General features: G+C 74.1%; 42 protein-coding genes (2 of these 42 cut by a window edge). 21 read left to right on the top strand and 21 right to left on the bottom strand.

Features of this window, described 5'->3' with window-relative positions:
- Positions 1-764, top strand: partial view of a hypothetical protein gene (locus ABZ490_RS30895; protein ID WP_358997137.1) — the 3' portion only. The gene continues 160 nt to the left of window position 1, outside the view; the window shows 764 of its 924 coding nt (coding positions 161-924); its start codon lies off the left edge, out of view; its stop codon occupies positions 762-764.
- 568 nt (positions 765-1332) lie between these two features.
- Here ABZ490_RS30895 and ABZ490_RS30890 read toward each other — a convergent pair.
- The 4 genes from ABZ490_RS30890 to ABZ490_RS30875 all read right to left on the bottom strand — a co-directional run bounded on the left by ABZ490_RS30890 (position 1333) and on the right by ABZ490_RS30875 (position 5500).
- Complete coding sequence (locus ABZ490_RS30890) at positions 1333-2379, bottom strand: lactonase family protein (RefSeq protein ID WP_358997134.1); 1047 nt, start codon at positions 2377-2379, stop codon at positions 1333-1335.
- Between the two features lie 83 nt (positions 2380-2462).
- The gene (locus ABZ490_RS30885; protein WP_358997131.1) at positions 2463-3971 is read right to left on the bottom strand and encodes an FUSC family protein; all 1509 of its coding nucleotides are present in this window, start codon (positions 3969-3971) and stop codon (positions 2463-2465) included.
- Positions 3972-4158: 187 nt separating this feature from the next.
- The gene (locus ABZ490_RS30880; RefSeq protein WP_358997128.1) at positions 4159-4809 is read right to left on the bottom strand and encodes a phosphoribosyltransferase; all 651 of its coding nucleotides are present in this window, start codon (positions 4807-4809) and stop codon (positions 4159-4161) included.
- Positions 4796-5500: an alpha/beta family hydrolase gene (locus tag ABZ490_RS30875; protein WP_358997124.1), complete on the bottom strand. Its 705-nt coding sequence runs from the start codon at positions 5498-5500 to the stop codon at positions 4796-4798. Before ABZ490_RS30875 ends, ABZ490_RS30880 begins: the two co-directional genes overlap by 14 nt.
- Before the next feature lie 110 nt (positions 5501-5610).
- Between ABZ490_RS30875 and ABZ490_RS30870 the strand changes: the two genes are divergently transcribed.
- From ABZ490_RS30870 to ABZ490_RS30860, 3 genes are all read left to right on the top strand, one after another.
- Positions 5611-6747, top strand: coding sequence for a CapA family protein (locus ABZ490_RS30870; protein WP_358997121.1), 1137 nt, complete (start codon positions 5611-5613; stop codon positions 6745-6747).
- A gap of 86 nt (positions 6748-6833) precedes the next feature.
- Positions 6834-7310 (top strand): Lrp/AsnC family transcriptional regulator, encoded by a 477-nt coding sequence (locus tag ABZ490_RS30865; protein WP_358997118.1) that lies wholly within the window; start codon positions 6834-6836, stop codon positions 7308-7310.
- 142 nt (positions 7311-7452) lie between these two features.
- Positions 7453-10257, top strand: a complete 2805-nt coding sequence (locus ABZ490_RS30860) for a beta-L-arabinofuranosidase domain-containing protein (RefSeq protein WP_358997115.1) — start codon at positions 7453-7455, stop codon at positions 10255-10257.
- Positions 10258-10639: 382 nt separating this feature from the next.
- Here the strand turns inward: ABZ490_RS30860 and ABZ490_RS30855 are convergent, their stop codons facing one another.
- The gene (locus tag ABZ490_RS30855; RefSeq protein WP_358997111.1) at positions 10640-11503 is read right to left on the bottom strand and encodes a LysR substrate-binding domain-containing protein; all 864 of its coding nucleotides are present in this window, start codon (positions 11501-11503) and stop codon (positions 10640-10642) included.
- Positions 11504-11561: 58 nt separating this feature from the next.
- Here ABZ490_RS30855 and ABZ490_RS30850 point away from each other — a divergent pair, with 58 nt between their 5' ends.
- From ABZ490_RS30850 to ABZ490_RS30830, 5 genes are all read left to right on the top strand, one after another.
- The gene (locus ABZ490_RS30850; protein WP_358997108.1) at positions 11562-11954 is read left to right on the top strand and encodes a DUF5997 family protein; all 393 of its coding nucleotides are present in this window, start codon (positions 11562-11564) and stop codon (positions 11952-11954) included.
- A gap of 144 nt (positions 11955-12098) precedes the next feature.
- Entirely contained in the window at positions 12099-12488 is a 390-nt protein-coding gene (locus tag ABZ490_RS30845) for a cold shock domain-containing protein (protein WP_358997105.1), read from the top strand.
- 221 nt (positions 12489-12709) lie between these two features.
- A complete protein-coding gene (locus tag ABZ490_RS30840; protein WP_358997102.1) occupies positions 12710-13564 on the top strand; it encodes a DUF4132 domain-containing protein in 855 nt (284 codons plus the stop codon).
- Positions 13561-18603 carry a hypothetical protein gene (locus tag ABZ490_RS30835; RefSeq protein ID WP_358997099.1) on the top strand — a complete coding sequence of 1681 codons (5043 nt, stop codon included), beginning with the start codon at positions 13561-13563 and terminating at the stop codon, positions 18601-18603. Before ABZ490_RS30840 ends, ABZ490_RS30835 begins: the two co-directional genes overlap by 4 nt.
- Before the next feature lie 50 nt (positions 18604-18653).
- Positions 18654-19826, top strand: a complete 1173-nt coding sequence (locus ABZ490_RS30830; RefSeq protein ID WP_358997174.1) for an AAA family ATPase — start codon at positions 18654-18656, stop codon at positions 19824-19826.
- A 464-nt stretch (positions 19827-20290) separates the two neighbouring features.
- On the opposite strand, the gene ABZ490_RS30825 is transcribed toward ABZ490_RS30830, so the two are convergent.
- Positions 20291-20467: a hypothetical protein gene (locus tag ABZ490_RS30825; RefSeq protein WP_358997097.1), complete on the bottom strand. Its 177-nt coding sequence runs from the start codon at positions 20465-20467 to the stop codon at positions 20291-20293.
- Positions 20468-20491: 24 nt separating this feature from the next.
- Between ABZ490_RS30825 and ABZ490_RS30820 the strand changes: the two genes are divergently transcribed.
- Genes ABZ490_RS30820 through ABZ490_RS30810 form a run of 3 tightly spaced genes read left to right on the top strand, consistent with a single transcriptional unit; the run spans position 20492 to position 26290 of the window.
- The gene (locus ABZ490_RS30820; RefSeq protein WP_358997094.1) at positions 20492-23947 is read left to right on the top strand and encodes a DUF5682 family protein; all 3456 of its coding nucleotides are present in this window, start codon (positions 20492-20494) and stop codon (positions 23945-23947) included.
- Positions 23944-25707, top strand: coding sequence for a hypothetical protein (locus ABZ490_RS30815; protein WP_358997091.1), 1764 nt, complete (start codon positions 23944-23946; stop codon positions 25705-25707). The genes ABZ490_RS30820 and ABZ490_RS30815 overlap by 4 nt, the downstream gene beginning before the upstream one ends.
- Positions 25708-25747: 40 nt before the next feature.
- A complete protein-coding gene (locus tag ABZ490_RS30810) occupies positions 25748-26290 on the top strand; it encodes a DinB family protein (RefSeq protein ID WP_358997088.1) in 543 nt (180 codons plus the stop codon).
- Here ABZ490_RS30810 and ABZ490_RS30805 read toward each other — a convergent pair.
- Together ABZ490_RS30805 and ABZ490_RS30800 are read right to left on the bottom strand one after the other, a co-directional pair.
- Complete coding sequence (locus ABZ490_RS30805; protein WP_358997085.1) at positions 26250-27731, bottom strand: alpha-amylase family glycosyl hydrolase; 1482 nt, start codon at positions 27729-27731, stop codon at positions 26250-26252. The genes ABZ490_RS30810 and ABZ490_RS30805 overlap by 41 nt on opposite strands.
- Entirely contained in the window at positions 27728-30451 is a 2724-nt protein-coding gene (locus ABZ490_RS30800) for a glucosidase (RefSeq protein WP_358997082.1), read from the bottom strand. Before ABZ490_RS30800 ends, ABZ490_RS30805 begins: the two co-directional genes overlap by 4 nt.
- Positions 30452-30707: 256 nt before the next feature.
- On the opposite strand from ABZ490_RS30800, the gene ABZ490_RS30795 reads away from it, so the two are divergent.
- From ABZ490_RS30795 to ABZ490_RS30780, 4 genes are all read left to right on the top strand, one after another.
- A complete protein-coding gene (locus ABZ490_RS30795; RefSeq protein WP_358997079.1) occupies positions 30708-32096 on the top strand; it encodes a hypothetical protein in 1389 nt (462 codons plus the stop codon).
- A 62-nt stretch (positions 32097-32158) separates the two neighbouring features.
- Positions 32159-33409, top strand: a complete 1251-nt coding sequence (locus ABZ490_RS30790; protein WP_358997076.1) for a MoxR family ATPase — start codon at positions 32159-32161, stop codon at positions 33407-33409.
- 113 nt (positions 33410-33522) lie between these two features.
- Positions 33523-34752, top strand: coding sequence for a VWA-like domain-containing protein (locus tag ABZ490_RS30785; protein WP_358997073.1), 1230 nt, complete (start codon positions 33523-33525; stop codon positions 34750-34752).
- 64 nt (positions 34753-34816) lie between these two features.
- Entirely contained in the window at positions 34817-35038 is a 222-nt protein-coding gene (locus ABZ490_RS30780) for a hypothetical protein (RefSeq protein ID WP_358997070.1), read from the top strand.
- A gap of 30 nt (positions 35039-35068) precedes the next feature.
- Here the strand turns inward: ABZ490_RS30780 and ABZ490_RS30775 are convergent, their stop codons facing one another.
- Both ABZ490_RS30775 and ABZ490_RS30770 read right to left on the bottom strand, forming a co-directional pair.
- Positions 35069-36706: a thiamine pyrophosphate-binding protein gene (locus ABZ490_RS30775; protein WP_358997068.1), complete on the bottom strand. Its 1638-nt coding sequence runs from the start codon at positions 36704-36706 to the stop codon at positions 35069-35071.
- Complete coding sequence (locus ABZ490_RS30770) at positions 36703-37488, bottom strand: cyclase family protein (RefSeq protein ID WP_358997065.1); 786 nt, start codon at positions 37486-37488, stop codon at positions 36703-36705. The genes ABZ490_RS30775 and ABZ490_RS30770 overlap by 4 nt, the downstream gene beginning before the upstream one ends.
- A 106-nt stretch (positions 37489-37594) precedes the next feature.
- Between ABZ490_RS30770 and ABZ490_RS30765 the strand changes: the two genes are divergently transcribed.
- On the top strand, positions 37595-38158 hold the full coding sequence (locus ABZ490_RS30765) for a hypothetical protein (RefSeq protein ID WP_358997062.1): 564 nt from the start codon (positions 37595-37597) through the stop codon (positions 38156-38158).
- A gap of 59 nt (positions 38159-38217) precedes the next feature.
- A complete protein-coding gene (locus tag ABZ490_RS30760; RefSeq protein WP_358997059.1) occupies positions 38218-40026 on the top strand; it encodes a glycoside hydrolase family 15 protein in 1809 nt (602 codons plus the stop codon).
- Positions 40027-40048: 22 nt separating this feature from the next.
- Here the strand turns inward: ABZ490_RS30760 and ABZ490_RS30755 are convergent, their stop codons facing one another.
- From ABZ490_RS30755 to ABZ490_RS30730, 6 genes are all read right to left on the bottom strand, one after another.
- Positions 40049-41215, bottom strand: a complete 1167-nt coding sequence (locus ABZ490_RS30755) for a substrate-binding domain-containing protein (protein ID WP_358997056.1) — start codon at positions 41213-41215, stop codon at positions 40049-40051.
- 34 nt (positions 41216-41249) lie between these two features.
- Positions 41250-42287: an ABC transporter permease gene (locus tag ABZ490_RS30750; RefSeq protein WP_358997053.1), complete on the bottom strand. Its 1038-nt coding sequence runs from the start codon at positions 42285-42287 to the stop codon at positions 41250-41252.
- The gene (locus tag ABZ490_RS30745; protein WP_358997050.1) at positions 42284-43885 is read right to left on the bottom strand and encodes a sugar ABC transporter ATP-binding protein; all 1602 of its coding nucleotides are present in this window, start codon (positions 43883-43885) and stop codon (positions 42284-42286) included. Before ABZ490_RS30745 ends, ABZ490_RS30750 begins: the two co-directional genes overlap by 4 nt.
- 59 nt (positions 43886-43944) lie before the next feature.
- The gene (locus ABZ490_RS30740) at positions 43945-46860 is read right to left on the bottom strand and encodes a SpoIIE family protein phosphatase (protein ID WP_358997047.1); all 2916 of its coding nucleotides are present in this window, start codon (positions 46858-46860) and stop codon (positions 43945-43947) included.
- A 249-nt stretch (positions 46861-47109) separates the two neighbouring features.
- On the bottom strand, positions 47110-48042 hold the full coding sequence (locus ABZ490_RS30735) for a cyclase family protein (protein WP_358997045.1): 933 nt from the start codon (positions 48040-48042) through the stop codon (positions 47110-47112).
- A gap of 137 nt (positions 48043-48179) precedes the next feature.
- Complete coding sequence (locus ABZ490_RS30730) at positions 48180-48602, bottom strand: secondary thiamine-phosphate synthase enzyme YjbQ (protein ID WP_358997042.1); 423 nt, start codon at positions 48600-48602, stop codon at positions 48180-48182.
- A gap of 65 nt (positions 48603-48667) precedes the next feature.
- Here ABZ490_RS30730 and ABZ490_RS30725 point away from each other — a divergent pair, with 65 nt between their 5' ends.
- Positions 48668-49765: an NAD(P)-binding domain-containing protein gene (locus ABZ490_RS30725; RefSeq protein WP_358997039.1), complete on the top strand. Its 1098-nt coding sequence runs from the start codon at positions 48668-48670 to the stop codon at positions 49763-49765.
- Between the two features lie 12 nt (positions 49766-49777).
- Here the strand turns inward: ABZ490_RS30725 and mltG are convergent, their stop codons facing one another.
- Together mltG and ABZ490_RS30715 are read right to left on the bottom strand one after the other, a co-directional pair.
- Positions 49778-50632 carry an endolytic transglycosylase MltG gene (gene mltG / locus ABZ490_RS30720; RefSeq protein WP_358997036.1) on the bottom strand — a complete coding sequence of 285 codons (855 nt, stop codon included), beginning with the start codon at positions 50630-50632 and terminating at the stop codon, positions 49778-49780.
- 63 nt (positions 50633-50695) lie between these two features.
- Positions 50696-52498 carry an ABC transporter ATP-binding protein gene (locus tag ABZ490_RS30715; protein ID WP_358997033.1) on the bottom strand — a complete coding sequence of 601 codons (1803 nt, stop codon included), beginning with the start codon at positions 52496-52498 and terminating at the stop codon, positions 50696-50698.
- Between the two features lie 93 nt (positions 52499-52591).
- Here ABZ490_RS30715 and ABZ490_RS30710 point away from each other — a divergent pair, with 93 nt between their 5' ends.
- A complete protein-coding gene (locus ABZ490_RS30710) occupies positions 52592-53044 on the top strand; it encodes a MarR family transcriptional regulator (protein ID WP_358997030.1) in 453 nt (150 codons plus the stop codon).
- Positions 53045-53158: 114 nt separating this feature from the next.
- Here the strand turns inward: ABZ490_RS30710 and ABZ490_RS30705 are convergent, their stop codons facing one another.
- From ABZ490_RS30705 to ABZ490_RS30695, 3 genes are all read right to left on the bottom strand, one after another.
- Positions 53159-54502 (bottom strand): cation:dicarboxylase symporter family transporter, encoded by a 1344-nt coding sequence (locus ABZ490_RS30705; RefSeq protein ID WP_358997028.1) that lies wholly within the window; start codon positions 54500-54502, stop codon positions 53159-53161.
- Between the two features lie 175 nt (positions 54503-54677).
- Complete coding sequence (locus tag ABZ490_RS30700; protein WP_358997025.1) at positions 54678-56273, bottom strand: peptide-N4-asparagine amidase; 1596 nt, start codon at positions 56271-56273, stop codon at positions 54678-54680.
- Positions 56274-56330: 57 nt separating this feature from the next.
- Complete coding sequence (locus ABZ490_RS30695) at positions 56331-57146, bottom strand: L,D-transpeptidase family protein (protein WP_358997022.1); 816 nt, start codon at positions 57144-57146, stop codon at positions 56331-56333.
- Between the two features lie 198 nt (positions 57147-57344).
- Here ABZ490_RS30695 and ABZ490_RS30690 point away from each other — a divergent pair, with 198 nt between their 5' ends.
- Positions 57345-57671 carry the 5' end (the start) of an ABC transporter ATP-binding protein gene (locus ABZ490_RS30690; RefSeq protein ID WP_358997019.1) on the top strand. Its footprint extends 1524 nt past the window's final position, so the window shows 327 of its 1851 coding nt (coding positions 1-327); its start codon is at positions 57345-57347; the stop codon falls past the right edge of the window.

The raw sequence follows: 57671 nt of genomic DNA, 5'->3' as shown, positions 1-57671 counted from the left end.
TCGCCGAGGAGACCGTGAGCATCGCCCGCTCCGAGCTCCCCGGTCTCGACGCCCGCATCGGTTACCTGGACGGGGACGACGCCGAGTTCCCCGCGCTCCAGTCCGTCCTCGCGCACGCCGCCGAGGAGCGCACCGCCCGCTACGAGCAGGCCCGCGCCGCCGGTCACGACGTCAAGGAGCCGGACGGCCCCGTCGGCGTCGTCGTGCCGCTGCTGGCCGGCCCCGACAGCGCGCTGCTGCGCCAGGTCCGCCAGGCCGTGATGGAGAGCCGGGTCGCCGCCGATCTGACCGATGTCCTCGGCCCGCACCCGCTCCTCGCCGAGGCGCTGCACGTGCGGCTGTCCGAGGCCGGTCTGGCCCGCGCGGACCGGGCCCGGCTGTTCACCGTGGCGACCGCCGCGGACGGCATCATCCTGGCCTCCGTGGGCGGCGACGAGGCCGTGCAGGCCGCCGGGATCACCGGCATGCTGCTCGCCGCGCGTCTCGCCGTACCGGTGATGGCCGCCGCGCTCGACCAGGAGGGCTCCATCGCCTCCGTGGCCGAGCAGCTGCGCTCCTCCGGCTCCCAGCAGCTCGCGCTCGCGCCGTACCTGATCGGCCCGGAGATCGACGCCGCGCTGGTCGAGGAGGCCGCGAAGGAAGCGGACTGCGCCGCCGCCGAGGCGCTCGGCGCCTACCCGGCGATCGGCAAGCTCGCGCTGGCCAAGTACACGACCGCCCTGGGCATCGCCCCACCGCAGCAGCAGGGCGCGCCGGTCCGCTGACCGACCGGCCATCAAGGACGCCGCACGACTGTCAAGGACGCCGCACGACGCGAAAGGGCCCGCTCCGCAAGAGGAGCGGGCCCTTCGCCGTGCCGGGGGCAGTCTGCGCGCAGGGCCGAGGGCCGACCCAGGACCACGCAGGAGGCGGCCCGCAGCGGCAGTGAACCCGCACGTCCGCGCAGACTGGTGGCCGGGGCACGGGTGAACCACGAGAGCGGCACCCCCTTCGCCCTGCCATCCGCACCGAAGAGGGCGCGCGACGGTCAGGACCCAGGGCCACGCCGAAGGCGGCCCCTAGCGGCAGCGAACCTGCACGCCCGCACAGGCCGGTGACCGAGCCACGGGTGAACCACGAGAGCGGCGCCCCCTTCGCCGTGCCATCCGCACCGAAGAGGGCGAGCGACGCTCAGGACCCAGGACCACGCCGAAGGCGGCCCCTAGCGGCAGCGAACCTGCACGCCCGCACAGGCCGGTGGCCGAGCCACGGGAGAAGCACGAGAGCGGCGCCCCCCTTCGCCCTGCCATCGGCACCAAAGAGGGCGAGCCACGCTCAGAACGCAACCCAGGGTCAGCCCAGGACCACGCAGGAGGCGGCCGGCAGCGGCAGGGAGCCTGCGCGGTGGGGCAGGCCCGTGGTGGGGTCGAGGGTGAACCACGTGACGTCGCCGGAGCGCTCGTTGGCGACGTAGAGGACCCTGCCGCAGGCGGAGACGGCCAGGTCTCTCGGCCAGTGGCCCCCGCAGGGCACCGTCCCGGCCGGCCGCAGCGCGTCGCCCTCCCCCTCGACGGCGAACACGGACAGCACGTCCTCGCCCCGCGTGGCGGTCCACACGAAGCGGCCGTCCGGCGCGACGGCGATGCCCGAGGGGTAGGCGTCCCCGTCGGGGGCGCCGGGCAGCACCGGCAGCTCCGCCAGGGGCTTCAGGGAGCCGTCGAGGGCGTCCCAGCGGCACACCGTGACGGTCGGGGTGAGTTCGTTGACGACGTAGGCGTACGAGCCGTCGGGATGGAAGGCGAGGTGGCGCGGCCCCGAGCCGGGGCGCAGGGCGTGCTCGCGGTGCAGGACGGGCGTGCCGTCACGCAGGGCGCACACCCGCACCGAGTCCGTCCCGAGGTCCACGCTGACCGCCCAGCGCCCGCTGGCGTCGGCCTGCACCTGGTGGGCGTGCGGCCCCTGCTGGCGGCGGGTGTGCGGGCCGGAGCCCGTGTGGTGCAGGACCCCGGATGCGGTCCGGGCGAGGGCGCCGTCCGCGCGGACGGGGACGGCGGTGACGCTGCCGGAGCCGTAGTTCGCGGTCAGGACGTGCCCGTCGAACAGGCCGAGGTGGGTGGGCCCGCTGCCGCCGACCGGCACGGGCGCTCCGGCCGCCTCCGGCAGGTCGCCGGTGACGCGGTACGCGGCCACCGCGCCCTCGGCCGTCTCGCTGACCGCGTAGAGCGTGCCGCCGTCGGGCGACAGGGCCAGATAGGAGGGGTCGGGCAGCGCGTCGAGGCTGCTGAGGGCGGTGAGCGCCCCGCTGTCAGGGTCCACGGCGGCGGTCACGATGCCGGGCCCGCCGGCCGCCGTGAACGAGCCGATGAACGCACGCCGGGTCCGTCCGCCGAGGTCTGCCACCGCTGTCCCCTCTCGGTCGCTGCTGTTCGGGGTGACGGTAGCAGTTGATCAGCGCAGGTCTAGACCAGACCCGCGCCGAAACGTCACGCCCCGACCAGTGGCGATCCGACCAGTGGCGATCCGGACGGGGTCCGCAACGGCTGGGCCAGTTCCGCCAGGGCGTGCTCCAGGCCGTGCAGGTGGGCCAGGGCGGGCTCGGCGACCGGGGGCCGTTCCACGGGGGCCGCCGCGGCGCTCTCGCCGTCCGTGAGGGCTTCCACGGCCGCCTGGACGCGCCAGCAGGCCGCGGCCAGCCGGGCGTCGTGCGAGGCCTCGGGGTCGGCGGCGACGGCGGCCAGACCGCGGCTCTCGCGGGCGCAGGCGTCCAGCAGGGCCAGCACCCGGCGGGCGCGCCGCTTGCGGCCGAGCATCGGGTTCAGCGGGTGCACGAGCGGCGCGACGGCGAGCCGGACCCGGCCGAGCAGCCGCTCCAGCTCGGCGGCCCGCCCGGCGGGGTCGGCGAACGGGTCGCCCGCGAGACGGGCGGCGGCCTCGGCGGTGCAGGCGTGGACACAGCGCAGGGCGCGCTGGATCCAGGCGTCGGTGATCGTGTGCGTGGTGACCGGCAGGACGAACAGCACGGCCAGCGCGGCGCCGAGCGCGCCCACCCCCGTCTCGGCAAGCCGGAGCGCCAGCAGCCCGGGGCCGAGGACGCCGAGAAGGCCGTAGAGCAGTTCGGCGAGCAGGGTCACCCAGAGCATCATCCAGGTGTAGGAGACGGCGGCCGTGTAGAAGATGCCGAAGACCGAGACGGCGACCAGGGCGGTGGTGAGGGCCGGGGCGCCGTGCACGGGGACCGCGACCAGGAGTCCGAGTCCGATGCCGATCACCGTGCCGAGGACCCGGCGGAAGCCGCGCACCAGGGTCTCGCCGCGCGAGGCGGTGTTGACGAAGATCCACCAGGTGGCGCCGACGGCCCAGTACCAGCGCTGCCCGGAGACGAGCTGGCCGAGGACGAGGGCGAAGCCCGCTCCGGCGGTCGCCTGGACGGCCTGGCGGGTGGTGACCCGGGCCAGGCCGCGGCCGCCCGGCGGGGCGGGCACCGGTGCCGGGGGCGTGCGGCGTTCGTAGCACCACGCCCCGAAGCGGACCGCCGCGGCGGCCGTCAGGGACAGCGCGAGGGAGGCGTACAGCTCGGGGAGCTGTCCGGTCGTCGCGTGCAGGAACTGCGCGACGAAGAACATCATGAACGCGAAGACGCCCAGGCTGTGCCCGCGCGGCCCCCAGCGGCGGGCGTACACGCCGGCGCCGATGACGGCGAGGAAGGTGAGGTCACGGGCCACGGGGTGGCCGTGCAGGACGGCCGCCGCGGTGAGGACGGGCAGGCCCACGGCGGGCAGCAGCGCGGTGGTGACCGCCTGGCCGCGCACGGAGGCGTCCGTGACGGTGAACAGGGCGAGCAGGGCCGCGAGGCCGCCGGTGACGATGCCGGGGAGCGCATGCCCGGCGAGACCGCACGCGACGACGGCCAGGCCGATGCCCAGGACGGCCCGGGCGGCGAAGCGCAGCCGGAGCCGCCCCGGGTCCGGAGCCGTGAACACCCTCTTCAGCACTGTTTCCCACCCCTGTCGGACGCCCGCACGAAAAAGGCGCCGCGGGGTCCGCAGCGCCATTGACGCGTCCATAGGAACATCCGGTCGGCAGATGGTTCAACAGGCTCCGTTCTCGCTGGACCAATGGCGCAGTGGCGGCTTCCCTCCGTCGGCCGACGGGGTGCCATCGGACCATCGGGGCGCCGATTCACCGGTCGGCCGCCGTGCGCAGGGCGCGCAGCACGTCGGCGTCGGTGAGCTGGTCGAAGTCGTCGTACCAGAGGCCGACGGCCATGAAGGCGGTCGGCCGGTGCAGGCAGATCACGTCGTCCGCCTCGGACCGCAGCAGGGCGACCGCCTCCGGGGCGCCGACCGGGACGGCCAGGACGGTGCGCCGGGGCCCCTCGCGCCGCAGGGAGCGCAGGGCGGCGCGGGCCGTGGCCCCGGTGGCGAGACCGTCGTCGACCACGATCGCGGTGCGTCCGCGCAGGTCGGGGGCGGGACGGCCCTCGCGGTAGAGCAGCTCGCGGCGGTGGAGTTCGGCGCGCTCGCGCTCCACCACCGGGGCGAGGTCACGCTCGGTGAGGCCGAGTCCGTGCAGGGTGGCCTCGTCGAAGAGCGGCTCGGCGTCGCCGACGAGCGCGCCGACGCCGAGTTCCGGCTGGAACGGCGCGCCGATCTTCCGTACGACGAGCACGTCGAGCGGCGCGTCCAGGGCGCGGGCGACCTCCTCGGCGACGGCGACACCGCCCCGGGGCAGGGCGAGGACGACGGGGTCGGGCAGTTCCCCGTTCTCCTGCCGGGCCCGCAGCACCTCGGCGAGCACGCGTCCGGCCCGGGCGCGGTCAGGGAACTGCATGGCGACCACCCCTTCCGCCCCGGCGGTCCCCTGCTGCCGGCCGCGGCGGCGGCAACCGATCGGCGCACCACCGCTCGGCCACCCCGGCGACCTGCTCCAGCGCGCCGGGCTCCTCGAACAGATGGGTGGCTCCCGGGACGACGTGGAGGGTGCACGGCCCTCGCAGCCGCGGGGCCGCCTCCTCGTTGAGCCGCAGCACCTCCGGGTCCCGGCCGCCCACGATCAGCAGCACCGGCACCCGTACGGCGTCCAGGGCGGCCTCGGCCAGGTCGGGCCGGCCGCCCCGGGAGACCACGGTCAGCACCCGGCCGGGCCGCTCGGCCGCGGCCGTCAGCGCCGCCGCCGCGCCGGTGCTGGCGCCGAACAGGACGACGGGGAGCGCCCCGGTGTCGGGCCGTGCGCCAAGCCAGTCGAGGACGGCGACCACGCGCCGGCCCAGCAGCGGTATGGCGAAGCGGTACTCGCCCGTCGACGCGTCGGCGCGTTCCTCGGGCTCGGTGAGCAGGTCGATCAGCAGGGTGCCGAGGCCTCCGGTGCGCAGTGCGGCGGCGACCCTGCGGTTGCGCGGGCTGTGCCGGGAGCTCCCGCTGCCGTGGGCGAAGAGCACCACGGCCCGGGCGTGCTCCGGTACGAGGAGGTCACCCGTGAGCGCCGCGCCGTCGACGGGTACCCGGACCGGCTGGGAGATCATCACCGTCTTCTTCCCCGGGACGGCGGCGGCGTCGCGCGTGCCTCCCCCGGCGTCCGCACGGGTCCCGTGTATCCAGCATGGCACCGGTCGGGCGGGGTTACCGTGGGGGCGTGGACGGCGGCGTCGTGACGCTGTTCCTGTGCGGCGATGTGATGCTCGGGCGCGGCGTCGATCAGGTCCTGGCGCATCCGGGCAGTCCCCGGCTGCGGGAGGACTGGGTCACGGACGCGCGGGAGTACGTGCGGCTCGCGGAGGCGGCGCACGGACCGGTCCCGGCGCCCGTGGGTCCCTCCTGGCCGTGGGGCGAGGCGCTGCGGGTGCTGGAGGAGAGCGGCCCGGACGTGCGGGTGGTGAACCTGGAGACGTCGGTCACGCGCTGTGACGCGTTCGCGCCCGGCAAGGCGATCCACTACCGGATGCATCCGGCCAACCTGGCGGCGCTGACGGTGGTCCGGCCCGACGTCTGTGTGCTGGCCAACAACCATGTGCTGGACTTCGGGCGGCCCGGTCTGGCGGAGACGCTCGGCGCGCTGGCCGGTGCGGGGCTGCGGGCGGCGGGGGCGGGGCAGGATCCGGACGAGGCCTACGCGCCCGCCGCGGTGCCCGTGCCGGGCGGCGGCCGGGTGCTGGTGTTCGCGCTGGGGGCGCTCTCCGGCGGGATCCCGCCGGACTGGGCGGCGAGCCCGACCGTGGCCGGGGTCGCCTTTCTGCCCGAGGCGTCGGCGGCCACGGCCGCCGCGGTGGTCCGTCAGGTGCGGCGGACGCGGCGCGCGGGGGATCTCGTGGTCGTGTCGGTGCACTGGGGCTCCAACTGGGGGTACCGGGTGCCCCGCGACCACACCCGGTTCGCGCATGCCCTGGTCGACGGCGGTGTCGACCTGGTCCACGGGCACTCCTCCCACCATCCGCGCGCCGTCGAGGTCTACCGCGGTCACCTCGTGCTGTACGGCTGCGGGGACTTCATCGACGACTACGAGGGCATCTCCGGCCACCCGGAGTACCGCGACGACCTGCGGATCGCGTTCCTCGTCCGGCTCGCCGCGGACACCGGTCGGCTCGCGGGGCTGCGGATGGTGCCGCTGCGGGCCCGCCGGCTGCGCCTGGAGCCGGCGCCCGCGGCGGACCGGGCCTGGCTGCGGGCGACCGTGGACCGGATCAGCCCGGGGGTCCGGGTCACCGGGGCCCCGGACGGCTCGCTCACCGTGGCGCACCCGGCCCTCGCGCACGGGCCGGCGGCGGGCTCGTGAGCCGTCCGGCCGGGCCGTTGGTACAGTCGGCGAAGATCGGTGCCGTACTCGGCGAAGATCAGTGCCGCACGAGGAGGCCGGGCGCCATGGCCGTCGACGAGCTGGACACCCGCATCCTGCGGCTGCTGCTCGAACAGCCGCGCACCAGCGTGCGGGAGTACGCGAGGATCCTCGGCGTCGCCCGCGGCACCCTCCAGGCCCGGCTGGACCGGCTGGAGCGGGACGGGGTGATCACCGGCACCGGCCCCTCGCTCTCCCCTGCGGCTCTCGGTCATCCGGTGCTCGCGTTCGTGCACATCGAGGTCACCCAGGGCCATCTCGACGACGTGGGCGACGCGCTGGCCGCGGTACCGGAGATCGTCGAGGCCTTCTCGATCACGGGCGGCGGGGATCTGCTCACCCGGGTGGTGGCGCGGGACAACGCGCATCTGGAGGACGTGATCCAGAAGCTGATCAGCCTCCCCGGAGTGGTCCGCACCCGGACCGAGGTCGCGCTGCGCGAGCGCGTGCCGTACCGGCTGCTGCCGCTGGTGGAGTCGATCGGCCGCACGGCCCGGAACTGACTCTCTCAACTTTCGATCGTGTCAGGCCCGTTGACGCCCTCCCGTCCCCCTTCTAACGTCTGGTCGACCATCCGCACGCCGTTCGCAATTTCGAACAAACGGTTGCGAACACACCCCCCTTGTGGATTCAGAGGAGCAGTACATGGCACCTCCCCTCAGCAGACGGACCCTCCTCCGGAGCGCGATCCTCGCCGCCGCCGTCCCCGGTGCCGGCGCGGCGGTGGCCCCCGCCGCCTCGGCGGCCACGCTGCCGCCGCCGGCCTCCTGGGCGCTCCAGCCCTTCGCGCTCAAGGACGTGGCCCTCGGCACCGGGATCTTCGCCACCAAGCGGAAGTTGATGCTCGATCACGCCCGCGGCTACGACGTCAACCGGCTGCTCCAGGTCTTCCGGGCCAACGCCGGCCTCTCCACGCTGGGCGCGGTCGCTCCGGGCGGCTGGGAGGGGCTCGACGGCGAGGCCAACGGCAATCTGCGCGGGCACTACACCGGGCACTTCCTGACCATGCTGGCGCAGGCGTACGCGAGCACCGGCGAGCAGGTGTTCGCCGACCGGATCGCGACCGTGGTCGGCGCGCTGACCGAGGTCCGCGCGGCCCTGCGCACGGACCCGAAGATGCTCGCCGTCACCGGCAGGTGGGGCGGTGCGCTGGAGCTGGTGCGCGGCTCCTACCAGTACGTCGACCTGCCTGCCACGGTGCTGAACGGCGCCTCCGCGATCACCCTGGCGACGTGGGTGAAGCCCACCCACGACGCCAACTGGCAGCGGGTGTTCGACTTCGGGAACAACACCACCCGGTACATGTACCTGGCGAGCCGCAACGCGAGCGGTGTGCCCCGGTTCGCCATCACGACCGGCGGCGCGGGCGGCGAGCAGGGTCTCAACGGCACGGCCGCGCTGCCGCTGAACCAGTGGAGCCACCTCGCGGTGACCCTCTCGGGCAGCACCGGCACCCTGTACGTCAACGGCACGGCCGTCGCCACGAACACGGCGATGACCCTCACCCCGGCGACGCTCGGCACGCTCACCAACAACTGGCTGGGCCGCTCGAACTACTCCGGCGACCCCCTGTACGCCGGCTGCCACGACGAGTTCAACGTGTGGTCGCGGGTGCTCACCCAGGCCGAGATCGCCTCGCTTCAGACCAACGAGGCCAAGCTCTCCTCGGCCGGACTCGGCAACCTCGCGTCGTACTGGTTCCAGGCCACCGCCGGCGGCACCTTCCCGGACGCCTCGGGCCGGGGCCTGACCGCCACCCTGAAGCGCACCTGGGGCGGGCCCAGCCACCCCGGGTTCCTGGCGGCGTACCCGGAGACGCAGTTCATCCTGCTGGAGTCGATGACCGGCAGCGACTACACCAAGGTCTGGGCGCCGTACTACACCGCGCACAAGATCCTGCGCGGTCTGCTGGACGCCTACGTCGCCACCGACGACGCCCGCGCACTCGACCTCGCGTCCGGCATGGGCGACTGGATGTACTCCCGGCTGTCGGTGCTCTCCGAGGCGACGCTCCAGCGGATGTGGGGGCTGTTCTCCAGCGGGGAGTTCGGCGGGATCGTCGAGGCGATCGTCGATCTGCACGCGTTCACCGGGAAGGCCGAACACCTGGCGCTGGCCAAGCTGTTCGACCTCGACTCGCTGATCGACGCGTGCGCCGCCAACACCGACACGCTCGACGGGCTGCACGCCAACCAGCACATCCCGATCTTCACCGGGCTGCTCAGGCTGTACGACGCGACGGGCGAGACCCGGTACCTGACCGCCGCGAAGAACTTCTGGGGCATGGTCGTACCGCACCGCATGTACGGCATCGGCGGCACCAGCACCGGGGAGTTCTGGAAGGCGCGGGACAGCATCGCGGGCACGATCAGCGCCACGAACGCGGAGACCTGCTGCGCGTACAACCTGCTCAAGCTGAGCCGGACGCTGTTCTTCCACGAGCAGACCCCGGCCTACATGGACTACTACGAGCGGACCCTGCTCAACCAGGTCCTCGGCTCCAAGCAGGACACCGCCGACGCGGAGAAGCCGCTCGTCACCTACTTCATCGGGCTCACCCCCGGCCATGTCCGCGACTACACGCCCAAGCAGGGCACCACCTGCTGCGAGGGCACCGGCATGGAGAGCGCCACCAAGTACCAGGACTCGGTGTACTTCAAGGCCGCCGACGGCAGCGCGCTGTACGTCAACCTCTACAGCCCGTCCACGCTGACCTGGGCCGAGAAGGGCGTCACGGTCACCCAGACCACCGCCTACCCGGTGGAGCAGGGCACGACGCTCACCTTCGGCGGGAGCAGCGCCGCCTTCGGGCTCAAGCTGCGGGTGCCGTCCTGGGCGACCGCCGGGTTCCAGGTGACGGTCAACGGCAGCGCGGTGAGCGGCACTCCGGTCGCCGGGAGCTACTTCACGGTGTCCCGCACCTGGAGTCCCGGTGACGTCGTACGGGTCACCGTGCCGTTCCGGCTGCGCGTCGAGAAGGCCCTGGACGACCCGTCGTTGCAGACGCTGTTCTACGGCCCGGTCAACCTTGTCGCCCGCAACTCCTCCACGAGCTACCTGCAGTTCGGGCTGTACGCCAACGCGGCGCTCTCCGGCGATCTGCTGCCCACGCTGACGCCGGTGAGCGGGAAGTCCCTCCACTACACGCTGAACGGCACCGAGTTCGCCCCGTTCTTCGAGGGCACGGAGGACCCGACGCACGCCTACGTCCGTCGCTCGGAGCCGAAGGCGGTCTTCGGGACCGTCGACTCCGGGGTCGCCAATCCCGCGAAGCCGGACGGCACCACGCTGCTCGACGAGGTGTGGGCGTCGGCCCCGTTCGCCTCCAAGGAGGCGCTCGTCGCGCGCGTGCGGACAGTGGTGGACGCCTGGGTGACCGCGGGGCTGCTGGCGTCGGCGGACGGGGAGAGGGTGGTGAGCACCGCAGGCACCGCGACTTACGTGTCCTGAGCGGCCGAGCACGGGGGCCGCGACCACCGGCGGGGCTTGCCGCCGGTAGCGCGGGCCCAGAACCAGCGACGAGGCTGCCGGCGGCGCCGCCGCGCCAAGACCAACGGCGAGGCTTGCCGCCGGTGGCGCGGCACAAAACCAACCGCGAGGCACGCCACAGCCGGTTGGCGAGGCATGCCGCCACTGGTCGCGCCCCAGGACCGACGGCCAAGCTCTCCGCTACCTGGGGCGCCACGCTCGGACCAGCGGCGGGAACTCGCCCCAGCCGATCGCACGGCACGGAGGTCAACCGCGGGGCTCGCGGCAGCCGGTTGGCTGGACCTGCCGCCGCTGGTCGCGCGCCGGGACCAGCGGCCAGGTCCCCGCCGCCTGTGGCGCCGCGCTAGGACCGGCGGCGGGGCTTGCCGCCGCCGGTTCCGCGTTGGCTGCCGCCCTTCGCGCCACCGCCGCTCCTCGTGCCGCCCCCGCCGCGTGTTCCGCCGCCGCCCTTGGTACCGCCGCCGCTCTTCGCGCCACCGCCGCCCTTCGCGCCGCTCCCGCCACGTGTTCCGCCGCCGCTCTTGGCGTCGCCGCTGCGCCCGCGGGCGCCGGCGGCGGGCCTGCGGGGCTCGCGTTCCTTGGGCGGGGTCGGCTGGGCGCGGCCCCGGGTGCTGTTGACCGTGCGGCCGCGGACGATGCCGATGAGGTCCTCGACCAGGTCGGTGGTCGCCTCCTCGGGCCAGGACAGGGCGACCGCCGACTGCGGGGCGTCCACCAGCGTGCGGTAGGTGAGGTCGCGGCGGTGGTGGAGGCGGGCCAGGGACTGGGGCACGATCAGCACGCCGATGTTCGCCGCGACGAGCTCGATCGCGTCCTCCGTGGTCCGCGGGCGCTCGAAGGCGGGCTCGCCGGGCAGCTCGGACCAGCCGAGGACGTCGTCGAGGGGGTGGATCACCACCTCGTCGGCGAGATCGTCCAGGGTGATCGCCTCGGCGGCGGTGATCACATGATCCTTGGGGACCACGACGACCGTCGTCTCGGTGTAGAGGGGGATCGCGCTGAACACCGTACGGTCGACGGGCAGCCGGACGAAGGCCGCGTCGGCGCCGCCGCCGCGCAGGACGTCGGAGGCCTCGGCCGGGGACACCTGGAGCAGGGTGAGCGGGGTGCCGGGCAGGCGCTCCTCCCAGATCCGCACCCACTTGGCGGGCGTCACTCCGGGAACGTACGCGAGCCGGAACGAAGAGGAATCCGCCTGGTCGGTCATCCCGCCAGGCTACCGCCCGTGGTCAGAGGTCTCCGCGGCGGCCGATACCCTGGACCGTATGAAGTCGCAGCAGACCGCCCAGACGATGAAGCCCGCCACCGCGGCGAAGAAGCTGGGTGTGTACCTCCCCGCCACGCCCGCCGAGTTCCAGGAGGGCGTCGTCTCGCGCGCCGAGCTGAACGAGCTCCAGGCGAACCCGCCCGCCTGGCTGCGGACGCTGCGCGAGAACGGCCCGCACCCCCGTCCGGTGGTCGCGGCCAAGCTGGGCGTGTCCATCGCGGGCCTGGCCCGGGGCGGGGTGACGGAGGCGCTCACCACCGAGCAGATCGACGCGCTCAAGGACGCCAAGCCCGAGTGGCTGGAGAAGGAGCGCGGCACCCAGGCCGAGGTCCGCAAGGAGGCGGCCCGGCTGAGGAAGCGCGACGCCGAGCGCGACGCCACCGAGGACTGAGACACGACCTGAGACGCGGCGTTTCCGCAGCTCAGCGAGGTGCGCCGCGCGCGGTGAGGCCCGGGAGTCGCCTGCGGCGGTCGGTTTGACTACGATCTGGGCAGGTTCACCGAAGTGGGTGTTTCGAGGTTGCTGGGGGTTGGGATGGTTGCTGGTCGTGTGGTGCGCTTCGACAGCCAGCGGGGCTACGGGTTCATCGCGCCCGACGACGGCGGGGAGGATGTCTTCCTGCACGTCAACGACATGCTGATGCCCGAGTCGCAGGTGCGGCGGGGCATCGTCGTCGAGTTCGAGATCGAGGACGGTGAGCGCGGCCCGAAGGCGTCCGGGGTGCGGCTCGCGCGGGGCGCGGACGGCAAGCCGCTCGCGGCCGACGACGACGTGCTGTGCGATGTGCTCAGCACCGAGGAGTTCGTCCGGGACGTCACCGAGGCCCTGCTGAGCGCGGCGCCCTCCCTCACCGGGGAGCAGATCGTGCAGGTGCGCGGCGGGCTCGCGCAGTTCGCCAAGAACCACGGCTGGGTCGAGGGCTGATCCACGCCCGACGACATCGGGACCCCCGTCGACATCGACGGGGGTCCCGTCGTTTTTTCGCCTCCCGTCGAGCCCACGGACCCCGTTCTCGGCGGGGTCATGACAGGAATCTCCGCAGGTCACGCCTGTTCCACCGTCAGATCGGCCTCTGCCACGACCCGTTGTCAGTGGCCTGTTCTACAGTTCCCGTCACTTGATCGATGCGGGTGCGGGAGGCACGTATGGGGTGGGTGTCGGCCGGCGACTACGAGGTCGCCCTCGACGACGGCAAGGTGGTGTGCCGCAACGCGGCGGGGCGGGTGTTGAAGTCCGTACCGCCCAAGATCGCCGACGATCCGGCGGTGATAGGACTACGCCAGCTCGTCGAGTGGCTGGAGCGGCACGAGCAGCAGTGCCTGACCGATGTGGAGCGCTGGATGGTGCGCTCGCTGCCGGTGCCGTTCGCGGTCGTCGCCCGGGTGTGGCCCGACCCCGCCTGGCAGGCCGCGCTGCGTGACCTGGTGGTCACCGGCGCCGACGGCGAGGTGGCCGGGTTCCTGCGGGACGCCGACCCCGAGCGCGGCCTCGGACTGGTCGACCTCGACGGCGACACCGTGCGCCTCACCCCGGACCTGGTCCGGCTGCCGCACCCGGTCCTCCTCGACGACCTTGAGGACCTGCGGGAGTTCGCCGTGGAGCTCGGTGTGGAGCAGCGCGCCCAGCAGCTCTTCCGCGAGGTGTGGCACCGGCCCGCGACGCTGGACGCCGAGGGCACCTCGGTCGAGGAGTACGCGGGGGGCGCGTTCAAGGAGCAGCGGTTCCTGCACGGGCGGGTGACCCAGCTCGGCTACCGGGTGCGCGGCGGCAACGCCGTGCACTCCGTCCTGGAGGACGGGCGCACCGTCGAGGCGCGGGTGTGGGTGGGCGACTACGAGAGCTACGAGGAGTCCGAGACCGGCCCCCTGACGTTCACCGATTCCGCGGGCCGGGTGCTGAAGCTCGGTCAGGTGGGGCCGGTGGCCTGGTCGGAGGGCATGCGCATGGCGGCCGCACTGTACGCGGGGCGCGACATCGAGGACGAGGAGCGGGCGGCATGACGACGTACGACGAGAACACCGCGGGCACGCTGCTCGACGCGGGCGCGGTCCTGCCGCAGGGCAGCACGGACCGCGAGGACGCCGATACGCTCACCGTCCGCACGTACACCCACCCCGGTCTGGACGACCGGCGGATCGTCCGGCTGGTGCCGGGCACCCTCGGCGAGGCCGAGGACCTCGCCCTGGACTTCCTCGGTCTGGTCAGGGACGCGGAGGTCCCCGAGGTGGGGCAGGTGCGCCGGGTCACCCTGGGCTTCCCGGCCTGGGCGCTGGTCAACGACCCGGCCAACGGTCATCACGCGCTGGCGCTGGTCAGGGACGTCGAGCGGCTCGCGCGCCAGGCGAAGTCCCGGCCCGGCAACGCCAAGGACGGCTTCGAGGAGCTCGGCACCCGGCTCGGCCGGGCCGTGCCGCACTTCCTGCCGACGTTCTACGAGCAGGCGGCGCGGGTCTTCCTCCAGCACGAGAACACGACGTACGCCGCCGCCTTCTTCGGCAAGGCGCGCGAGGCCGAGCGGGTGCACGCGCTGACGGTGGACGAGGAGCGGCAGCGCGCCGTGTTCCTGGAGTTCGCGTTCGCGGGCGCGCTGACCGTCAAGGCGCTCAAGGAGCATGTGAAGGCGCTCGCCGCGCGGCTCAGCCCGGCCGACGCCTGGACGCAGTTCCGCCAGCTCACGGTGGAGCGGTGCGCGGCCGGCATGCCGCCCTACGCGTCGCTGCCGCAGGACGCGCGCGGGCTGATCAGGGCGGCGGGCCTCGACCGGGTCACCGAGGAGTGCGGCCTGGTCGGCGATCTGCTCGCCTCGCCCGCGGCCGTGCGGGCCCCGGCCTCCTTCTGGAACTCCTACCGGGCGACACTCGTCGTGCTCGCCGAGCGGGAGCCGCAGGTGCGCCGCCGGCTGCTGGAGATCATGCCCGCCGGTCTCGGCCGCTCGGTCGAGGACGACGAGTTCTGGCTGGCGCTGCTCGGGGAGTGCGGGGCCGACCTGCTGCTGACCGGCGAGTCCGGTGCACGGCCGGACGGGACCGACGCGGCCGAAGGGATCGAAGGGGTCGACGCGGCGGACTGGCTGACCCGCTGGGCGCTGCACCGCAAGCACGGCGCCAACATCTGCGACCGTTCCGCGGCCACCCTCGCGCTCGTGGCGAGGATGGCCCCCCGGCTGCGGGCCCAGGGCCGGCCCGTCGACATCGTCACGGGACGCTGGCACGCCGGTGCCGACCTCGACCTGCTCGACCTCTGCCTCGCCGAGGGGATCCCGCTCACGCCGCCCCCCGCTGACGAGGTCGTGTACCTCGGTCTTCAGCGCTGGCTGAGCGAGGACCGGGCCGGCCGGCGCGACCTGACGGCGACGGCGGCCGACGCACGCTTCCGGCGCCTGCTGTACACCGAGATCGGCACCCAGAGCGGCAACCGCCCGGAGGCCGCGGTACTGAAGGGGATCGCCGCCCACCCGGTGCTCAGCGACGTCCTGCGCGAGTGGCTGCGGGACGCGGCCGGGGAGCTGACCGCCGCCGTGGGCCTGCCCGCCGCGCGCGCCGCGCTGGAGCGGATGCAGCCCTTCCGCACCGTGGCCGCCGAGGTGGCCCCCGACGCCGTGGCGCGGGTCGCCGAGCACGAGGCCGCGCCGCTGCTCGGGCACACCCTGCGCGCCGGTCTCCTGGACGAGCTGGGCTGGCCCGCGCTCGACGAGGCGCTGCGCCGGATCGACACCGAGACCAAGCCCCGGCGCGACCAGGACACCACGGTGACGGTCCAGGAGGCCTGGCCCGCGCTGATCGTCCACCGGGGCCACAAGGTGTTCGTCGTCGGCCCCGACGAGATCCTGCTGGAGCACGATCTGCGGCTCCCCGTGGAGCTCGGCCAGTGGAACCGCCCGTCGTTCCGCTACACGGACGGCGAGCTGCTGGTGATGTGGCGGGAGGACGGCAAGCAGTTCGGCTACTGGTCCGCCCGCGCGGCCGATGTGTTCCCGCTCGGCGGCGAGGCGATCCCCTACTACTGGTACGGCTCCGGCAACGCGGGCGCCGCCTCGATCCCGCTGCCCGGCGGCGGCCGGGCCACCGGCGGGCGCACCCTGCACGCCGGCGACACCGTGCTGCCGCCGGGCCGCCGCATCCTGGGCGACGGCACCTCCTTCTGGCGCCAGGGACGGCAGGGCCGGCAGCAGGTGTGGCTGGAGTACGACCCGGCCACCGGCACCCACGGGCGTGCCTCGCTGCCCGCCTTCGTGCAGGGCGGTGTCCGCGAGGACGCCACGCTGAGGCAACAGGACTGCGAGGTGCTGCCGCTCCAGCCCGGACTGGAGCACAGCCCGTTCGGCACCGACGGCACGGTCCTCGGCCGCTGGGTGCGCACCGAGGGCGATGGCGCCGAGGCCCGCACGGTCGTCGGCACCCCGGACGGCCGGACCGTCGCCGTCCCGCGGAGCGGCGGGGCGTCCGGCGTTCCGCTCGGCGCGCTGCGGCTGCCGGGCGGCGCCGAGCCCGTCGTCGTGCGCAAGCAGCAGCACGTCGCGCTGTACGCGGGCGGCGACATCTCCGCCGCCGGTGAGCTGGGGTTTGTCGCGCCGATGCAGCACGGCAACGAGTTCGCCGCCGGCACCCGGTTCGTGCCGCCGGTCGAGTTCTGGCACGCGCTGCGTCCGCGCGACGAGCGGGCCTCCGCCGTGCTGCGCGCGCTGACCGACGAGCGCGTGGCCGAGGTGATGCGCGCCGGGGCCGAGGCGCTGGCGCAGCGGCAGGAGCGGCTCGCCGCGGCCGCGGCGGTCGACGGAACGGACGACGCCAAGGCGGTCGTCCCGGCAGCCGACGAGGTGCTGCGGACGGCGGTCTCGGCCGCGCTGCCCGAACTGGGCGACGAGCGGCTGGTCACCGGCGTGGCGGCGCTGGTGCGCGCCGCGCTGCGTTTCGACGAGTCGACCGCGGTGTACGTGAAGCCTCCGGCCGAGCGGCCGCAGCAGGACCCCCGCCGCACCGAGGGCATGTTCGCGGACTACAGCCCGGAGTACGGCGACGACACCACCCTGAAGGAGGCGGTGAACGGTCTGTCGGGCCTGCACGGCTGGTGGGGCGGCACCCCGCGGTGGAGCACGCTGCGGCAGATCCGCGCCGTGAACCATGTGCTGTCCGGCGGGCCCGCCGACGGCAAGCCGCTGCCGAAGGCGCTGCTGACCACCGGGGCCCAGGACGGCTGGACCAGCGACGAGTTCACCGTCCCCGGCGACGGCGCGCAGTGGCTGTCCCTGCTCGACGAACTGCGCCCCCTCGCCTACCGGGCGACGAGCCCGGCGACGACCGGGACGCACCGGGCGGCGCTGCTCCTGCTGTTCGAGGCGATCACGGAGGGGCCGCTGGCCGCTCCTGGGAAGCCGCTGCGGCAGATCGTGCTCAGCGAGCCCCACGACAAGCAGCAGCGCGTCGGCCAGGTACTGCGCCGGGCGGACCGCACGGTCGTCGTCATCGGCTCCCGCAACGTCGACGAGCACAACCGGATGCACTGGCTGGCCCTGGACCACGGCCCCGCCGACGACCGCGGTGCGATCGCCCACTTCACCCTGGAGCAGGAGCACGCGCATCCGGCGGTGTACCCCGCCGAGACGCTCGCCGCCGTCACCCGGCTCGTCCGGGACAAGGGCCCGGCCCCCTGGCAGCCGGCGGCACTGGACGCGCTGGCCACCGCGAGCCGGGGCGGGCTCGGACCCGTGCAGGCGGCCCTGCTGCTCGCGGGCCGGCCCGCGCAGCTCACCGACGAGGTGGTCGCCGTGACCGGGCTGAAGCCCCGCCAGAAGGAGCTCGGCGATGTCCTGCTGAACTCGCTGGAGCCGGGCAACTGGAAGCCGATGGTCGGCGCGCTGCTGCCCGACGACCCCGCCGACCTGTGGACGGGCGGACCGGACACGGACGCGGTGGGCCGCATCTGGAGGCGGTCCCTGAGCGAGGTCGTCCGGCTGCCCGAGGACCTGGCCGCCGAGCTCTCCCTCGTCTCCCTGCCCCTCGGCTCCGCGTACGAGGTGCTCAACCCCGGGCGCACTCCCTGGATCAGCCGTACGACCGTGCAGCGGCCCGACAAGGACGGCGCCCTGGTCGCTGAGGACCCGCAGGCACTGCCCGGCCGGTACGAGTTCACGCAGGCCGTGCACGCCCTGGCCGGCCTCGCCTACGCGCTGCCGTACGGGCACCCGCTGCGGGAAGTGCTGCCGGAGAGCCTCGCCGCGCTGCGCCGCCGGGTCGCCGATCCGGGGCTGCTGCTCGACCTGGAGGTGGCCTGGACGGCGGACGCCGGACCGACCGCCGTCGCCCTGCGCAAGGCGTACGGGATGCCCGCCACCGGCGGCGCCGACCAGGACGGGTCGACCCGGGCGGGCGAGGCACTGGTGCTGCGCCCCTGGTACGGGGAGCAGGAGACGGTGCTGGTGCGGCCCGGCGCGCTCACCGGTTCCGACGACCCGGTGTTCGGGCTGCTCGAAGGGATCGTCGGGCCCGGGCGCGGCCAGGGCATGTGGGCCCTGCGGACCCTCCTCGACGACGACCTCACCCGCGCGCTCGCGGTCGGCGTCGATCCCGAGGGGCCCACGGGGCATGCGCAGGACCCGGCGTTCAGCGTGCCCCATCTGGTCGCCGAGGTCTCCGAGCGGCACGGTCTGGGTGCGGACGCCGCGGCGCTGTATCTGATGCTGCTCGCCCTGCCCGACCCGACGGACCGCAACTGCGCCCGCTGGACCGGCTGGAAGCCGGCGCGGATGAAGAAGGCCCGTGTCGAACTCGCGGCGACCGACCTGGTCGTGGAGGCCAAGCGGGCGCGCGCCGGACGCACGCTGTTCCTGCCGTGCGGCTGGCTGGACCTGAAGTCCAGGGGTGCCGTGCCGGTGGAGCTCTGGAAGCGGAGCCTCTACCCGCTCAGCGGGTACGGACGCGCCGTGCCGCTGCTGCCGGTGGCCGAGCTGTACGAGCGGGCCTGGGACCGGGTCCGCACGGGTGACGCCCCGGCGTACGAGGAGCTCACCACCCGCGCCACCCGCAAGGGCCGCCGCCGATGACCACCGTCCCGTCCCACACCGTCCCGTCCCCCCTGGAAGAACGCAGCGCGATGACCACCACCCTGTCCTCCCCCGACACCGCCCGCCAGATCGTGCCGCCGGAGGAGCGGTACGCCGTCGAGCTGGCCTTCCTCGCCGCGTACGACGACGGTCCGCGCCCGCCCGCCTGGCGGCTCACCCCGCGCGCGGTCGTCACCTTCGTAATGGGCAGCGACGGCCGGGCGCTGAAGCTGCCCGACGGCGCGGAGGCGCCCGAGGGGGTGCCGCGCCGGCTGGTCGTGGAGGGCAAGTTCGTCGGCGACCGCGCCCTGGTCGAGCGGTGTGTGGTCACGCTCGCCGGGGAGCGGGGTCTGCTGCTCGTCGGCGAGCCCGGCACCGCCAAGTCGATGCTGTCCGAGCTGCTGTCGGCCGCGGTGTGCGGGACCAGCGGACTGGTCGTGCAGGGCACCGCGGGCACCACCGAGGACCAGCTCAAGTACGGCTGGAACTACGCCCTGTTGCTGGCGCAGGGGCCCAGCCCGCAGGCGCTGGTGCCCTCGCCGGTGCTGACCGCCATGCGCCGGGGCGGCATCGCCCGGGTCGAGGAGGTCACCCGGTGTCTGCCGGAGGTGCAGGACTCGCTGGTGTCGCTGCTGTCGGAGCGGCGGATCGCGGTGCCCGAACTGGCCGGCACGGACGACGCGTTGGCGCACTCGGCACCCGGCTTCAACCTCATCGCCACCGCCAACCTGCGGGACAAGGGTGTCTCGGAGATGTCCGCGGCCCTCAAGCGCCGCTTCAACTTCGAGACGGTCGGCCCGATCCCGGACCTCGACGCGGAGACCGCGCTGGTGCGCAGCCAGGCGCGGGCGTCCGTGGAGCGGGCCGGGGCGCCGTTCCAGGTGGACGACGCGGTGCTGGAGGCGCTGGTGACCGCGTTCCGGGACCTGCGGGAGGGCCGGTCGGCGGAGGGCTGGGAGGTGGAGCGGCCGTCCACCGTGATGAGCACCGCGGAGGCGGTGTCGGTGGCGGGTGCGCTGGGGCTGGCCGCGGCGTACTTCCCGGGCGACCGTGATGTGCTCGGCCTGCTGCCGGGACATCTGCTCGGTGTGGTCCGCAAGGACGACCCGGCCGACGCGGCGCGTCTGCGCGGCTACTGGGACGGTCCCGTACGGCGCCGCGCCGAGCAGGGCTCCGCCACCTGGCGGACCCTGTGGGACCTGCGCACGGTCCTGGAGGGCTGACGGCCGTGTCGCACTCCCAGGGGGTCGCCCCCGACACCGCGACCGGACCGGGCGGGCTCACCTCGCCCCAAGGCGCGGTCCCCGCAGCCCGGACCGGCGGCCCCAGCTCGCCCGAAGGCCCTGCCGCCACAGCCGACCCGGCCGGTCCCGACTCGCCGCAGGAGCCGGTCCCGGCTGCCGGGACGGACGCGCCCTGCTCGCCCGCCGACGCTGGTGCCGTAGCCGAGACCGACGGGCCCGGATCGCCCGCCATCGCCGCAGCCGACGCAGGCGATCCCGACTCGCCCCAGGAGGCAGTCCCCGCTCCCGGGACAGACGGGTCCCGCTCGCCCACCGGCGCCGGTCCCGTAGCCGAGGCCGGCGGGACCGGATCGCCCCAGGAGGCGGCCCCCGCTCCCGGGACAGACGGGCCCTGCCCGCCCACCGGCGCCGGTCCCGTAGCCGCCGAGGCCGACGGGACCGGCTCACGCGAGGGCGCCATCGCTGTAGCCGAGATCGGCCGGCCCGGATCGCCAGAGGGCGCCGTCGCCGTAGCCGAGATCGGCGGGACCGGCTCGCCCCAGGGGGCCGTAGCCGCCCCCGGCCGGGCGCTCGGCGCTCTCACCGGACCCGGCGCGCCCTTTCTCATCGGGGTGCGGCATCATGCACCGTCCCTGGCCGCGGCCGTGCCCGCGTTGCTCGACGCGGCGCGGCCGGACGTGGTGCTCGTCGAGTTGCCGGCCGAGATGCAGGAGTGGCTGCCCTGGCTCGGGCACGAGGAGACGCGGGCGCCGGTCGCCCTCGCCGCCGCGCCCGGGGACGGGCGGGGCGGCTCCGGGCCGGCCTTCTATCCGTTCGCCGACTTCTCGCCCGAGCTGGCGGCCGTGCGGTGGGCGGCCCGGTGCGGCGTGCCGGTGGTCGCCTGCGATCTGCCGCTCGCGCACCGGGCGTGGGGAGAAGGGCGCGGCGCGGCGTCCGGGGGGTCCCTCGGGCTCACCTCCGCGCTGCGGTCCCGGCTGACCGGGCGTCCCGGGGACGATCTGTGGGACCGGCTCGTCGAGGCCACCGCGCCGGGGTCACCGCCGGAGGCGCTGCGCCGGGCGGCCCTGCTGACGGGCTGGGCGCTGCGCGAGGACGCGGCCGCCGCGGGCGGGGTGCCGGAGCTGGATCTGCGGCGCGAGCGCTGGATGCGGGCCCGGATCGCGGAGGCCACCTCGGGCGGGCGGCGGGCCGCGGTGGTCGTCGGCGCCTTCCACGCACCGGCGCTGACGGAGCCGGGCGGCGAGGAGGGGGCGGAGGCCGCCGACGCCGAGGCCGACGGTACCTCCGGTGCCGGAAGCACCTCCTGGACCACCTCACTCATCCCCTACACCTACGCCCTCCTGGACGAGCGTTCCGGGTATCCGGCCGGGATCCGGGACCCGGAGTGGCAGGACCTGGTGCTGCGGGCGGGCGGGGAGCCCGCCGCGCTGGAGGAGGCGCTGACGCGGGCCGCCGTCCGGGTGTGCGCGGAGCTGCGGGGGCTCGGGCATCCGTCCGGGCCCGCCGACGCCCGGGAGATCACCCGGCTCGCCTCGGACCTGGCCCGGCTGCGCGGGCTCCCGGCGGCGGGCCGGGGCGAGCTGGTCGAGGCGGTGCAGACGGTGCTCGCCCAGGGAGAGCCGTACGGGCGCGGCCGGGCCGTGGCGCGGGCGATGGAGCGGGTGCTGGTCGGCACCCGCACCGGGCGTCCGGCCCCCGGCGCTCCGCGCAGCGGTCTCGCCCCGGCGGTGGAGGCCGAGGTCGCCGAGCTGGGCCTGCCCGGACCGGGGAGCGGTACGGTCACGGCCGCCAAGGATCTGCGTCTGGATCCGCTGCGGTCCGACCTGGACCGGCGCCGTGAGCTGCTGTTGCGTCGGCTGACGGTGTGCGGGGTGCCGTACGGGGAGGCGAAGGAGGTCGCCGGCGCGGGCGGTGCCGAGGCGCTGACCTCGCGCTGGGAGGTGCGCTGGACTCCGGCCACCGCGGCCATGCTGACGGCGGCCGGGGTGCGCGGGGTGACCGCCGCTCAGGCCGCCGAGGGGGTGCTGCGGGAGCGGCGGCGCGCGGAGCGGGACGAGGGCGGGTCGACGGGCGCGCAGGTGCTGGAAGGGCTGGCGCGGGCCGCGGAGTGCGGTCTGCCGGCGCTGGCGGACGAACGGCTCGACGATCTCGCCGAGACCCTGCCGCAGGCCGGCACCCTGCCCGAACTCCTCGCCGGTCTGGCCCTGTTGGACCGGGTCCGCTCCGGTCATGTGGCCGGGCTCGGCGCCGACGACGGCCGTACGGCGCGGGCGGCGGCGGTGGCCGAGCTGCTGACGTCCGCCGCGGTGCGGCAGGTGGACGGCCTGACCGGTTCCGAGGAGGCGGCCGACGCGCACGCCCTGCTCGAACTCGCCCATCGCGCGGACCTGCTGGGCGGGATCCGGCTCGCCGACGCCCTCGCCCGGCTGGCCGCCGAGGGCTCGCCGCTGATGCGCGGCGCCGCCGGGGCCGTACGGGTGCTGCTCGGGCAGGAGGACGCGCGGGCGTTCGGGGACCGGGTGGCCTCGTGGGTCGACGGTGCCGTGGACACCGACGCGCGCTCCGCGCTGGCCGCCCGGCTGACGGGGCTGCTGACGGCCGCGGGGCCGCTGCTGGAGGCGGCGGCCGACGCCCTGGAACCGCTGCTGGACCGGGTGGCGGAGCTGTCCGACCGTGCGTTCCTGGACCGGCTCCCGGCGCTGCGGGGCGGTTTCGACACGCTGAGCCCGGCGGCCCGGGACCGGCTCCTGTCGGCCGTGGAGGAACGCCTCGGCACCGAGCGGGTCGCCGACACCGGCGGGGTGGACCCGGCGGCGCTGGCCGCCTGGACCCGGGCCGACCTGGCGGCCCACGCCGCCCTGCGCTCCCTCGGCCTGCTGCCCTCGCCCACCCACGGCCCCGGCGCCGACCCGGAGAAGTCGCCGGTCGCCCCGGACCGAAGCGAGGCCGAGACCGAGACCGAGACGGAGACCGAGGCCGAAGCCGAGGAACGGCGACTCGAACCCGCCGACCGCTGGCGGCTCGTCCTGGGCCGGCGCAAGGAACGGCTCTCCGCCTCGGCCGCGCCGCTCGCGACCGCGCTCGACGAGCTGTACGGCAGCGGGCGCGGTGAGGGCAGCCGGGGCGATCTCACGGGTGCGGGCGCCGGGGGCGGCCGGGAGGTGCCGTATCCCGGGGTGCGGGAGTGGTCGGAGGAGCTGGCGGCGCTGTTCGGGCCGGGTATCCGGGAGGAGGTGCTGGCGGCGGCCGCGGCGGAGGGCCGCAAGGACGTGCTGACGGAGCTGGACGCGGCCGCCGTACGGCCCTCGGTCGAGCTGCTGCGCACGGTGCTGAGCCATGCGGGCGGGCTGCCCGAGGCCCGGCTGGCCGCGCTGCGTCCGCTCGTCCGGCGGCTGGTGGACGCGCTCACCCGGGAGCTGGCCACCCGGCTGCGGCCCGCGCTGCACGGAACGGTCCTGCCGCGGCCCAGCCGGCGGCCGGGCGGCGGGCTGGACCTGCCCCGCACCCTGCGGGCCAACCTGGCGACCGCCCGGCGCGGCCCGGACGGCACGGTCCGGGTCGTCCCCGAGCACCCGGTGTTCCGCACCCGGGCGCGCCGGGCCGCCGACTGGCGGCTGATCCTGGTCACGGACGTGTCGGGATCCATGGAGGCGTCCACGGTGTGGGCGGCGCTCACGGCGTCGGTGCTGGCCGGGGTGCCGACCCTGTCCACGCACTTCCTGGCCTTCTCCACGGAGGTCATGGATCTCACCGGGCATGTCGAGGACCCGCTGTCGCTGCTGCTGGAGGTCAGCGTCGGCGGTGGCACGCACATCGCGGCGGGGCTGCGGCACGCGCGCGAGCTGGTGACGGTGCCCTCGCGCACCCTCGTCGTCGTGGTCAGCGACTTCGAGGAGGGCTATCCGCTCGGCGGGCTGCTGGCCGAGGTCCGGGCCCTGGTCGGCGCGGGATGTCAGGTGCTGGGCTGCGCGAGCCTCGACGACACCGGCCGGCCGCGCTACTCCACGGGGGTGGCGGGTCAGCTCGTCTCGGCGGGCATGCCCGTGGCCGCCCTCAGTCCGCTCGAACTCGCCCGCTGGGTAGGGGAGAAGATCGCATGAGCACGAGTCCGCAACTGCCTGCGGTCGTCCCGTCCGTGACCGCCGAACTCGTCGAGGCGCTGTCGCCCCGGCTGCGCAAGCGGCTGGACGCGGGTGTCGCGAAGCTGGCGGGGCGTCCGGTCGTCCGCGACGGGGACACCGTGCGGATCGCGATCGACGACGACACCGATCTCGTCCTGCACGCCCCCGACAACACGGTGACCGGCGTGGACGCCGTCCGCTGCGGTTGTCTGCTCGCCCCGGACTGTCTGCACCGCGCGGCGGCGGTCTCGGCGGCACCGGTGGCGGAGGAGGTCGAGGCGGCGGCCGGGGGGACCGCGCAGGAGCCGCCACCAGCGGCTCCACAGGCGGCGCCGGAGCCCGAGCCGGAGCCGGAGAGTCCCTCTCCCGGCCAGCTCGACGCCGCCCGTGCCGTCTTCGAGGCGGCGGCCGCCGTGCTCGAGGCCGGTACGGACGGGGCCGGGGCGGTGCTCCAGGCGGAGCTGCTGCGGGCCGCGCACACCGCGCGGCTCGCCGGGCTCCCCCGGGCCGCCTCGGCGGCGGTCACGGTGGTGACCGGGGTGCGCGCGGCGCGCTCCGCGGACCCTGCCTACCGGCTGCCCGACCTGGTGGAGGCGCTGCGGACGGTCCTGGGCGTGGCGCACCGGCTGCCGGGGGCGGCCGGGGCCGAGCTGGTGGAGCTGCGCGGGACGGTACGGCAGCCGTACACGCCGGACGGTTCGCTGCGGCTGTACGGGCTGTTCTCCGAGCCGGTGCTGACGGCGACCGGGTACGCGGGGGCGGTGACGTGGACCGCGGACGCGGAGGGCCGGCTGTACACCGTGTCCGACGTGGCGCCGGGCGGTGCCGGCCGGGCCGTCGGCGCCGCCGACCGGACCGTGCGGATCGGCGACACGGCCCTGACCCATCGCGAGCTGTCGCGCGCGGGGCTCGCCGTGTCCGGCGCGACGGTGTCGCCGACCGGACGCCTCGGCGCGGGGGCGGGGGTACGGGCGGTCCGCGCGTCCGGCGCGGACTGGCGCGGGGAGCCGCCGGCGCGGTTGTGGGCGGTGCCCGTGGCCGAGCAGGTGCGCCGCGCTCTGGCCGGCGGACCGCACGACCTGCTCTTCCTCGAGGTCACGCTCGTCGGCACGGTCCGGGAGGCCGCCGGTGACTGCCTGCTGGCGGACTGCGAGGGGCTGGCGCTCCGGCTGGCCGCGGCGCACGACGATCCGGCGCTCCCCCATCGGGAGAACCTGCGGCTGCTGGCGTCGGCCGTCGGCAGCCGGCTGCGGGTGATCGCCCGGCTGGCGCCGGGGCCTCTCCCGCGTGCCCTGCTGCTGGCCGCCGAGCACCCGTCCCAGCCGGGTGTGCGGGTCGATCTCGGTCTGGACCGGCTCCAGCGGGCCGACCTGCCCGCTGCGGCCGTACCTCCCGCCGCCGCTCCCGTGCCGGACGAGGCCCCGCTCCACCTCCTGCGGCGCCGGGTGCACCAGGCGGTGTCCGGGGGGCGCCGGGTGCTGGCCTTCCCGGGCGGCGCGGCGGGCGATCCGGCCCGGTTGCGCCGGAGCGGGTTCGCCACCGGGGCGGCCGTGCTCGACGAGCTGCACACGACGGCGGCGGACCGCACCCGGGACGCGTTCGGCCGGCTCCTCCCGGCCGACACCCCGCGCTTCGCCCGGGCGTGGCTGGCGGCGGCCTCCTACACGGGAGAGGTGGAGCGCGACTTGTGCGCGACGGCGTGGGGCTCTAGGTCAGGATCTGACCTCGATGGCTCCTAACGTGGTACTCGACCGCGGAACCACACGGGAGAAGAGGACCATGACCGACTCCACCGCCACCCCCGCCCAGGCCGCCACCGGCGAGCGCGCCGACCTGCTCAGTGAACTGGCCGCCGCCCGGCACTTCCTGCGTTTCACCACCCGTGACCTCACGGACGAGCAGGCCGGGCAGCGGCCCACGGTCAGCGAGCTGTGTCTGGGCGGGCTGATCAAGCACGTGACCTCGACGGAGCGCGGCTGGGCGGACTTCATCGTCGAGGGTCCGTCCGCGCTGGGCGACTTCGACGCGATGACCGAGGCGGACTTCGCCCGGCGGGCCGACGAGTTCCGGCTGCTGCCGGGCGAGACGCTGGCGGGCGTGCTGAAGGAGTACGAGGAGGTGGCCCGCCGTACGGACGAGCTGGTGGTCTCCCTGCCCAGCCTGGACGTGGACCACCCGCTGCCGAAGGCGCCGTGGTTCGAGCCGGGCGCGCGCTGGTCGGCGCGCCGGGCCCTGATCCACATCATCGCCGAGACGGCCCAGCACGCCGGTCACGCCGACATCATCCGGGAGTCCCTGGACGGGGCGAAGAGCATGGGCTGACCTCGAAGAGGTGGGCCTGCCAGGGCTCCAGGGCGACGAAGAGGCCCGGGTCGGCCAGTTCGTCGCCCGCGCGGTCGTACGGCCGCGCGGTGAGCAGGTCGGTCAGACGGTGGGTGTGTCCGCGCAGTCCGTCCCAGATGAGGGGGATCCTCGCCTGGGACGGGCGGTCGCCGTGGTTGACGACCACCAGGTGGCGGGCGTCGGGGGCCGTCCAGGTCCAGGCGAGCAGCCGGGTGTGGCTGTCGTTGTCGGGCCAGCCGGTCGGGGTGAGCTGCCGCCACTCGCCCCGGCGGACGCGGGCCGCGGCGGGCAGCAGCCGGTCGTAGAAGTCCCGGAGCGAGGCGTCGGCCGGTTCGCCGGGCGCACGGCGCAGGAACACGGGGAGCCGCACCGCGCGCCCCTCGAACTGGCCTTCGTGCCAGAGCGTGGCGCCGGGCAGCGTCGCCACGGTCACGGCCGCCGCGCGTCCCCGGCCGCCGGGCAGGGCGGTGGCCGCGCGCGGCTCGTCGTGGTTCTCCAGGAAGCGGACCAGGCCCCGCTGGTGGGCGAGGTCGGCGCCGAGGTGCGCGCGCACCGGTCCGGCGTCCTCGTGGACGAGCCGGTCGTAGAGCCGTTTGTCGTAGCAGTGGTCGAAGCCCTGCTGCTGGAGGGACCGTTCGAGGTCCCAGTACGCCTCCGCGACGAGGAGCAGGCCGGGGTGGCGGGCGCGCACCCGGGGAAGGACGTACGGCCAGAAGTCCTCGGCGGGCGCGGATCCCGCCCGCTCGCCCCAGGTCTTGGCGAAGACGTCGTTCATCATCAGCATCGCCATGTCGCAGCGCACGCCGTCCGCCTGGTCGCCGACGGAGACGAGCGTGTCGACCGTGGCCGCGCGCAACTCCAGGCTGAAGGCGTCGAGTTGGACGACGTCCGGCCAGGGCGGGAAGTGGGGGTCGCGGCCCCGGGCGAACACCCGTCCCGCCGCCTCCAGATACCCGTCGGGGTCGCGTGCCAGGTCGTCCGCCGTGCCCCGGATCAGGCGTTCGGGGTGCGCGGCGAGCCAGGGGTGGTCGGGGGCCACGTGGTTGGGCACGTAGTCCAGGATCAACCGGAGGCCCCGGGCGGCCAGTTGGGCGCGGGCCTCGGCCAGTCCCCCGGGGCCGCCGAGGGACGGGTCGACGACGTAGTCGCGGACACAGTACGGGGATCCGGCGATGTCGGCCTCGGTGAGGTCGGGCAGGGCCTCGCGGAACGACCTCAGGAGGCGCTCGTCGCGCAGCGCGATCCGCAGGCCGGCCGGGCTGCGCTCCCAGACGCCCATCAGCCAGACCGTGTCGACGCCGGGTCTGGCGATCTCGTCCCAGATCTCGCCGGGCACCTCGCCCAGGGTGACCGGTCGGCCGAGACGGCGGCCCAGTGCGTCGAGCCACACCAGGGTGTTGATCTCATGGATCACGGTCATGACAGCGGCTCCCCCAGGTCGCCCGGCGAGGGTTCCAGCGATGCCCGGCCGCCGCGCCGCCAGTCGTCGGCGTCGAGGGTGTGGAACAGCGTGGCGATCGCCGCGACCAGTCCGGTCCAGCCGGTCTGGTGGGAGGCCCCGAGGCCCGCGCCGTTGTCGCCGTGGAAGTACTCGTGGAACAGGATCAGGTCCTTCCAGTGCGGGTCCTTGGCGAACTTGGCCCGGGCGCCGTGCACCGGGCGGTGGCCGTCGGCGTCGCGCAGGAAGGTGGCGGTGAGCCGGTCGGAGATCTCGCGGGCGACCTCGTAGAGGTTCAGCGTCCGGCCGGATCCGGTGGGGCACTCCACGGTGAAGGCGGGGCCGTGGTACTCGTGCAGGTTCAGCAGGGCACGGATGATCAGGACGTTGATGGGGAACCACACCGGTCCGCGCCAGTTGGAGTTGCCGCCGAACATGCCGGAGTCGGACTCGGCGGGCAGATAGCCGACGCCGTACGTCTGCCCGTGCACCTCGAAGGTGTACGGGTGCTCGGCGTGGTGGCGGGAGAGGGAGCGGATGCCGTACGGGCCGAGGAACTCGTCCTCGTCGAGCATCCGGGCCAGGACACGGCGCAGCCGGTCCTCGCCGAACAGCGCGAACAGGTACCGGCCGTCGGCTCCGGACCCGAGGTCGTGCTGCTCGACGACGGCCTCCACGGCCGGGTGCCGCCGGATGAACTCCCGTGCGCCTTCGACGAGTTCGGGGAAGGCCCGATCGGCCCGGCCGCCGATCACGCTGGTCGCCGCCAGCGGGATCAGGCCGACCAGGGACCGTACCTTCAGCGGGGTGGCGCTGCCGTCGGGCAGCCGCAGCACGTCGTAGAAGAAGCCGTCCTCCTCGTCCCAGAGACTGGCGTTGTCCCGGCCCATGCGGTTCATGGCGACGGCGATCCACGCGAACTGCTCGAAGAGCATCTGCGCCTGTTCGACGTAGACCGGGTTGTCGACGGCGAGTTCGATGGCGATGTCGAGGAGGTTCTGGCAGTAGAGCGCCATCCAGGCGGTGCCGTCGGCCTGGTCGAGGTGGCCGCCGGTGGGCAGGGGCGCGCTGCGGTCGAAGACACCGATGTTGTCGAGGCCGAGGAAGCCGCCCTGGAAGACGTTGTTGCCGTCGGTGTCCTTGCGGTTGAGCCACCAGGTGAAGTTCTTCGTCAGCTTCTGGAAGGCGTTCTCCAGGAAGGCGCGGTCGCCGCGGCCGGTGCGGCGCTTCTCCAGTTCGTACACGAAGAGGACGGCCCAGGCGTGCACGGGCGGGTTGACGTCCCCGAAGTTCCATTCGTACGCCGGGATCTGGCCGTTGGGGTGCAGCGAGAGGCGGCGCAGCAGCAGGGCGAGCTGGTCCTTGGCGAAGGCGATGTCGACCATGGCGAGGGCGAGGGTGTGGAAGGCGAGGTCCCAGGCCGCGAACCACGGGTACTCCCAGGTGTCCGGCATCGACATGATCTCGTCGTGGACCATGTGGTACCAGCCGCTGTTGCGGATGCGGGGGTCGGCGGCGAGGGGGTCGACACCGTGTTCGGCGAGCCAGCGCTCGACATCCAGGTGGTAGTACTGCTTGGACCACAGCATGCCGGCGAGCGCCTGGCGGACCATGCGGCGCTCGTCGTCGCCCATGCCCTCGGGGGTCAGGGCGTCGTAGAAGGCGTCGGCCTCGGTGCGGCGCGCGTCCATGACCTGGCCGAAGTCCGTCCAGGGGGCGGGCAGTTCGGTGTCGGTCAGGCGCAGGCGGACGGTGGCGCTGTCGCCGCCGGGGACGGTCAGGACGTGGTGGACGGCGGCCTTGGTGCCGGTGCGGGCCGGGTTGACGGCGGTGGTGTCGCCGTGGACGACGCGGCGGCCGATGCCGTCCTTGACGTACGGGGTGGTGTTCGGGCTGCCGAAGATCCGCTCGTCGTCGGTCTCGTTGTCGGTGAAGAGCGGCTCGCCGCCCTGGTGGTGGAGCCAGCGTGGGCCCAGGTCCTCGTGGTCGGCGCGGACGGCGCCGTCGGTCGCGCGCAGGACGGGGACGGCGGTGCCGCCGGCCCAGGACCAGGTGTGCCGGAACCAGAGCGTCGGCAGCAGGTGCAGGGTGGCCTCGTCGGGGCCCCGGTTGTGCGCGGTGATCTCGACCAGCAGATCCTCCGGGCCGGCCTTGGCGTACTCGACGACGACGTCGAAGTAGCGGTCCTCGTCGAAGACGCCGGTGTCGAGGAGTTCGTACTCGTCGTCGCGGCGGCCGCGCGCCCGGTTGGTGTCGACGAGGTCGGCGTAGGGGAACGCGTTCTGCGGGTACTTGTAGAGGTACTTCATGTACGAGTGGGTGGGCGTGTTGTCGAGGTGGAACCAGTACTCCTTGACGTCCTCGCCATGGTTGCCCTCGGCATTGGTCAGGCCGAACATCCGTTCCTTGAGGAGGGGGTCGCGGCCGTTCCACAGGGCCAGGGCGAAGCACAGCCGCTGCTTGTCGTCGCTGACCCCGGCGATGCCGTCCTCACCCCAGCGGTAGGCGCGGGAGCGGGCCTGGTCATGGGTGAAGTACGACCACGCGTCGCCGTTCGCGCTGTAGTCCTCGCGGACCGTCCCCCACTGGCGCTCGCTCAGGTACGGGCCCCAGCGCCGCCACGGCACCGCGCCGGCGTCGGCCTCCGCGAGCCGCCGCCGCTCGGCGCCGCCGTCGTCCACCGGTCCCTCGGCGTCCGTCATCGCCCGTCCTCCTCGTTCTCCCGGCACCTGCCTCCACAGTCGGGCGCGGCGGACCGGGCCGCAATGACGCGGAGGCCGTCGGTGACGCGGGGTGGGCCGTACGGGGCACACGGGCCGTACGGAAAGGGTGTGGCGGGCCGTCATAAATACCGTGGCGGGCCGTGGCGACGATCCGTACGATCATCGCGATGACTACTCCTTCTGCTTGTCCTTCTGCTCTCAGATTGGGGGACCCGTCCACGCAAGGTGAGTGCTGATGCCCACTCACACCGCGAACGGGGATTCCCGGCTTTCCTTCTGGCGGCGCGTGCGCGAGTTCGCCGTCCCGCCCTCCATGATCGAGACCGCGACCGCCCGCCGGCTGACCGGCGACTGGGCGGGGGCCTGTGCCGCCGCGGGCATCGACGTCGACTTCACCCTGCGTGCCGTGGCACGGGCCCATGGCCGTCCGCTGGCCGCCCGGGTCCGGGCGGACCTGCGCCGGCTGGCTCCCGACCTGCTGCGCTGGCACATGCCGAGGATCGCTCCCGACGGACTGCTCCGCCCGGCGCTGACCCTCTCGCTGGCCCGGTACGACCCCGAGGGGCCCGGCGGTGCGCGCCCGGTGCATCTCGTGGTGCGGACGGCGCCCGCCTGGGCGGACGCCGGGCAGCGGATGAGCCTCGCCCTGTGGGACGGCTCCCGTCCCGCGGACCGCGCCCGGCACCATCCGCATCCCTGCCCCGACCGGCGCTTCCGGCTGGACCTGCACCGGCATCTGTGGGACGCGGAGCGGGCCGGTGAGCTGGCGGCGCGGGCGCTGGGCGCGGGACCGGAGCCCGGGGTGGACCCCGCGCTGGTGCCGCCCGAATTCGGCTGTGCCGTGGGCCGTTGGGCCGACGAGGCCCGGCTGCTGCTCGCCGCCGAGGGGCGGCCGGACGGGACGGGCACGGTGCTCGTACGGCTCGGCGGGCGCCGTCGGCTGGCCCTGGAACCGGCCGCTTGCACGGTCGGCGGCGGGCCGCCCGCGCCGCGGATCACCGGGGCGCCCACCGGCGGCGGTGTCTCCGCGCTGCCGGTCCTGCCCGACGCGGCCATCTGGACCCTCCCCGACCTGGAACTGCTGCGCACCGGTGCGATCGACGCCGAACGGCTGCATCCCCTGGTCGCCTCGGCGCTCGTACCGGGCCGTCCACCGGTGTCGCCGCCGCGGAGCGACGATCCGGCGGCGCGGGCCCGGCTCGTGGAGTGCCGGGGCGCCCGGCACCGCATCGGGCTCGTCGACGGCGTGCTCGCCGCGCTGGACCACGACCCGGACGAGATCCGGCGCGAGGAGCTGCTGGCCGCGCTGACCGGCACGCCGCTGCCCTGTCTCCAGGCCGTCGACCGGGCGCACCGGCACCCCGACTGTCTCGACGGCGTCCGCGAGCGCCTGGCCCACGGGGACATCGCGGGTGCGCTGGCCGTGGTCGAGGGCCTGCTCGGCCCCGGGGCATCGCTGCGGGACGGCGCGTTGCGGGACGCCCTGGAGGAGGCCGCGCACCGGCGGATCACCTACGGGCTGTTCCGGGCGGGTCTCACCGGGCCCGGGCCCACCCGGGTCCACCCGCGGGACCGGCGCCCCCCGCACCTGCGCGCGCATCCGCGACACACCACCGCCCGCTGATCAGAAGACCTTCCCCGGCCCTCTCGCACTCGGCTCACCCCGACCCAAAGGTGATCACACTCATGCCCACGAGCACTTCCTTCGCCCTGCCCTCCGCCGACCCGGCCCAGGGTCCCCGACTCGACGTGGCCGCGGACCTCCTGGCCCTGCTGCGCGAGGCCGGCACCGAACCGCGCCCCGACAACCAGCTGGAGGCCCTGACGCTCGCCGTGGCGGCCGACCTGCCCGTGCTGCTGTGGGGCGAGCCGGGGATCGGCAAGACCGCCGCCCTGACGCAGCTCGCCGCCTCCCTGGACCTGCCGCTGACCACGGTCATCGCGAGCGTGCACGAACCCTCCGACTTCTCCGGGCTGCCCGTCGTCGGGGACGACCCCGCCGAGCAGGGCGTCCCGCTGGCCCCGCCGGACTGGGCGGTGCGGCTGGTGCGGGCCGGCCGGGGGCTGCTGTTCCTCGACGAGCTGTCCACCGCCCCGCCCGCCGTCCAGGCCGCGCTGCTCCGGCTGGTGCTGGAGCGGCGGATCGGCGCCCTGCGGCTGCCGCCGGGCGTGCGGATCGTCGCCGCCGCCAACCCCCGGTCCTCCGCGGCCGACGGCTGGGAGCTGAGCCCTCCGCTGTCCAACCGGTTCGTGCACCTCCAGTGGCACCACGACCACGAGGTCGTCGTACGGGGTCTCGGCGGGACCTGGCCACGGGCGACCCTGCCCCGGCTCGACCCGCGGAAGCTGCCGCAGGCCGTGGCGTACGCGCGCCGGGCAGTGTGCGCGTTCCTCACCGCGCGCCCGCCGCTCGTGCACCGGCTGCCCAGCGGCGAGACCCGCCGGGGCGGACCGTGGCCCTCGCCCCGCAGCTGGGAGATGACCCTGCACCTGATCGCCTTCGCGACGGCGGCCGGTTCCTCGCGGGACGTGCTGTCCCTGCTGGTCCGGGGCACGGTGGGGGACGGTCCGGGGCTGGAGCTGCTGGCGAGCCTGGACCGGCTGGACCTGCCGGACCCCGAGACGCTGCTCGCCGACCCGGCGGGTGCCGAGCTGCCCGAGCGCGGGGATCTGCGGCAGGCCGTGCTCGACGGTGTGGTGGCCGCCGTCCGGGAACGCCCCTCCAAGTCCCGCTGGGACGCGGCCTGGGCCCTGCTCGTGCGGGCGGTGGAGACGGGGGCGCCGGATCTGGTGGTGGTCCCGGCGACGACCCTCGCCGCGCTGCGCTGCCAGGAGTGGCAGGTGCCGGCCGCGATCGAACAGCTCGCCGGGGTCGTCGCGCTGTCCCGACGGGCGGACCGGGCGGCGGCACGGGCGGCGGCCCCGGCGAAGGCATGAGGGGGACGCGGCCGGTGCCGGACGTGAAGGGAGTGAGGGACATGAGGGACGCAGAGAACGCAGCGAGCGCAGAGAACGCAGAGAACGCTGAGAACGCTGAGAACGCTGACGGAGTGTCCACAGCGACGTCTCTGGACCGCGACAAGCTCTTCAGCGCCCGGCTGCACGCCGCACGGGCCCGTCCCTATCTGGCGACGGCGCTCTTCGCCCTCCGGGTCGTCGAGTCCCTGCGGGTGCCGACGATGGGCGTCGACCGGCACTGGCGGTGCTATGTCTCGCCCGCGTTCGTGGCGCGGACGCCGGTGGAGGAGCTGGCGGCGGTCTGGGTGCACGAGGTGTCGCACCTGCTGCGCGACCACCACGGGCGCAGCGACCGGGTGGCCCGGGAACGCGGACTGACCGGCCCCGGGGAGCGGCTGCGGATGAACATCGCGGCGGACTGCGAGATCAACGACGACGCCTACGGCGACGGGCTGGTCCGGCCCGAGGGCGCCGTCGACCCGGAGTTCCTGGGGCTGCCCGAGGGAAGGCTGATGGAGGAGTATCTCCGCTCCTTCACCCTGGGGGCGCGCACCCAGGACCTGGCGTGGCTGGACTGCGGCAGCGGCGCCGACGGGCTGGCGCGGGAGTGGGACCTCGGCCCCGACGGCGCGCACGGACTGAGCGCGCAGGAACGGGACGCCGTCCGGTTCCGGGTGGCGCAGGGCATCAAGGGCCGTCCCGGGAACGCGCCCGAGCAGTGGCGGCGGTGGGCCGAGGAGGCGTTCCATCCGCCGCAGCCCTGGCGGGAGTTGCTGGGTGCGGCGGTCCGCTCGGCCGCGTCGGGCGCGGGCGGGGGCGAGGACTACTCGTACGGGAGGCCGTCGCGGCGCTCGTCCGGGGTGCCCGGTGTCGTCCTGCCGAGCCTGCGGCGGCGGCCGCCCCGGGTGTCCGTGATCATCGACACCTCGGGGTCGGTCAGCGACGCCGAACTGGGCAGCGCGCTGCTGGAGGTCGCCGCGATCTGCCGTGCCGTGGGCGGGCGGCGGGACCTGGTCACCGTGCTGCCGTGCGACGCCGACGCCCCGTTCGCGCACGCGCTGTGCCGGGGCGAGGGGATTCCGCTGATGGGCGGCGGGGGTACGGATCTGCGCACGGGCTTCGCGAGGGCGCTGCGGACCCGGCCCCGGCCCGACGTGGTCGTGGTACTGACGGACGGTCAGACACCGTGGCCCGAGGCGCGCCCGGCGTGCCGTACGGTCGTGGGGCTCTTCTCCCGCCCGGGGGGTTCCTGGCGGGAGAACGACCCCGACTACGTGCCGGACACACCGCCCGACTGGGCACGGGTGGTGGACATCGGATGAACAGCACCGGGTGCCGCCGGAGAAGACTCACCGGCTCACAGGGGCTGCTTCTACAGTGCGGGCCATGGAGATCAGATGCTCGCAGTGCCAGGGGTTCGAGCTGGAGCCGGGGTTCGTCGAGGACTCCGGTGAACACTCCCGGGGCTACGCGCGGTGGATCCCCGGGCCGCTCCAGCGCGGGATCTTCGGCGGGGCCAAGCGCCTCGGCCGGCCCCGCTTCCAGATAGACGCCTACCGCTGCCGCGCCTGCGGCCATCTGGAGTTGTTCGCGCCGCACCAGGTGTGACGCGGGAGCGGCCGGGCCCAGTGCGCGCGCTCAGTGCCCGCGGAACGCCTCCTCCAGCCACCAGGCCCCCCGGTCCTTCACCACTTTGGCGTCGACCAGCAGCGGCGCGGACCGGGGCCCGGCGAGCCAGTCCCGCACCGCCCCGAGATCCGCGCGCGAGCGGACGGTCACGGCCTCGAAGCCGTACCCCCGGGCCAGGGCGGCGAGGTCCGTCTCGGGGAACTCGACCGTGTGCAGGGGGTGTCCGTCGGGCCCGAAGTGGTGCACCTCGGCCCCGTAGGCGGCGTCGTCGTACACGACGACCAGCATCGGCAGCCCGAGCCTGCGGACCGTGTCGAGGTCGGCGGCGCCCATCAGCGCGCCGCCGTCGCCGAGCGCGGCCACCGGCAGCCGGTCCGGGCGGGCCAGCGCGGCACCGATCGCGGTCGCGAGGCCCAGGCCGATCGACTGGAAGGCCTGGGTGAAGCAGACGCCGTTCTCGTCCGGCACCGACAGATACGCCATCGGGTAGCCCATGAAGTTGCCGGAGTCCACCCCGATCACCCGCTCCGCGGGGAGGATGTCGTCGAGCGCGATCGTCAGGGTGCGCGGGTCGATCCGCCCGGACCCGGAGGTGTCCTCGTACGGCACGTCGCGCCGGCGTCCCCGGGCGGCGAGGGCCTCGGCGATGTCGGGGGTGCGCAGTCCCTGCCGTTTCCCGTCGGACGCGGCCAGGACCCGGCGTGCGGTGCGCGTGACGTCGCCGGTGACGCCGAGCCGCAGCTCCCGGTGCGCGCCGAGGGCCGTGGCGTCGTCGTCCACCTGGACGACGCCCGCGCCGGCGCCGATCAGGGTGCCGTGGCGTGTCGTCCACCTGTTCAGGGCGCAGCCCCAGCCGACGATCAGGTCGGCGGAGGCGATCAGTTCGGCCGCCAGCGGGGAGGAGAAGCCCCCGGACACGCCGAGCGACCATGGATTGCCCCGGAAGAGGCCGTGGGCGACGGCCGAGGTCGCCAGCAGGGCGCCGTGGCACGCGGCCAGGTCCTCCAGGGCGTCCCCGGCCCCGGTGGCGCGGGCGCCCCGGCCCGCCACGAAGACCGGTCGGCGGGCCTGCGCGAGCAGCCCCGCCAGCGCGTCCACGTCCGCCTGGGCGGGTTCGACCGGTTCCCGGGCCGGCGGCGGGACGGCCCGGGGCAGGTCGCCGGGCACCTCCAGGGCCTGCACCGCGAGGGGGAGGTTGAGCAGCACGGTGCGCCGTTCGTGGAGGGCGTACCGGAGTGCTTCGAGGGCCTGCGCCACCGCCTCCCCGGCCGAGGTGATCCGCAGCGGCACCGCGCCCACGGCCCGCATCAGCGCGTCCTGGTCGATGTGGAAGTTGGAGCGCGGCTCGGTCACCTCGGCCGCCAGTATGAGCAGCGGGGTACGGCTCTTGGCGGCCTCGGTGATCCCCGTCAGGGCGTTCGTCAGTCCGGGCCCCTGATGGACGCTCAGCGCGGCGACGGTTCCGGCGACCCGGGTGTAGGCGTCGGCCATCGTCGCCGCGCCGCCCTCGTGCCGTGCGGCGACGAAGCGAGCCCCGGCGGCGGTCATCGCGTTGGTGAGGTGGAAATTGCCCGATCCGACCACGCCGAACACCTGGTCGATCCCGGCCGCGACCAGCGCCCGCCCCACGGCCTCGGCGACGTTCACGCCCGCTCCACCAGCGCGAGCACCCGCGCGGGCGCCCCGGACCCGGTGACGATGGGCAGCGGCCCGGCGACGACCACGCTCCCGGTGGGCGGGAGCACGGCGAGGTTCCGCAACTGGGTCAGTCCGTACTTGTCGCTGCCCATCAGGTAGGAGTGGCAGGGGAACGCCGGGTCGAAGGAGTGCCCGGCCCCGGCGTCGGTGCCCACGGTCTCCACGCCGAGGCCGATCACCGGGGACTCCTGTGCCACCCAGCGGGCGCAGTCCGGGGACAGCCCGGGGGTGTGCGGACCGTTCCCGTCGGCGTTGAGGAACGCCTCCTGGGAGTCCGCGCGGGCGTCCCAGCCGGTGCGCAGCAGCAGCCAGCCGCCCTCGGGCAGCGGCCCGTGCACGGCCTCCCAGGCCTTCACATGCTCGACCTCGACCAGGAAGTCGGGGTCCTCGGCCGCCTCGGCGGTGAAGTCCAGGACGGCGGCCGGAGCGAGCAGCCGGCTCGCGGGCACGGACGCCACGTCGGCGAGGTCCTTACCGGTCACCCAGTGGTTCGGGGCGTCGAAGTGGGTGCCGGTGTGCTCGCCGCTGCGGAAGTTGTTCCAGTACCAGGCCGGTCCCCGGTCGTCGTACCTGCTGATCTCCTCCAGCTCGAACACCGCGGTCTGGCCGAACGGGGGCGGGAGCTGGATCACCGGGGTGGCGGACGACAGCGGCGCGGTCAGGTCGACGACGTCGATCGACCCGCCGCGCAACCCCGCCACCAGCGCTGCGAGAACGGACGGCTGGGACATGGTGCCTCCTGGAGGACGCGGAAGCGCCGCGGTACTCGCGGCTCAACTCACAGCATGGCACCCTGATGTGACGCCCATTCAGCGATGGACACGCGGGAGGGACGTCATGTTCGCCAGGGGGACGGCCGCGGGCGCCGCGGCGGTGTGCGCGATGGGTGTCCTGTCGCTGACCGGCTGCTCCTTCGAGGTCGGCGGCGAGGACCCGCCCGGGCCGACGGCCGCGGCGAGCACGCCCTCGGTCTCCCCTCGCGTCTCTCCTGTCACTCCCTCCCCCTCCGCATCGGCGACCGCGAGCCGCACGCCCACGCCCACGGCGCCCGTGCCCGTCAACGGCCCCGATCAGAAGCTGGTGACCATGACGATCACCGGCGGTTTCGCCGGGGTGCACCGGGAGGTGGTCCTGCGGGGCGACGGCACCGTCCGGGTCACCGACGAGGGCGCCTCCCGGGTCCGGCGGACGACCGCCGCGCAGTTCCGGACGCTGCGCCTGCTGCTCGGGGATCCGGCGCTGGACGACGTCCCCTCGTTCACGATGAGCGGGGGGACGTACGACGCGTTCCAGTACACGCTGCGGTTCGGTGGCCGCACGGTCATGACGGACCGCTCCGGCGAGGAGCCCGCCCTCGACCGGCTCATCGACGCCCTGGACGACTGGCTGCCGAGGACGTGAGGGCCGATCCCGCCTAGGCTGGAAGCCTCGCCGGAGCGGGTCGGGACAGGGAGGCTGTCATGACCGATGCCGACCGCTATCTGCCGATCGCCGACCATGGGCTGATCGGCGATCTGCGCAGTGTGGCCCTGGTGGGGACGGACGGCACGATCGACTGGTACTGCTGTCCCTCGTTCGACTCGCCGAGCGTGTTCGGGGCGATCCTGGACGCCGAACGGGGCGGCTCGTTCGAGCTGGCGGCGGCGGTGCCGGCCCGGACGAAGCAGTTCTACTTCCCCGACACCAACGTCCTGATCACCCGGTTCTTCACCGGGGAGGGGGCGGGTGAGGTGCAGGACTTCATGCCGGTGAGCGGCGGAGCCGGGGAGGCGGAGCGGCACCGGCTGATCCGGCGGGTGCTGTGCGTGCGCGGCGCGGTGCCGTTCCGTACCCGGGTGGCGCCCCGGTTCGACTACGGCGCCAGTGCGCACACCGTGCGCCTGGTCGAGGGCATGGCGGTCTTCGAGTCGGAGAAGCTGGCGCTCTCCCTCACCTCGACGGTGCCCCTGGAGTGCGACGGGCCGGACGTGCGGGCGGACTTCAAGCTGTCCGAGGGCGAGTCGGCGGTGTTCGCCCTCGACCAGGTCGGCGGCGAGGTCAGCCCGCGGCGGTGCGCGCGCACGGAGGCCGAGGAGCAGTTCGCGGCGACGGTGACGTACTGGCGGCGCTGGCTGTCCGCCTCCCGCTACCGGGGCCGCTGGCGGGAGATGGTGCACCGCTCCGCGCTCACCCTGAAGCTGCTGACCTACGCGCCCACGGGGGCGATCGTCGCCGCGCCGACCACGAGCCTGCCCGAGCAGCTGGGCGGCGAGCGCAACTGGGACTACCGCTATGTCTGGGTGCGCGACGCCGCGTTCTGTGTGTACGCGCTGCTGCGGCTGGGTTTCTCGGACGAGGCCGAGGCCTTCATGGAGTTCGTGACCCGGCACATCACCCCGGGCGACGGCAAGCCCTCCGGGCCGCTCCAGATCATGTACGGCATCGACGGGCGCACGGATCTGTCCGAGAGCGAACTCGGGCATCTGGAGGGTCATCAGGGCTCGGCCCCGGTGCGGGTGGGCAACGCCGCCGCGGACCAGCTCCAGCTGGACATCTACGGTGCGCTGATCGACTCGGTCTATCTGTACGACAAGTGGGCGCGGCCCGTCTCGAGCGACCAGTGGGACGACGTGTGCGCCCTGGTCGACTGGGTGTGCGCCCACTGGGACCAGCCGGACGAGGGCGTCTGGGAGACCCGGGGCGGCCGCAAGAACTTCCTGTACTCGCGGCTGATGTGCTGGGTGGCGATCGAGCGGGCCATCCGGATGGCGAACCGGCGCGGGCTGCCCGCCGACCTGCCCCGCTGGCAGGAGGCCCGCGACACGATCTACCGCCGTGTGCACACCCGCGGCTGGTCGCCGCGGCGGCGGGCGTTCGTGCAGCACGAGGACGGGGACGTGCTGGACGCGGCGGTGCTGATGATGCCGCTGACCAAGTTCATCGCGCCGACCGACCCCAAGTGGCTGTCGACGCTGGACGCGCTCACCGAGGACCTCGTCTCGGACTCCCTGGTCTACCGCTACGACCCGCTGGCCAGCCCCGACGGGCTGCGCGGCGACGAGGGCACGTTCTCGATCTGCTCGTTCTGGTACGTCGAGGCGCTGGTGCACGCGGGGCGGCTGGACGAGGCGCGGCTGGCGTTCGAGAAGATGCTGACGTACGCCAACCACCTGGGCCTGTTCGCCGAGGAGATCAGCCAGACGGGAGAGCAGCAGGGCAACTTCCCGCAGGCGTTCACCCATCTGGCGCTGATCAGCGCGGCCTTCACCCTGGACCGGGCGCTGGGCTGACGCACGGGCGCCGTAGGAGGCCTCACTTCCCCCAGATGGTGCGGTACGCCTGCCGGTAGCCCGTCGGGTCCCAGGAGGTGGTGCCGGCACTGTTGTCGGCGGTGGTGATGTGGACGGGTGCCGTGTAGCCGCTGGCGGCTGTCCCGGAGAACGCGCGGTTGAACTCGTCGACGATCTGCCAGCCCTGGAGGGACAGCGGTTCGGGCACGGTGGCGGCCTGGTACTGCCGGCTGTTGATGCGCTGGAAGGCGGAGGGGTCGCCGTCGCCCGCGCCGATGTTGTACGGCGGCCCCGAGCCCTTCCTCCCGGCCGCGCGGAAGGCGGGGGCCGCGTCGGCGAAGTACAGGTCGTTGATGGCGACGGAGTGGGTCCACCGGGCGCCGAAGCGGGCGAGGAGGGAGGAGATCTCGCGCGGGGTGCGGCTGCCGGCGTCCGGGATCGGGATGTTGGGGTAGGCGAGGAGTTTCACGCCCGGGCAGGTGGCGAGCTCCTTCCTGATCAGCTCGGACTTGTTCTTGGCGAAGGGGATCGAGGCGTCGGTGATCAGGACGACCCCGGCGTGGCCCTGGGAGTGGGCGATGACCCAGCGCGCGCTGATCTCGGCCACCTCCTCGACGCGGGTGGTGACATTGGTGAACAGCTCGGGCCGGCGGCTGGGGCCGGGGGCGGCGAGGGCGTGCCAGCCCACGAGCGGGATGCCGGCCCGGTTGGCCCGCGCCACCTGTGCCGAGGTGGAGTTCGGGTCGAAGCCGCCGATGACGATGCCGGAGGGTTTGAGTGCGACGGCCTCGCTCATCGCCGACTGGAGACCGGCGGGCGTGCCGCCGCCGTCGATGACCCGGACGTTCCAGCCGATGACCCGGGCGGCCTCCCGTACGCCTTTCGCGACGCCCGCGACCCCGGGGTTGGTCATGGTCTGGGCGACGTAGACGAGGGTCTTGCCGGGCACCGCCCGCGGTCCGGTGGTCGGCCCACCCCAGGGGACGTCGGTCTGCTCGGCGCGCAGGACCGAGGCCTGGGCCGTGGCGTGGACGTCGGGGCAGCCGTCGGTGCCCGAGGGGGTCTCCCCCGAGGTGCCCGAGGAGCCGCGCTGGCAGCCGGCGAGGACGGTGACCGCCGCCAGCAGCAGGGCACAGGAGCCGGCCCGGGCGGTGCGGGCGCCGGGGGTGGCTCTGCGGTTGCCGTGCACGGGTACTCCTCGCGGGAGGGGAACAGGCGGGGAACTACGGGGAGGGTGCGGGGCCGGGCGGTGTGTCGCGGGCGGCGCGGACACCGCCGCTCAGCCGGCGGCGGGCGGCGTATCCGGCGAGGCCGACGGCGAGGAGCAGCGTGCCGCCGTAGAACAGCGGGACCGTCCAGAAGTCGGCGCCGAGCTGTCCGATGCCGGTGAGGCCCACGGCGAGGACGGTGACGGCGACGAGGGTGCCGAGGGCGTTGGGCCGGCCGGGCTTGATCGCGGTGGCGCCGAGGAGCGCGCCGGCGAACGCGGGGAGCAGGTAGTCCAGGCCGACGCTCGGGTTGCCGATCTGCTGCTGGGCCGCGAGCAGCACCCCGGCGATGCCGACGACCAGGCCCGACGCGGTGAAGGCGTAGACGGTGTATCTGCGGGTGGGGATGCCGAGGAGGTCGGCGGCGCGGGGGTTGGAGCCGACGACGTACAGATATCGGCCGAGGGGCAGCCGTTCCAGGACCAGCCAGAGGACGGCGGTGAGGGCGAGGACGTAGAAGGCGGGGACCGGGAGGCCGAGGAACGAGGAGTCGTAGAGGTCGGTGAAGGCCGGTGGGAGGCCCTCGGGGCCGGGGACGATCCGGCCGCCGTCGGTGACCCAGCCGGTCACGGCGTAGAGCATGCTGCCGGTGCCGAGGGTGGCGATGAAGGAGTCGATCCGCCCGTACTCGACGATCACGCCGTTGAGGACGCCCACGCCGGCCCCGCCCGCGATCACCGTGAGCGCGGCGAGCGGCCAGGGCCAGCCCTCGTTCACGATCAGCTCCATCACCATGACGTGGGCGAGGCCGAGCGCGTAGCCGAGGGAGAGGTCGAAGGCGCCGGTCACGATGGGGATCGTGGCGGCGAGGGCGAGGATCGCCGGGATCGACTGGCTGGACAGGACCGAGTCGAGGGTGTCGAGGGTCGGGAAGGTACGGGGCAGGGCGAGGGAGAAGACCAGGACGAGCAGGAGGGTGAGGGCGAGCAGTCCGTAGGCGCCGACGAGGTGGCCGCCCGGTCGGCGGGGCCGGGGCGGGGTGGGGGCCGTCACGGGCCCGCTCCCGGCCGGGGTGGGGGTACGGCGGAGGCGGCGCGGGTCAGCTCGGCGACGGTGAGGGCCGCGCCGCCCAGCTCGGCCGTCACGGCGCCCCTGACCAGGACCAGGGCGCGTCGGCACACACTGACGACCTCGTCGAAGTCGGTGGAGATCAGCAGGACCGCGAGGCCCGCGGCCAGCGCCTCGTCGAGCAGGTGGTGGACGGCGGCCTTGGCGCCGATGTCGACGCTCGCGGTCGGCTCCTCCAGGATGAGCAGCCGCAGGTCCGCTCGCAGCCAGCGGCCGATCATGACCTTCTGCTGGTTGCCGCCGGACAGGGTGGCGAGCGGGGCCTCGGTGTCGCGGGGGCGCACCGCGAACCGGTCGACGAGGGCGGCCGCCTCGGCGCGCTCCCGGCGGGGGCCGATCCAGCGCGGGCCGATCCAGCGGGGGCCGGGGCGGCCTCCGGCGGCCGGGTTGGCGAAGAGGTTCTCGCGCACGGTCAGCTCGGCGAGGCAGCCCTCGCGCAGCCGGTCGCCGGGCACGAAGCCGACGCCCTGCCGCACGGCGTCGGCGACCGTACGGGGGCGGTACGGCCGTCCGCCGAGCCGGGCCTCCCCGGCGAGCAGCGGCCGGACCCCGGCGAGTGCCCGGCCGAGGTCGAGATGTCCGGCGCCGGAGAGACCGACCAGGGCGAGGGCCTCCCCCGCCCGAAGGACGAGGTCGACCGGGCCGACGCCGGTGGTCCGTACGGCTTCGAGGGTGAGGAGGGCAGGGGTGGGGGTGGGGGCGGGGGCTTGTCCGGGGGCCGGGCCGGCGGACCGCACGCGCGGCTGGTCGCGCTGCTGCTCGGCCGGCTCCGGGCCCACGATGTCCCGCACCAGGCGGTCCGGGCTGTGGTCCGCCAGGGGGCCGTGGCTGACGAGGTGGCCGTCGCGCAGGACGGCGAAGGTGTCGGCGACCTCGTAGACCTCGTCCAGCCGGTGGCTGACGTAGAGGAGGGCGTGGCCGCGGTCGCGCAGGTCGCGCAGGACGCGGAAGAGCCGGGCGCAGTCGGGGGCGGGAAGGCGGGCGGTCGGCTCGTCCAGGACGATGAGCCGGGCGCGGGCCGCGAGGGCCCGGGCGATGGCGACCAGGGACCGTTCGGCGGGCGCGAGCCGGGCGACCGGGGCGTCGGGGTCGAGGTGGGCGGCGACGGTGTCCAGGGCGTCGGCGCACCGCTCGCGGGTGCGCCGCCACGAGACCAGTCCGGCGCGGCGTGGATACCCCGTGCTCAGGGCGATGTTCTCGGCGACCGTCATCCACTCCACGAGGCCGAGGTCCTGGTGGATGAAGGACATGCGGCCGGCGGCGGCATGGCTGCCGAGGGGGTGCCCGTCCACCGTGATCCGTCCCGTGTCGGCGTGGTGGACGCCGGCGAGGATCTTGATGAGGGTGGACTTCCCGGCGCCGTTGGGCCCGAGGAGGGCGAGGACGCTGCCCGCGTGGACGTCGAGGTCGACCCCGGCCAGCGCGAGGGTCCCGCCGAACCGTTTGCCGAGCCCGCGGATGCGGACCAGGGGCTCCGACGCGAAGGGCGCGGCCGCCGGGGCGGACGGGTCGGAAGCGCACATGAGGCGATCCTATCCGGATCATTCATGCCATTTCGGATATTCGACTCGGGCTGTGCGCCTCAGACGCCGTCGAGCCCGCACTCGGCCCAGATGACCTTGCCCTCCGGGAGGTAGCGCGTGCCCCAGGTCCGGGACAGCTGGGCGACGAGGAAGAGGCCGCGTCCGCCCTCGTCGGTGCTGGCCGCCCGGCGCAGATGCGGGGCCGTGTTGCTGGAGTCGGAGACCTCGCAGATCAGGGAACGGTCGTGCAGCAGCCGTACCCGCACGGGCCCGGAGCCGTGCCGGATGGCGTTGGTGACCAGTTCGCTGAGGATCAGCTCGGCGGCGAAGGCGGCCTCGTCGAGTCCCCAGTCGGCCAGCTGTCTCATGGCCGCGGCACGGACCTCGCCGACGCGGGCCGGGTCGGCGGGCAGCTCCCAGGTGGCGATCCGGTCGGGGTCCAGGGCGTGGGTGCGGGCGACCAGCAGGGCGATGTCGTCGCACGGGTGGGCGGGCGCCACCGCGTCCAGGATCGCCTGGCAGGTGTCCTCGGGGGTGCGCTCCGGATGGTGGGCCAGGGCCCCGCGCAGCTGGTCGAGGACCAGGTCGACGTCACGGTGCCGGTCCTCGATCAGCCCGTCGGTGTAGAGGACCAGCTGGCTGTCCTCGGGCAGGTCGATCTCCACGGCGTCGAAGGGCAGTCCGCCGAGGCCGAGCGGAGGCCCGGCGGGCAGGTCCGGGTAGGTCACGCTGCCGTCGGGGTGGACCAGCGCGGGCGGCGGGTGTCCGGCGCGGGCCATCACACAGCGCTGCGAGGTCGGGTCGTAGACGACGTACAGGCAGGTCGCGCCGATGATGCCGACACCCTCGCCCTCCCCCTCGGGGTCCTCGCGATCGAGGCGGCCCACCAGGTTGTCGAGGTGGACGAGGACCTCGTCGGGCGGGAAGTCGAGTTCGGCGAAGCTGCGGGCGGCGGTGCGCAGCCGGCCCATGGTGGCGGCGGAGAGCATGCCGTGGCCGACGACGTCGCCGACCAGGAGGCCGATGCGCGCGCCCGAGAGCGGGATGACGTCGTACCAGTCCCCGCCCACGTCGGCCTCGGCGGGCAGATAGCGGTGGGCGACCTCGACGGTCTCCTGGTCGGGCAGCCCCTGCGGGAGCAGCCGGCGCTGGAGGGCCAGGACCATGGCGCGCTCGTGGGTGTAGCGCCGCGCGTTGTCGATGGACAGGGCGGCGCGGGTGGCGAGTTCCTGGGCCAGCGAGCGGTCGTCGTCGTCGAAGGGAGCGGGTTCCTGGGCGCGGTAGAAGCTGACGACGCCCAGCACGACGCCGCGCGCGACCAGGGGGACGGCGATGAGCGAGTGCACATGGGTGAGCAGGGTCCCGGTGTGCTCGGGGTCCTGGGCGAGCCAGCCAGCGGCGCTCGCCAGGTCCGGTTCGAGCACCGCCTGTCCGCCGGTCAGCGCGCGGCGCTGGGGCGCGGTCGGGCCGAAGTCGGTCCGCTTGCCGACGGGGGTGAAGGGGAGGTCGTCGCGGAGGCCGTGGATCACCGTCCGGCGCAGGTCGCCGACCGGGTCGGCGGACTCCTCGCCGCGCAGGACGGCCTCGGGCAGATCGACGGTGACATAGTCCGCCAGCCGGGGGACGGCCGTCTCGGCGAGCTCCTCGGCGGTGCGGCGGACGTCCAGGGTGGTGCCGATGCGGGCGCTGGCCTCGGAGAGCAGCTCCAGCCTGCGGCGCGCCGCCAGGGCGTAGGCGCCGACCTGCGGCTCCCCGACGAGGACGAGCCCTCGGGCCGAGAGCGGCTGCTCGGGGGAACCGTTGGCGGCGGCGCCGTCGACGGCGGCGACAGCGCCCGCTCCGGCGACGGCGCCCGCTCCGGCTCCAGCTCCAGCTCCAGCTCCGGTGACCGTGACACCTTCGACTGCGGCTCCGTCCCGGTCCGGTGCGCCGCCCGTCGGCGGTGTGAGGGAGAGCCGTGCGAGCCGCGACACGGCGGCGGCGACGGCCGGCTCGACGGGCAACCCGACCGGGAGCGCCGGCAGCCGCGCGTCGCCCCGGCCCGGTACGACGAGCGATTCCCTGGAGGCGAGGCGCTCCCCGCGGGCGGAGCCGGGCAGCACCGCCTCGATGGCGACGCCCTCCACGCCCGACGCGCTGCGCATCGGGCGGCTCACGAGGGTCACCCGCCGGCCGTCCGGCAGCGGCACGTCCACGGCGGCCCGCTGGGCGCGGGAGATCAGTTCGGTGGCCTTCTCCATGAGCAGCGCCCGGTCACCGGGGCGCAGCCGCAGGGCCGGCACACCCCCCTCGGCACCGTCGGCCGTGTCGGCTTCGGCTCCTGCGGCCAGGTACGCCCGCAGCAGGGCACGTTCGCGTGCGGAGCTCTGTCCCAGCAGCCGGCGTTCCATGGCATGGGCCGCCTTGCGGATCACGCCACTGAGTGCCGGGGTCTCGAATCCGCGCGGGTAGCCGAAGCACAGGACGCCCTCGATGCCGCCGCTGAGCGGGTCGCGCACGGGCAGCGCGACGCAGGCGCTCGCCTGGGAACGCTCGGCGAAGTGCTCGGCGCCGTAGACGCGGATGAGCCGGCGTTCGGCGAGGGCGAGACCGATGCCGTTGGTGCCGGCGACCCGCTCGGCGAACACGAAGCCCGGGACGCGCTGGATCGCCGGAAGGCTGTGGGCCATGGAGGCCTCGCCGAAGCGGCGCAGCAGGACCGTCCCGTTCGCGTCGGCGACGGAGATATTGACCTTGCTGCCGGAGAACAGGGACTCCAGCCGGTCGAGCACCGGCGCGGCCGCGCGGACGATACGGCCGTCCGCCTCGAAGTCGTCCCGGAAGGGGAGGTCGGACTGGTCCGGCGAGAGCCCCAGGGTCCGGCAGCGCTGCCAGGAGTCCAGGATCGACAGCCGTACGCCGCGTTCGACCGACTCGCCCTGCAGAAACCGCTCACGGAAGCGCGTGGGACCCGTGCCGTCCGTCGCACGCCCCACCGCAGCCTGTTCTCCTACGGATCGAAACACGCCTCGCCTCACTCGCGCCCGCGTCCACTCGCCCTGTGCCCGCTCCCCTTTCAGCCGGCAGGTGACCCGATCAACAATTAATCCGACATTGACGAGCATACGGACATACGGGGCGTGAGTCATGGGTCGCCCGTCCCTCGCGGAGACGACCACCAGGGTCCCTCACGTGCGGTGACGAGCGGATGACCGACCGCTGGCGGGCGGACGGGCGGGCGACTGCTACAGGACCGCGACCGGGGTGACGGGGGAACCCGTCCCGCCGGGGATGTTCAGCGGCGCGACGACGAGCAGGAAGGCGTACCGGCCCGCCTCGGCCGTCGCGGCCGACAGCGCCTCCAGATCGAGGTTGTCCAGCAGCGGCACCCCCATCGCGGTGACGGCCAGGACATGCACGGGCGAGTGCACGTCCACGACGGGCGAGGGCCGTACGTCGCTGTCGCCGTCCCCTCCGAGCAGGGCGACACCCCGCTCCGCCAGCAGCGGTACGGCGTCCACGTGGAAGCCCGCGCTCAGCGCGCCGGAGTCCCATGGTCCGCGTTCCGTACGGCGGCGCACGTGCCCCGTGCGCAGCAGCACCGCGTCGCCCTCGCCGATCGTCACCCCGAGCGCCTCCTCCGCGGCGAGGACGTCGCGGGCGTGCACCGCCTGTCCCGGTTCCAGCCAGGGGACCCCGAGCACGGCGGGCAGATCGAGCAGCACCCCCCTCGTCACCAGGGGTCCCAGTTCCGCCACCGCGCCGAAACGGGCGCCACCGGCGTCGACGGCCTCGCGCGCCGCACGGCCGTCGTAGAGCAGGCCCCGGTAGGCGATGTGGGAGAGCGCGTCGAGATGGGTGACGCCCCTGCCGTGGTAGTCGACGGCGATGAAGTCCTTGTGGGCGGCGGGTTCGGGGCGTTCCACATCGCCGAGGTCGGTCATGTGGTGCAGGGCCGGCTTGGGGTTGTCGGGGTCGGGCCGGGTGTTCCAGGGGAGGGCCATCGGGACGACGGTCCCGGACCGCGCCTCGGCCAGGGCCCGCCGCACCCGGTCGGGGGTCACCCGGTTCCAGGCCCCGCGGCCGGCCCGGTCCTCCCAGTGACCCCAGGTGCGCACCGCCTCGAAGAGCGCGTCGAACTCCGCACGGGGGACGGCCGGCCCGGCTGTCGGGGACATGGCTCCAGCTTGGCACCGGGGCGAGGGCCTCGCAGGGTGGTCCGGGCGCAGGCTGTCCGGGCGCGACCGTCCGGGCAGAGGCCGTCCGGGCAAAGGCTTCTTCTCGTCGGCCGGTCCAGCCGAGGAACGACAACCGGTCAGCCGAGGAACGACAGGCGGACCTTGCGCTCGGGATTGTCCCTGTTCGTATCCACCAGGCAGACCGACTGCCAGGTGCCCAGCTCCAGCCGCCCGGCCAGGACCGGCAGGGTCGCGTGGGGCGGGACGAAGGCCGGGAGGACGTGGTCGCGGCCGTGACCGGGGCTGCCGTGGCGGTGCTGCCAGCGGTCGTCGGCGGGCAGGAGCGTGTGCAGGGCGGCGAGGAGGTCGTCGTCGCTGCCCGCGCCGGTCTCGATGACGGCGATTCCGGCGGTGGCGTGCGGGACGAAGATGTTCAGCAGGCCGTCACGGTCGCCGGCGACCTCCCCCAGGAAGGCCTCGCAGTCCTGGGTGAGATCGACGACCCGCTCCCGGGTGCCGGAGGCGATGTGCAGTACTCGGGTGGTGAACGCGTCTGACATGTCACCATCCTGGCCCACGGAGGGGTCCGGGGAAGATCCGCCCGGCCCGCACTGTTGGTTGAGGCGTGAACGACATACCTGAGGTCGACGTCGTCGTGATCGGTGCGGGCCAGGCGGGGCTGGCCGCGGCGTATCACCTGCGACGCACGGGGTTCGAGCCGGAGCGCGACTTCGTGGTGCTGGACCACGCGCCCGGTCCGGGCGGCGCCTGGCAGTTCCGGTGGCCCTCACTGACGTACGGCAAGGTGCACGGGATGCACGCGCTGCCGGGCATGGAGCTGACGGGGGCGGACCCGGCGCGGCCGTCGTCGGAGGTGATCTCGGCGTACTTCGCCGCCTACGAGCGGACCTTCGACCTGCGGGTACGGCGTCCGGTGGACGTACGGGCCGTGCGCGAGGGCTCCGGTGGGCGGCTGCTTGTCGAGACCTCCGACGGCACCTGGTCGACACGGGCGCTGATCAACGCGACCGGCACCTGGGACCGGCCGTTCTGGCCGCGCTATCCCGGTCAGGAGAGCTTCCGCGGACGGCAGGTGCACACGGCCGGGTACCCGGGGCCCGAGGCGTTCGCCGGGCAGCGGGTGGTCGTGGTGGGCGGCGGGGCCTCCGGCACCCAGCATCTGCTGGAGATCGCCCCGTTCGCCACCGCCACGACATGGGTGACGCGGAGGCCTCCGGTGTTCCGCGAGGGACCGTTCGACGAGGAGGCGGGCCGGGCGGCGGTGGCGCTCGTGGAGGAGCGGGTGCGGCAGGGGCTGCCGCCGAGGAGCGTGGTGTCGGTGACGGGGCTGCCGTTGAACGACGCGATCCGGCAGGGGCTGGCGGACGGGGTCCTGGACCGGCTCCCGATGTTCGACCGGATCACCCCCCGGGGCGTGGAGTGGGACGACGGCCGCCGCGTGGACGCCGACGTCATCCTCTGGGCGACGGGCTTCCGGCCCGCCATCGACCATCTGGCGCCGCTGCGGCTGCGCGGTCCGGGCGGCGGGATCCGGCTGGAGGGCACCCGGGTGGCCGCCGATCCGCGGATCCACCTGGTCGGCTACGGGCCGTCGGCCAGCACCATCGGCGCCAACCGGGCGGGACGGGCGGCCGTACGGGACATCGGACGGCTGCTGTCCGAGGGGGCCGGGGAGCCCGGACCGGATGCGGCCGCCGCCTGACGTCCCGTCACGTCATCGGGCCGCCTCGGCGGACGCGCTCTGCCGGTTCCGGTTGAACTCGGCGACATTGCGGACGTGCTCCTGATAGTTCGCGGTGAAACGGGTGTCGCCGGGCTTGACCGTGACGAAGTACAGCCAGTCGCCCGGGGTGGGGCTGACGGCGGCGTGCATGGCCTCCTCGCCGGGGTTGTCGATCGGCGTCGGCGGCAGCCCCATGCGCTGGTAGGAGTTGTAGGGGCTCTCGATCCGGGTGTCGCTCTCCGTGGTCCGCACCGTGGACCGGTTCAGGGCGTAGTTGATGGTGGAGTCCATCTGCAACGGCATGCCGCGCGCCAGCCGGTTGAAGACGACCCGGGCCACCTTCCCCATGTCCGCCTTGGTGGCGGCCTCCGCCTGCACCAGGCTGGCGATGGTGACGGCCTGATAGAGGTTCATCGCGTTGCGCTGGGCGCCCGCGGTGACCGGTGCCCCGTTGAACCGCTTGTTCGCCGTGTCGACCATGTAGGCCAGCAGCGTCTGCGGTGTCGTCTTCCCGTCCAGCGGATACGTCGCCGGGAAGAGGTAGCCCTCCGGGTTGCCGTCGGCGTCGTCCGGCAGCTTCAGCCCGGCCTGGGGCAGGGTCTTCCTGGTCGTGCCGGCGGGCAGGGCGAGGGCCTTGTCGACGGCCTCGTAGACCTGACTCGCGCGCCAGCCCTCCGGGATGACCAGGGCGGCGGGTTTCTTCGGCGCCTGCGGCGCCCGGTGCTCCGTGCTCAGCAGCGGCACCGCCACGGCGGTACCGGCCACGACGGCTCCGGTCGCGATGAGGGCGAGCCGACCCCGGCGCGTCAGTCGAATCGTTCTCCGTGGCGGAGTGTTCATCTGCATGCGGGCACGGTAACCCTCATATCGTCATAAACCCGGCATAACCGGTCATATGCTTGGCTGTTGTCAGCTTGTCGGCTCCAGGCTGGCGTCCCGGCGCACCAGGGCCGCGTACCGCCCGTCCCGCGCCAGCAACTCCTCGTGCGTCCCCCGTTCGGCCAGCCGGCCCGCGTCGAGGACCACGATCTGGTCGGCGCCGCGGACGGTGGACAGCCGGTGGGCGATGGTGAGGGTGGTGCGGTTGGCGGAGAGCGCGTCGATGGCCTCCTGGACGGCGTGCTCGGTGCGGGTGTCCAGGGCGCTCGTCGCCTCGTCGAGGATCAGCACCGGCGGATCGCGCAGGATGGTGCGGGCTATCGCCAGGCGCTGCTTCTCACCGCCGGAGAAGCGGTGGCCGCGCTCGCCGACGACCGTGTCGTACCCGTCGGGCAGGGCGGCGATGTGGTCGTGGATCTGCGCCGCGCGCGCGGCGGCGTACAGCTCCTCGTCGGTGGCGTCGGGCTTGGCGAAGCGCAGATTGTCGGCAACCGTCGCATGGAAGAGGTACGTCTCCTGCGAGACGACGCCGACCGCGCGCGCGAGGGTGTCGAAGTCGAGGTCGCGGACGTCGACCCCGTCGAGGGTGACCCGGCCGCCGGTCACGTCGTACAGCCGCGGCACGAGATAGCCCAGGGTGGACTTGCCGGCACCGGTCGGGCCGACCACGGCGAGGCTTCCGCCCGCGGGGACGGTGACGTCGATGCCGTCGAGGACGGGGCCGCCCTTGTCGTCGTAGGCGAACGCGACCTTCTCGAAGCGGACTTCGCCCTTGATCTGGTCGAGGTGGACCGGGTCGGTGCGCTCGGTGATGTCGATCGGGAGGTCGAGGTACTCGAAGATGCGCTGGAAGAGCGCGAGGGAAGTCTGGATCTGCACGCCGGTGGCGAGCAGGCTGACGGCGGGGCGGAACAGGCCCTGCTGGAGCGAGACGAAGGCGACGATCGTGCCGAGGGAGACGTCGGGACCGCCGAGCTGGAGGGCCACACCGGCCGTCCAGTAGATGACCGCCGGCATCGCGGCCATGACGATGGTGATCACGGCCATGCGCCAGCGGCCGGCCATGTTCGACTTCACTTCCAGGTCGACCAGCCGCTCGGACTCGTCGGCGAAGGACCGGGTGAGCGAGTCGGCGCGGCCCATGGTGCGGCCGAGCAGGATGCCGCTGACCGACAGCGACTCGGTGACGGTGGCGGCCATGGCGGCCATCTGCTTCTGGCGCTGGGTGGTGATCTTCTTGCGTTCGTTGCCCACGCGGCGACTGATCCAGACGAAGACCGGCAGCAGGAGCAGGGAGACCACGGTCAGCCGCCAGTCGAGGGCGATCATCGCGATGACCGTGGCGACCACGCTGGTGAAGTTGGAGACCAGGGAGGTGGCCGTGGAGGTGACGGTGGCCTGCATGCCGCCGATGTCGTTGGCGATGCGCGACTGCACTTCGCCGGTACGCGTACGCGTGAAGAACGCCAGGGACATGCGCTGGAGCCGGCCGAAGACGGCGGTGCGCAGGTCGTGCATGACGCGCTGGCCGACGGTGGTGGAGATCAGGGTCTGCAGGACGCCGAAGACGCTGCTGAGCACGGCGCTCAGGATCATGCCGAGGGCGAGCAGGCTCAGCAGGCCGGTGCGCCCCTCGGGGATGGCGACGTCGAGGGTCTCCTTCAGCAGGAAGGGCGTGGCGACCGAGACCAGCGACGAGGCGCCGACGAGGACGCCGACGACGGCGAGCCGGCCGCGGTAGGGACGGAACAGGCCGACGATACGGCGGACCTGCCGGGGCTGGGCCTGGGTGTCGGCGGACGGGTTCCAGGATTCCGGTGTGTCGGGGTGCATGGGCTCCTACGGGAGGTGAGCGGGCGGATCGGGCTGACCATAGCTCATTGTTACCTATACTCACAATGAACGGCATCCTGATATTGTTCCCGCATGACCACCCCCGATTCCGACAGCGTGCTCGCGGAGCAACTGCTGCGGTTCACCCGCCGCGTGCACCGGATCCAGAAGCGGCACATCGAGCAGTGCGGCATCGGCGTGACCCCGGCCCAGTCCCGGCTGCTGCGCACCCTGGCGTGCTACAGCTCGCCGCCGCGCATGGCCGATCTCGCCGAGCGCCTGGAGGTGGTCCCGCGCGCGGTGACGACGCTGGTCGACGGGCTGGAGGCGGGCGGGAAGGTACGGCGGGTGCCGGATCCCACGAACCGCCGGGTGATCCGGATCGAGCTCACCGACGACGGCCGGGAGGCACTGCGCAAGCTGCGGGCCGCCCGGCGGTCGGCGGCCGAGGAGATCCTCGCGCCGCTGTCGGGCGGGCAGCGGGAGGTACTGGGCGACCTGCTGGACACGCTGGTGGACGGGGTGCCGGAGGGACGCCACGGGTAGGGGCGGCAACGCCCCTGAAGGGCCGGACCAGCGGTCCGGCCCTTCAGGGGCGCGGGGAACTGCGCGATCAGCCACGAACCACCCGCAGCCGCCCGCGCAACACCACCACCCGAGCTACTGGGCGACGGGCGCCGCCTCCTCCGGCACCGACGCCTCCTCCTCGCCCGCGCTCTCCCCGTCCAGCACCTTCTTCGCCCGCCCCAGATCCAGCGCCCCCTCCCAGCGGGACACCGCGAACACCGCGACGCAGTTGCCGAGGAGGTTGGTGACGACCCGCATCGAGTCCATGATCCGGTCGACCCCCAGCAGCAGCGCGACCGCACCGGCCGGAATGGCCCCCAGCGAGGACGCCGTCGCGGACAGGGCGAGGAAGGCCGAACCGGGGATGCCCGCCATGCCCTTGCTGGTCAGCATCAGCACCAGGACCACGGTGACCTGCTGCCCGAGGCTCAGGTCGACGTCCACGGCCTGGGCGATGAACAGCGTGCCGATGGACAGGTACAGCGAGGCGCCGTCGAGGTTGAAGGAGTACCCGGTCGGCAGCACGAGACCCACCGCGTCGTCGCGGGCGCCCGCCCTGCGCAGCTTCTGCATCACGCGCGGCATGACCGCCTCGGTGGAGGCGGTGCCGAGCGCGAGCAGCATCTCCTCACGGATGTAGCGCAGGAACTTCCAGAGGCTGAGCCCGGTCACCAGCCGCAGGGCCACGGCCAGCAGCGCCACGAAGAACGCCGCCGCCGCGTAACAGAGGACGATCAGCTTGGCGTAGGTCTCGATGACACCGAGTCCGTAGTTGCCGATCAGCACGGCCATCGCGCCGAACACCGCGATCGGCGCCAGCCGCATGACGAAGCCGACGATCGCGAAGATGATCTCCTGGGCCTGCTCGATCGCCGGCAGCACCTGCGGCACCTTCGTGTGCCCGAGGTGCAGCAGCGCGGCGCCCACCAGACACGCCAGGATGAGCACCTGGAGCAGGGAGTTCTCGGCGAAGGCGCCGATGAAACTGGTGGGCAGCGCGTTCACGACGAACTCGGTCGTCGAGGGGAGCGAGCCGCCGCCCGTCCTGGCGTCGACCGCCGAGGTGTCCAGCGTGGCCGGGTCGACGTGCATCCCCGAGCCGGGCTGCACGACGTTGGCGGCGAGCAGCCCGATGATCAGGGCGAGCGTGCTGGCGACCTCGAACCAGATCAGGGCCTTGAGCCCGATCCGGCCGAACGCCTTGAGGTCACCGGCCTTCGCGATGCCGACGACGACCACGCAGAACACCAGCGGAGAGATGATCGTCTTGATGAGCCGGGTGAAGCCGTCGCCGAGCGGCTGAAGGTCCGTGGCCACACCGGGCCACAGCTTTCCGACGGCGATGCCGAGCACGAGCGCGCAGGCGACCTGCGCGAAGAGTGAGGTACGCAGTATGCGTGCGACGCGTCGCGGCAGGGACGGGACGGACGGCGGCACGGGCACTCCTTGTGGGGGGACGACATCACGGAAGCCCCTGGGAACAAGGGACTTCTGCGATGCGGAAAGCGGCTTCCGTTGCGATCACTGTGGAGGTGTCGTTGATCGCGCACAAGACCTCCGCGTTTCGGCCGTGTAAATCCCGTCACGCGTGACGCGTCGCACGTCCTTCGGCTCAGCAGCCGTCGCGATCCTCCGTCAACACCCCCTGGACCGTGGTGAGTCGGCGGTCGTGGCAGCCGTCCGAGCCGCGGAGCCGGTAGCGCTCGCTCGTCGTGCCGACCGCGTGCCGCTGGTCCCGGGGCACTCCGGCGGTGTACGTGGCGTCGCCGGTGTAGGTGTCGTCGAGCCGCGCCCAGGCCGTGCGCCGGCCGTTCCGGGTCGTCACCGCGTCGGCCCGGTCGCCGAGCGTCAGCACGGTCCGCAGCCGGTCGTCCGCGCCGAGGGTGGTCGTGCCGTCCATCGTGTAGGTGCGGTGGGTCCGGGTGGTGACGGTCCGTCCGGGTCCGGCGACCGTCACCTTCTCGTCGTCCGTCCAGGCCGCGTCGAGGCCGTCCACGGTCTCGCCGTCGGTCCAGCGGTGCACGGAGGTGTGGGCCAGGGAACGGCTGACGGTGGTCCGCACCCGGCCGTGCGAGGTGTCGAGGTACCCGGCGACCGTCAGCCGGTGCCCTCCCTCGGTGTCGAGGCGGTGTTCCGCGCCGGGCGTGTAGACGGTCGAATCGGCCAGGTCGCCGGCTTCGCCGGTGAGCAGTTTCCCGGGGACGACCGCCCTGCCGTGGTCCCGCCAGACCAGCACGTTGACCGGTGAGCTCCAGCCGCTCTGCCCCTCGGGCACGCCGACGACCGACACCTCGACGCGGTGCGGCCGCCCGTCGTTGAGGATTCCGGCGAAGGGGGTCAGGTCGTATTCGATGGGCTTGATGTCGAAGGCGCGGGGGCCCGGGATCACGTACCAGAGGAAGGGGTTGGACCAGCCTCCGGTCCACACGGTCGGGAACGGGGTGGCGATGCCGGCCAGTTGCCCGTCGACCTTGACCTGCACCTCGCGGTAGGGGCCGTCGTCCGCCCGGCAGGAGTACGGCGCCTGCGCGGGCACCGTCAGATACCAGTACTCCTCGCAGCCTCCGCCGGAGCCGGTCGCGTACACCTCGGCGACGACGCGTTCGCTGTTGCGGGGCGTGGTGAGGGTCGCGCCGTCGGCCAGGGTGAGCACGCGGTCGGGCGTGGCGGACGGCTCCTTTCCGGCGTAGAAGGTCAGCGTGACCTTGACGTCGAGCACGCCCGTGTAGGTGTCGTCGACGACGTTCCCGATGAGCATCTCGACGTCCTGGCCCCGGCGGAAGGTGTCGCTGTAGCGGGTGACGTCCTTCTCCACGGACCACGCGATGCCGTCGGGTGAGGGCTCCGGGGTCGACGTACGGAAGATCTCGACCCCGCCGACGTGCAGATAGCCGAGCCGGTCGAACTGCCGCCCCTTGACCTTGCCGTCGAGGCGCAGCACCACCTTGCTCCAGCGGTCGCCGCAGCCGTCCGGCGGGGTGTAGGTGCCCCGGTACGGGGTGAAGTCCCGGAACTGGGCCTCGGCGAGGGTGATGTGGCAGGACCTGCCCGAAGGCCTGTCGACGGGGGGCGCCGCGGTCACCGGGTCGTGCCAGTCGGTGCCGAACTCGGCGGGCACGTCGGCCGATCGGGCCGGAGCCACCCCGAGGAGGGTGCTCACCAGGAGGGTCGCCCCGGTGAGCATGGACATGATTAACCGTCTCTTCATGGCCGGTGTTCTACGGGGAGTCGGCCCACGCCCGCAATGACGCCTCCCCCGCCGGACCTACGCCTTCAGCGCGTTCCTGTCCCCCATCACCACGACGGGCTCCCGCTCCGGGTCGAGCGAGAGCAGCAGGTACTCCATCGCCTCCTTGGAGAGGCTGACACAGGCGGACGTCCCGTTGCCATGGTCCAGATGCAGCCAGATCCCGCCGCCCTTCTCCTCCCCCAGCGGCTGCTCGCCGTCGTCGGGCGGTGTGCCCGGCACGCGGTTGTAGTCGATGGCGATGACGTAGTCGAAATCGTGCCAGTGCGACTCGTCCCACCAGCGCGGCGCCGCGTAGTCCTCCGAGTGCGTGTACGGCAGCCTGGTCCCGGGATCGGCCAGGACCCCGCCCGCGGCGGTGAGCGTGAAGACGCCGACGGGGCTGCGGTGGTCACCCAGGCGATGGTCGGGGGTCCAGCCCTTCTTGCCGTTGTGCGCGGGCCAGCTGCGCACCCGCTCCCAGACCGGACCCCGTCTGCCGTACAGCACGGCGACGGACTCGGCGGAGTCCGCTCCGTCGCCGTACACCGCCAGCACCTGGGTGGAAGTGGCCGGAATACGCCGGTGCAGCCGGTCACCGATGTCCGGGATGCGGGTGAGGGTGGGCGCGCTCGACGCCGGGGCGCCCGCACCGGCGCCACCCGACTGCCCCTCACGCGACGGGGTACCGCTCACCGGGCCACCGCTCGCCGGCGCGGCGCTGCCTCCGGGCCCCGCCGCCCCACCGCCGCCACTCCGTTCCGGGTCCGCGCCGCCGCACGCGGACAAGGCCGCGAGGAGGAGAACTCCGGCCACCGCCACGGCCGCCCTGGACCGCACACCGCCATGTCGCATCCGCCCATGCTTGCATCACTTTCTCGGCATATGTGTCAGATTCCGGACACCGGGGCCGTGTCGGCGAGCAGCCGGAACCCTGCGCCCGCGTCGGAAAACCAGTTGATTCCGACCACGCTGCGACGCGAACCTTTCACGGTTTGTTGCCGCGCCTCGCGGGTCCTTCCCCCCACCCCTGACACGAGCCACTGGGACGTCATGCAGATCCAAGACCTTCCGTATCCCGACCCGGGTGTGCCGGACGCACGCTCGGGACCCCGCTTCCTGTGGTGGCTCGGCCGCAACCAGCTGGGCGGCCAGCTCAAGTCCCTGGCCTGGGGACTGCTGCACTTCGTCGCGGTCTCGGCGCAGCCGTTCTGCGTCGGGTTCGCCATCGAGGCCGTGGTCGACCGCTCCGGCAGCCGCCTCGCCCTGGCCGGTGGGCTGATGGCCCTGTTCGGGGCGGCCACCGCGATCGGGGACACCTTCCTGCACCGCACCGCCGTCACCAACTGGATCACCGCCGCCGCCCGCGTCCAGCAACTC

Origin of the sequence: Streptomyces sp. NPDC005811 (assembly GCF_040630405.1) — a bacterium.
Lineage (GTDB): Bacteria > Actinomycetota > Actinomycetes > Streptomycetales > Streptomycetaceae > Streptomyces.
Note: the sequence above shows the minus strand (reverse complement) of the source record. Positions and strands in the feature narration are given on the sequence as shown.

Coding starts and splice junctions, on each gene's coding strand:
- ABZ490_RS30880 (WP_358997128.1), bottom strand. CDS start 4,809: ATGCAGTTCCCTGACCGCGCCCGGGCCGGACGCGTGCTCGCCGAGGTG.
- ABZ490_RS30875 (WP_358997124.1), bottom strand. CDS start 5,500: ATGATCTCCCAGCCGGTCCGGGTACCCGTCGACGGCGCGGCGCTCACG.
- ABZ490_RS30865 (WP_358997118.1), top strand. CDS start 6,834: ATGGCCGTCGACGAGCTGGACACCCGCATCCTGCGGCTGCTGCTCGAA.
- ABZ490_RS30860 (WP_358997115.1), top strand. CDS start 7,453: ATGGCACCTCCCCTCAGCAGACGGACCCTCCTCCGGAGCGCGATCCTC.
- ABZ490_RS30855 (WP_358997111.1), bottom strand. CDS start 11,503: ATGACCGACCAGGCGGATTCCTCTTCGTTCCGGCTCGCGTACGTTCCC.
- ABZ490_RS30850 (WP_358997108.1), top strand. CDS start 11,562: ATGAAGTCGCAGCAGACCGCCCAGACGATGAAGCCCGCCACCGCGGCG.
- ABZ490_RS30845 (WP_358997105.1), top strand. CDS start 12,099: ATGGTTGCTGGTCGTGTGGTGCGCTTCGACAGCCAGCGGGGCTACGGG.
- ABZ490_RS30840 (WP_358997102.1), top strand. CDS start 12,710: ATGGGGTGGGTGTCGGCCGGCGACTACGAGGTCGCCCTCGACGACGGC.
- ABZ490_RS30835 (WP_358997099.1), top strand. CDS start 13,561: ATGACGACGTACGACGAGAACACCGCGGGCACGCTGCTCGACGCGGGC.
- ABZ490_RS30830 (WP_358997174.1), top strand. CDS start 18,654: ATGACCACCACCCTGTCCTCCCCCGACACCGCCCGCCAGATCGTGCCG.
- ABZ490_RS30825 (WP_358997097.1), bottom strand. CDS start 20,467: ATGCCGCACCCCGATGAGAAAGGGCGCGCCGGGTCCGGTGAGAGCGCC.
- ABZ490_RS30815 (WP_358997091.1), top strand. CDS start 23,944: ATGAGCACGAGTCCGCAACTGCCTGCGGTCGTCCCGTCCGTGACCGCC.
- ABZ490_RS30810 (WP_358997088.1), top strand. CDS start 25,748: ATGACCGACTCCACCGCCACCCCCGCCCAGGCCGCCACCGGCGAGCGC.
- ABZ490_RS30805 (WP_358997085.1), bottom strand. CDS start 27,731: ATGACCGTGATCCATGAGATCAACACCCTGGTGTGGCTCGACGCACTG.
- ABZ490_RS30800 (WP_358997082.1), bottom strand. CDS start 30,451: ATGACGGACGCCGAGGGACCGGTGGACGACGGCGGCGCCGAGCGGCGG.
- ABZ490_RS30795 (WP_358997079.1), top strand. CDS start 30,708: ATGCCCACTCACACCGCGAACGGGGATTCCCGGCTTTCCTTCTGGCGG.
- ABZ490_RS30790 (WP_358997076.1), top strand. CDS start 32,159: ATGCCCACGAGCACTTCCTTCGCCCTGCCCTCCGCCGACCCGGCCCAG.
- ABZ490_RS30780 (WP_358997070.1), top strand. CDS start 34,817: ATGGAGATCAGATGCTCGCAGTGCCAGGGGTTCGAGCTGGAGCCGGGG.
- ABZ490_RS30770 (WP_358997065.1), bottom strand. CDS start 37,488: ATGTCCCAGCCGTCCGTTCTCGCAGCGCTGGTGGCGGGGTTGCGCGGC.
- ABZ490_RS30765 (WP_358997062.1), top strand. CDS start 37,595: ATGTTCGCCAGGGGGACGGCCGCGGGCGCCGCGGCGGTGTGCGCGATG.
- ABZ490_RS30760 (WP_358997059.1), top strand. CDS start 38,218: ATGACCGATGCCGACCGCTATCTGCCGATCGCCGACCATGGGCTGATC.
- ABZ490_RS30745 (WP_358997050.1), bottom strand. CDS start 43,885: ATGTGCGCTTCCGACCCGTCCGCCCCGGCGGCCGCGCCCTTCGCGTCG.
- ABZ490_RS30735 (WP_358997045.1), bottom strand. CDS start 48,042: ATGTCCCCGACAGCCGGGCCGGCCGTCCCCCGTGCGGAGTTCGACGCG.
- ABZ490_RS30730 (WP_358997042.1), bottom strand. CDS start 48,602: ATGTCAGACGCGTTCACCACCCGAGTACTGCACATCGCCTCCGGCACC.
- mltG (WP_358997036.1), bottom strand. CDS start 50,632: ATGCAGATGAACACTCCGCCACGGAGAACGATTCGACTGACGCGCCGG.
- ABZ490_RS30715 (WP_358997033.1), bottom strand. CDS start 52,498: ATGCACCCCGACACACCGGAATCCTGGAACCCGTCCGCCGACACCCAG.
- ABZ490_RS30710 (WP_358997030.1), top strand. CDS start 52,592: ATGACCACCCCCGATTCCGACAGCGTGCTCGCGGAGCAACTGCTGCGG.
- ABZ490_RS30700 (WP_358997025.1), bottom strand. CDS start 56,273: ATGAAGAGACGGTTAATCATGTCCATGCTCACCGGGGCGACCCTCCTG.
- ABZ490_RS30695 (WP_358997022.1), bottom strand. CDS start 57,146: ATGCGACATGGCGGTGTGCGGTCCAGGGCGGCCGTGGCGGTGGCCGGA.